General features: G+C 62.2%; 52 protein-coding genes (1 of these 52 running past the window's edge). 20 read left to right on the forward strand and 32 right to left on the reverse strand.

Going from position 1 to position 56,615, the window contains the following annotated elements; all coding sequences use genetic code 11:
- Positions 1 to 26: 26 nt before the first annotated feature.
- The 3 genes from HBH1_RS22385 to HBH1_RS22395 form a co-directional block, all read right to left on the reverse strand.
- On the reverse strand, positions 27 to 1,721 hold the full coding sequence (locus tag HBH1_RS22385; protein ID WP_102664431.1) for a methyl-accepting chemotaxis protein: 1,695 nt from the start codon (positions 1,719 to 1,721) through the stop codon (positions 27 to 29).
- Between the two features lie 484 nt (positions 1,722 to 2,205).
- Positions 2,206 to 2,787 carry a DJ-1/PfpI family protein gene (locus tag HBH1_RS22390; RefSeq protein ID WP_102664432.1) on the reverse strand — a complete coding sequence of 194 codons (582 nt, stop codon included), beginning with the start codon at positions 2,785 to 2,787 and terminating at the stop codon, positions 2,206 to 2,208.
- 78 nt (positions 2,788 to 2,865) lie between these two features.
- Entirely contained in the window at positions 2,866 to 3,789 is a 924-nt protein-coding gene (locus HBH1_RS22395) for a LysR family transcriptional regulator (RefSeq protein ID WP_102664433.1), read from the reverse strand.
- A gap of 235 nt (positions 3,790 to 4,024) precedes the next feature.
- On the opposite strand from HBH1_RS22395, the gene HBH1_RS22400 reads away from it, so the two are divergent.
- From HBH1_RS22400 to mmsB, 3 genes are all read left to right on the forward strand, one after another.
- Entirely contained in the window at positions 4,025 to 5,266 is a 1,242-nt protein-coding gene (locus HBH1_RS22400) for an ABC transporter substrate-binding protein (protein ID WP_006464406.1), read from the forward strand.
- A gap of 73 nt (positions 5,267 to 5,339) precedes the next feature.
- Positions 5,340 to 6,848: a CoA-acylating methylmalonate-semialdehyde dehydrogenase gene (locus HBH1_RS22405; protein ID WP_102664434.1), complete on the forward strand. Its 1,509-nt coding sequence runs from the start codon at positions 5,340 to 5,342 to the stop codon at positions 6,846 to 6,848.
- Positions 6,849 to 6,858: 10 nt separating this feature from the next.
- Positions 6,859 to 7,752, forward strand: coding sequence for a 3-hydroxyisobutyrate dehydrogenase (gene mmsB, locus HBH1_RS22410; protein ID WP_102664435.1), 894 nt, complete (start codon positions 6,859 to 6,861; stop codon positions 7,750 to 7,752).
- A gap of 111 nt (positions 7,753 to 7,863) precedes the next feature.
- Here the strand turns inward: mmsB and denD are convergent, their stop codons facing one another.
- Positions 7,864 to 8,838, reverse strand: coding sequence for a D-erythronate dehydrogenase (gene denD, locus HBH1_RS22415; RefSeq protein WP_102664436.1), 975 nt, complete (start codon positions 8,836 to 8,838; stop codon positions 7,864 to 7,866).
- 173 nt (positions 8,839 to 9,011) lie between these two features.
- Between denD and HBH1_RS22420 the strand changes: the two genes are divergently transcribed.
- Complete coding sequence (locus tag HBH1_RS22420) at positions 9,012 to 9,848, forward strand: FadR/GntR family transcriptional regulator (RefSeq protein WP_039876045.1); 837 nt, start codon at positions 9,012 to 9,014, stop codon at positions 9,846 to 9,848.
- A gap of 85 nt (positions 9,849 to 9,933) precedes the next feature.
- Here the strand turns inward: HBH1_RS22420 and HBH1_RS22425 are convergent, their stop codons facing one another.
- Both HBH1_RS22425 and earP read right to left on the reverse strand, forming a co-directional pair.
- Positions 9,934 to 10,509: an elongation factor P gene (locus tag HBH1_RS22425; protein ID WP_006464413.1), complete on the reverse strand. Its 576-nt coding sequence runs from the start codon at positions 10,507 to 10,509 to the stop codon at positions 9,934 to 9,936.
- 112 nt (positions 10,510 to 10,621) lie between these two features.
- The gene (earP, locus tag HBH1_RS22430) at positions 10,622 to 11,815 is read right to left on the reverse strand and encodes an elongation factor P maturation arginine rhamnosyltransferase EarP (RefSeq protein WP_102664437.1); all 1,194 of its coding nucleotides are present in this window, start codon (positions 11,813 to 11,815) and stop codon (positions 10,622 to 10,624) included.
- Positions 11,816 to 11,991: 176 nt separating this feature from the next.
- Here earP and HBH1_RS22435 point away from each other — a divergent pair, with 176 nt between their 5' ends.
- Both HBH1_RS22435 and HBH1_RS22440 read left to right on the forward strand, forming a co-directional pair.
- Positions 11,992 to 12,468: a MarR family winged helix-turn-helix transcriptional regulator gene (locus HBH1_RS22435; RefSeq protein WP_166758192.1), complete on the forward strand. Its 477-nt coding sequence runs from the start codon at positions 11,992 to 11,994 to the stop codon at positions 12,466 to 12,468.
- Between the two features lie 251 nt (positions 12,469 to 12,719).
- Entirely contained in the window at positions 12,720 to 13,154 is a 435-nt protein-coding gene (locus HBH1_RS22440) for an organic hydroperoxide resistance protein (RefSeq protein WP_102664438.1), read from the forward strand.
- A gap of 100 nt (positions 13,155 to 13,254) precedes the next feature.
- Here HBH1_RS22440 and HBH1_RS22445 read toward each other — a convergent pair whose 3' ends face one another.
- The 7 genes from HBH1_RS22445 to HBH1_RS22475 all read right to left on the reverse strand — a co-directional run bounded on the left by HBH1_RS22445 (position 13,255) and on the right by HBH1_RS22475 (position 19,076).
- Entirely contained in the window at positions 13,255 to 14,325 is a 1,071-nt protein-coding gene (locus HBH1_RS22445; RefSeq protein ID WP_102664439.1) for an SMP-30/gluconolactonase/LRE family protein, read from the reverse strand.
- A gap of 268 nt (positions 14,326 to 14,593) precedes the next feature.
- Positions 14,594 to 15,145 (reverse strand): DUF2867 domain-containing protein, encoded by a 552-nt coding sequence (locus HBH1_RS22450; protein WP_102664440.1) that lies wholly within the window; start codon positions 15,143 to 15,145, stop codon positions 14,594 to 14,596.
- A 62-nt stretch (positions 15,146 to 15,207) separates the two neighbouring features.
- Complete coding sequence (gene cydX, locus HBH1_RS22455; protein ID WP_006464422.1) at positions 15,208 to 15,378, reverse strand: cytochrome bd-I oxidase subunit CydX; 171 nt, start codon at positions 15,376 to 15,378, stop codon at positions 15,208 to 15,210.
- Positions 15,379 to 15,414: 36 nt separating this feature from the next.
- Positions 15,415 to 16,554, reverse strand: a complete 1,140-nt coding sequence (gene cydB / locus HBH1_RS22460) for a cytochrome d ubiquinol oxidase subunit II (RefSeq protein WP_102664441.1) — start codon at positions 16,552 to 16,554, stop codon at positions 15,415 to 15,417.
- Positions 16,555 to 16,581: 27 nt separating this feature from the next.
- Positions 16,582 to 18,204 (reverse strand): cytochrome ubiquinol oxidase subunit I, encoded by a 1,623-nt coding sequence (locus HBH1_RS22465; RefSeq protein WP_102664442.1) that lies wholly within the window; start codon positions 18,202 to 18,204, stop codon positions 16,582 to 16,584.
- 6 nt (positions 18,205 to 18,210) lie between these two features.
- The gene (locus HBH1_RS22470; protein ID WP_233207683.1) at positions 18,211 to 18,501 is read right to left on the reverse strand and encodes a hypothetical protein; all 291 of its coding nucleotides are present in this window, start codon (positions 18,499 to 18,501) and stop codon (positions 18,211 to 18,213) included.
- Between the two features lie 5 nt (positions 18,502 to 18,506).
- A complete protein-coding gene (locus tag HBH1_RS22475; protein ID WP_102664443.1) occupies positions 18,507 to 19,076 on the reverse strand; it encodes a GbsR/MarR family transcriptional regulator in 570 nt (189 codons plus the stop codon).
- Positions 19,077 to 19,544: 468 nt separating this feature from the next.
- On the opposite strand from HBH1_RS22475, the gene HBH1_RS22480 reads away from it, so the two are divergent.
- A complete protein-coding gene (locus tag HBH1_RS22480; protein ID WP_102664444.1) occupies positions 19,545 to 20,699 on the forward strand; it encodes an AI-2E family transporter in 1,155 nt (384 codons plus the stop codon).
- On the opposite strand, the gene HBH1_RS22485 is transcribed toward HBH1_RS22480, so the two are convergent.
- On the reverse strand, positions 20,638 to 22,119 hold the full coding sequence (locus HBH1_RS22485) for a heavy metal sensor histidine kinase (RefSeq protein WP_102664445.1): 1,482 nt from the start codon (positions 22,117 to 22,119) through the stop codon (positions 20,638 to 20,640). The two genes, HBH1_RS22480 and HBH1_RS22485, sit on opposite strands and share 62 nt — an antisense overlap.
- Positions 22,116 to 22,787, reverse strand: a complete 672-nt coding sequence (locus HBH1_RS22490) for a heavy metal response regulator transcription factor (protein WP_006464429.1) — start codon at positions 22,785 to 22,787, stop codon at positions 22,116 to 22,118. The genes HBH1_RS22485 and HBH1_RS22490 overlap by 4 nt, the downstream gene beginning before the upstream one ends.
- Positions 22,788 to 22,979: 192 nt before the next feature.
- Between HBH1_RS22490 and msrP the strand changes: the two genes are divergently transcribed.
- From msrP to HBH1_RS22550, 11 genes are all read left to right on the forward strand, one after another.
- The gene (gene msrP, locus HBH1_RS22495; RefSeq protein ID WP_102664446.1) at positions 22,980 to 23,948 is read left to right on the forward strand and encodes a protein-methionine-sulfoxide reductase catalytic subunit MsrP; all 969 of its coding nucleotides are present in this window, start codon (positions 22,980 to 22,982) and stop codon (positions 23,946 to 23,948) included.
- Positions 23,949 to 23,961: 13 nt separating this feature from the next.
- Positions 23,962 to 24,621, forward strand: coding sequence for a protein-methionine-sulfoxide reductase heme-binding subunit MsrQ (locus tag HBH1_RS22500; protein WP_102664447.1), 660 nt, complete (start codon positions 23,962 to 23,964; stop codon positions 24,619 to 24,621).
- A 71-nt stretch (positions 24,622 to 24,692) separates the two neighbouring features.
- Positions 24,693 to 25,400 carry a peptide-methionine (S)-S-oxide reductase MsrA gene (gene msrA / locus HBH1_RS22505; RefSeq protein ID WP_102664448.1) on the forward strand — a complete coding sequence of 236 codons (708 nt, stop codon included), beginning with the start codon at positions 24,693 to 24,695 and terminating at the stop codon, positions 25,398 to 25,400.
- Between the two features lie 80 nt (positions 25,401 to 25,480).
- The gene (locus HBH1_RS22510) at positions 25,481 to 27,202 is read left to right on the forward strand and encodes a tetratricopeptide repeat protein (RefSeq protein WP_102664449.1); all 1,722 of its coding nucleotides are present in this window, start codon (positions 25,481 to 25,483) and stop codon (positions 27,200 to 27,202) included.
- A gap of 331 nt (positions 27,203 to 27,533) precedes the next feature.
- Entirely contained in the window at positions 27,534 to 28,856 is a 1,323-nt protein-coding gene (locus tag HBH1_RS22515; protein ID WP_102664450.1) for a TolC family protein, read from the forward strand.
- A gap of 58 nt (positions 28,857 to 28,914) precedes the next feature.
- Positions 28,915 to 29,823: an EAL domain-containing protein gene (locus HBH1_RS22520; RefSeq protein WP_102664451.1), complete on the forward strand. Its 909-nt coding sequence runs from the start codon at positions 28,915 to 28,917 to the stop codon at positions 29,821 to 29,823.
- Between the two features lie 817 nt (positions 29,824 to 30,640).
- Positions 30,641 to 33,433 carry a hypothetical protein gene (locus tag HBH1_RS25520; protein ID WP_233207684.1) on the forward strand — a complete coding sequence of 931 codons (2,793 nt, stop codon included), beginning with the start codon at positions 30,641 to 30,643 and terminating at the stop codon, positions 33,431 to 33,433.
- A 139-nt stretch (positions 33,434 to 33,572) separates the two neighbouring features.
- Positions 33,573 to 34,424 (forward strand): vesicle formation protein, encoded by an 852-nt coding sequence (locus tag HBH1_RS22535; protein WP_102664453.1) that lies wholly within the window; start codon positions 33,573 to 33,575, stop codon positions 34,422 to 34,424.
- Between the two features lie 9 nt (positions 34,425 to 34,433).
- A complete protein-coding gene (locus tag HBH1_RS22540) occupies positions 34,434 to 34,823 on the forward strand; it encodes a hypothetical protein (protein WP_102664454.1) in 390 nt (129 codons plus the stop codon).
- Between the two features lie 4 nt (positions 34,824 to 34,827).
- Positions 34,828 to 35,208, forward strand: coding sequence for a helix-turn-helix domain-containing protein (locus tag HBH1_RS22545; protein ID WP_102664455.1), 381 nt, complete (start codon positions 34,828 to 34,830; stop codon positions 35,206 to 35,208).
- Between the two features lie 94 nt (positions 35,209 to 35,302).
- Positions 35,303 to 35,638, forward strand: coding sequence for a helix-turn-helix domain-containing protein (locus HBH1_RS22550; protein ID WP_006464438.1), 336 nt, complete (start codon positions 35,303 to 35,305; stop codon positions 35,636 to 35,638).
- A gap of 36 nt (positions 35,639 to 35,674) precedes the next feature.
- Here HBH1_RS22550 and HBH1_RS22555 read toward each other — a convergent pair whose 3' ends face one another.
- The 3 genes from HBH1_RS22555 to HBH1_RS22565 form a co-directional block, all read right to left on the reverse strand.
- Positions 35,675 to 36,907, reverse strand: a complete 1,233-nt coding sequence (locus HBH1_RS22555; protein ID WP_102664456.1) for an MFS transporter — start codon at positions 36,905 to 36,907, stop codon at positions 35,675 to 35,677.
- Between the two features lie 477 nt (positions 36,908 to 37,384).
- Positions 37,385 to 38,605: an ABC transporter substrate-binding protein gene (locus HBH1_RS22560; RefSeq protein ID WP_102664457.1), complete on the reverse strand. Its 1,221-nt coding sequence runs from the start codon at positions 38,603 to 38,605 to the stop codon at positions 37,385 to 37,387.
- 67 nt (positions 38,606 to 38,672) lie between these two features.
- Positions 38,673 to 39,983: a hydroxymethylglutaryl-CoA reductase, degradative gene (locus tag HBH1_RS22565; protein ID WP_102664458.1), complete on the reverse strand. Its 1,311-nt coding sequence runs from the start codon at positions 39,981 to 39,983 to the stop codon at positions 38,673 to 38,675.
- Between the two features lie 220 nt (positions 39,984 to 40,203).
- On the opposite strand from HBH1_RS22565, the gene HBH1_RS22570 reads away from it, so the two are divergent.
- Together HBH1_RS22570 and HBH1_RS22575 are read left to right on the forward strand one after the other, a co-directional pair.
- The gene (locus HBH1_RS22570) at positions 40,204 to 41,610 is read left to right on the forward strand and encodes an aminotransferase-like domain-containing protein (protein WP_102664459.1); all 1,407 of its coding nucleotides are present in this window, start codon (positions 40,204 to 40,206) and stop codon (positions 41,608 to 41,610) included.
- Positions 41,611 to 41,815: 205 nt separating this feature from the next.
- On the forward strand, positions 41,816 to 43,426 hold the full coding sequence (locus HBH1_RS22575) for a methyl-accepting chemotaxis protein (protein ID WP_102664460.1): 1,611 nt from the start codon (positions 41,816 to 41,818) through the stop codon (positions 43,424 to 43,426).
- Between the two features lie 48 nt (positions 43,427 to 43,474).
- Here the strand turns inward: HBH1_RS22575 and HBH1_RS22580 are convergent, their stop codons facing one another.
- The 14 genes from HBH1_RS22580 to HBH1_RS22645 form a co-directional block, all read right to left on the reverse strand.
- Positions 43,475 to 43,882: a hypothetical protein gene (locus HBH1_RS22580; protein ID WP_102664461.1), complete on the reverse strand. Its 408-nt coding sequence runs from the start codon at positions 43,880 to 43,882 to the stop codon at positions 43,475 to 43,477.
- A gap of 79 nt (positions 43,883 to 43,961) precedes the next feature.
- Positions 43,962 to 44,855 carry a prepilin peptidase gene (locus HBH1_RS22585; RefSeq protein ID WP_102664462.1) on the reverse strand — a complete coding sequence of 298 codons (894 nt, stop codon included), beginning with the start codon at positions 44,853 to 44,855 and terminating at the stop codon, positions 43,962 to 43,964.
- 47 nt (positions 44,856 to 44,902) lie between these two features.
- Entirely contained in the window at positions 44,903 to 45,355 is a 453-nt protein-coding gene (locus HBH1_RS22590) for a lytic transglycosylase domain-containing protein (protein WP_102664463.1), read from the reverse strand.
- Entirely contained in the window at positions 45,356 to 45,679 is a 324-nt protein-coding gene (locus tag HBH1_RS22595; protein ID WP_102664464.1) for a hypothetical protein, read from the reverse strand.
- A 2-nt stretch (positions 45,680 to 45,681) separates the two neighbouring features.
- On the reverse strand, positions 45,682 to 48,027 hold the full coding sequence (locus tag HBH1_RS22600) for a polymer-forming cytoskeletal protein (RefSeq protein ID WP_146012890.1): 2,346 nt from the start codon (positions 48,025 to 48,027) through the stop codon (positions 45,682 to 45,684).
- The gene (locus tag HBH1_RS22605; protein ID WP_102664466.1) at positions 48,027 to 49,115 is read right to left on the reverse strand and encodes a type II secretion system F family protein; all 1,089 of its coding nucleotides are present in this window, start codon (positions 49,113 to 49,115) and stop codon (positions 48,027 to 48,029) included. Before HBH1_RS22605 ends, HBH1_RS22600 begins: the two co-directional genes overlap by 1 nt.
- Entirely contained in the window at positions 49,112 to 50,761 is a 1,650-nt protein-coding gene (locus HBH1_RS22610; protein WP_158243319.1) for a GspE/PulE family protein, read from the reverse strand. Before HBH1_RS22610 ends, HBH1_RS22605 begins: the two co-directional genes overlap by 4 nt.
- 60 nt (positions 50,762 to 50,821) lie before the next feature.
- Complete coding sequence (locus tag HBH1_RS22615; protein ID WP_146012891.1) at positions 50,822 to 51,502, reverse strand: hypothetical protein; 681 nt, start codon at positions 51,500 to 51,502, stop codon at positions 50,822 to 50,824.
- Entirely contained in the window at positions 51,480 to 52,856 is a 1,377-nt protein-coding gene (gene pilO2 / locus HBH1_RS22620; protein WP_102664469.1) for a type 4b pilus protein PilO2, read from the reverse strand. Before pilO2 ends, HBH1_RS22615 begins: the two co-directional genes overlap by 23 nt.
- Positions 52,849 to 54,537, reverse strand: coding sequence for a hypothetical protein (locus HBH1_RS22625; protein WP_102664470.1), 1,689 nt, complete (start codon positions 54,535 to 54,537; stop codon positions 52,849 to 52,851). Before HBH1_RS22625 ends, pilO2 begins: the two co-directional genes overlap by 8 nt.
- Positions 54,538 to 54,555: 18 nt before the next feature.
- Entirely contained in the window at positions 54,556 to 55,080 is a 525-nt protein-coding gene (locus HBH1_RS22630) for a TcpQ domain-containing protein (protein ID WP_102664471.1), read from the reverse strand.
- 15 nt (positions 55,081 to 55,095) lie between these two features.
- The gene (locus tag HBH1_RS22635) at positions 55,096 to 55,818 is read right to left on the reverse strand and encodes a type II secretion system protein (RefSeq protein WP_199181641.1); all 723 of its coding nucleotides are present in this window, start codon (positions 55,816 to 55,818) and stop codon (positions 55,096 to 55,098) included.
- Positions 55,815 to 56,456: a PulJ/GspJ family protein gene (locus tag HBH1_RS22640; protein WP_102664481.1), complete on the reverse strand. Its 642-nt coding sequence runs from the start codon at positions 56,454 to 56,456 to the stop codon at positions 55,815 to 55,817. Before HBH1_RS22640 ends, HBH1_RS22635 begins: the two co-directional genes overlap by 4 nt.
- A gap of 64 nt (positions 56,457 to 56,520) precedes the next feature.
- Positions 56,521 to 56,615, reverse strand: the 3' end of a protein-coding gene (locus tag HBH1_RS22645) for a PulJ/GspJ family protein (RefSeq protein ID WP_102664472.1). Its footprint extends 700 nt past the window's final position; the window shows 95 of its 795 coding nt (coding positions 701–795); its start codon lies beyond the right edge, outside the window — the gene reads right to left on this strand; it ends in the stop codon at positions 56,521 to 56,523.

The raw sequence follows: 56,615 nt of genomic DNA on the forward strand, positions 1-56,615 counted from the left end.
GGCTGCAGAGGGGGCGGGGAGGGGCGTCAGTCGTGCTCGAACACCTTGATCGCCTGGCGCAAGGTGGCCATGCGTTCCTGCATGGCGGCCACGGCGGCGGCGGAGTGCTCGACCATGTCGGCGTTCTGCTGGGTCATGCGGTCCAGCATCAGGGCCGATTCGCTGACCTGGGCCACGCCCTGGCTTTGTTCGATCGCGCTGCTGGAGATGTCGCCGATCAGGCTGCGCATGCCATCCACCTCGCTGACGATGCCATCGATGGCCGTGCCTGCCTGCTCGGCGCGGGTGGCACCGGCCTGGCTCTTGGCCACGCTCTGGCTGATCAGGGCCTTGATCTCACGCGCGGCGTTGGCGCTGCGCTGGGCCAGGGTGCGCACTTCGGCCGCCACCACGGCAAAGCCGCGTCCGGCCTCACCGGCGCGGGCGGCTTCGACGGCCGCGTTCAGGGCCAGGATGTTGGTCTGGAAGGCGATGCTGTCGATGAGGCCATTGATCTCGCCGATCTGGGTCGAGGACTGGGCGATTTCGTGCATGGTCTGCACCACCTGCATCACGATCTCGCGCCCCTGCGCGGCCGCCTCGCTGGTCTGTTGCGCCTGGGCATGGGCGGCCTGAGCCGTATCGGCGCTATGCCGCACTGCCACCGACATCTGCTCGGCCGCCGCGGCGGTCTGCTGCAGATGGGCATGGGTGGCGGCGGTGCGCTGGCGCAGGTCGGCGTTGTCGTCGGCGATCTGGTGATTGGCTTGATCGAGTCCGGCGAGCTGGGCGGAAACATCGTCGATCAGGGCGCGCAGGTTCAGCCCGGCCTGGTTGACCGCGCGCAGCAGCTGTCCGATCTCGTCGATGCGGTCCAGGCCCTGGGTCTGGGCCGGCTGGCCGCAGGCGACCGTCTTGGCCTGTTGCAGTACCAGCGCCAGCGGCGCAGCCAGGCGTCGTTCCAGCCACCAGCCGGCCACGCCCAGCGCCGGCAGCAGGCTCACGGTCAGCGGTAGCAGCGGTGCATTCAGCAGCGCCTGGGCCCCGATGGTCGTCACGGCAACGGCGCCCAGGGCCAGCCGGAGGCGCCAGCGTACCGGCATGAGCTGGCCCAGTCGCGTCCACGACCATAATCCCCGGCGGACCACCAGGCCCTGACAGAAGTGCAACCCCTGAGCGCGGCCCTCGCGGAAGCGGCGATAGAGTGCCGCCGCCGCGCTGATTTCGGCAGTCGAGGGACGGGTGCGCACCGACAGGAAGCCGCGGATCTGGCCGCCCCGGCGGATCGGCGCGACGTTGGCGCGGACCCAGTAATGATGGCCGTCGGCGCGGCGGTTCTTGACCACGGCGGTCCAGGCCTGTCCCTGCCGCAGGGTGGCCCACATGTCGGCGAAAGCTTCACGCGGCATATCAGGATGGCGAACAATATTGTGTGGCTGGCCGATCAGCTGGTCGCGGGAAAAGCCGCTGATGTCGACGAAGCTGGAGTTGGCATAGGTCAGCACGCTGCTGGTGTCGGTACTGGACATGAGCGTGGCCTGGGCCGGGAAGGGGTACCCTGCCTCGTCATCGGCCGCCGTGCCGATGAGGCCGGCCTTTGGATGGAGCAGGGCGGGCGGCTTGGCCTGGTTGGCGCGTTGGTGGGACAGATCGTGGGACAGATCGTGGGACGGATCGAGGGATGGGGCGGCACCTTGGTCGACACGAGGGACCAGGTCCTGGGGCAAGTCGTTGATCTTCATGGGCGTAAGACGATGGCGATGGCAATGGCAAAGCGATGCCCGGTCCGCTGGCCGGATGGGCTTGCGGACGGCATGGGGGTCAATGGGAATGGGTGGTCCGGTGATCCGTCGGGACGGATCGGGCTGGGACCTGCCTGGCGGGTGGCCGCGTCAGCCGTCCAGGATGTGCACTACGATCATCTGATTAGTTCTCCAGCTGCGTGGGTGTCGTCTGCCAAGCTTGCAGACGAGTTTCTGTTGCACGCTGTGCAACGAGAATGGCTAGCTTTATAACGCGAACGCGGCACCCACCGCCTGGGACTGATTGCGATATGTCAAAACGTGAGTAAAATTCATTTAAGCAATCTTTCCTTGCGGAACATCGCCTTATTGATCAATGCTCTGCTTCCTCATAATTGCTCATCTGAAAATACGAATGATCTTTCGTTGGACATGAAAAAAGCGCAGCCCGCGGGATGCGCTTTCGTTACGGCTACAGCTGTCTTCAGAGTTCGATACGCGTCCCCAGTACCTGCAGGAATTGTGCGAGCCAGGCCGGGTGGGCGGGCCAGGCCGGGGCGGTGACCAGCTTGCCATCCGTGATGGCGGCATCTACGGCGATGTCGGCGAACTGGCCACCGGCCAGCTTCACCTCGGGTGCGCAGGCCGGGTAGGCCGAGACCTTCTTGCCTTCCAGCACGCCGGCGGCAGCCAGCACCTGCGGGCCATGGCAGACGGCGGCGATGGGCTTGTCGGCCTTGGCGAAGGCCTGCACCAGTTCGATCACCTTGGGGTTCAGGCGCAGATATTCCGGGGCACGGCCACCGGCCACCACCAGGGCGTCGTAGCCGGCCGCGCTGACCTCGTCGAAGCTGGCGTTGAGGGCGAACTGGTGGCCGGGCTTTTCGGTATAGGTCTGGTCGCCTTCGAAGTCGTGGATGGCGGTCTTGACCTTGTCGCCGGCCTTCTTGCCGGGGCAGACCGCGTGTACGGTGTGGCCCACCATCTGCAGTGCCTGGAAGGGCACCATGGTTTCGTAGTCTTCGGCGAAATCGCCGGTCAACAGCAGGATCTTCTTTGCAGCCATCATCATCTCCTTGGGGGAAGGACCGCCGGGCAGGGGGAGTGCGCGCGGCGGCCGGGTTGGAACGGATGTCTTGTCGATCTACGGCGAGTCCAGCCAGCGCATCTGCCGCGACTGGCCCATCAGGAAGTCGCGGTTCAGCTCCACGCATTCGCGCAGATAACTCCACAGCGCCGAGACCCGCGCCACATGCCGCTGCTCGCTGGAGGCCACCAGCCAGAAGGTGCGCGTGATGGCGATCTCATCGGGCAGCACCGGCACCAGTTGCTCGGACTGCTGGGCCAGGAAGCAGGGCAGGATCGCCAGCGCGCGCCCGGCGCAGGCCGCCGTGTACTGCGCCACCACGCTGGTGCTGCGGAAGGCGCGGAAGGCGTCTGGCGCCACCGTATCCTTGTAGCGCAATTCTTCACTGAAGACCAGATCGTCGATGTAGCCGATGAAGTTATGTTGCGCCAGATCAGACACGGTGTGAATGGTCGGGTGCTGGGCCAGGTACTCACGTGAAGCATAAAGCTTCAGGACATAGTCGGACAGTTTTGTGACCACGTAATTACCCGACAAGGGACGCTCGATGGAGACGCTGATGTCGGCCTCGTGCTTGGACAGGTTCACAAAGCGCGGCATGGGCAGCATGTCCACCGTGATATGCGGATTGCGGGCGCAGAAGTGGGCAATGTGCGGCGCCAGGACGTAGGTGCCGAAACCTTCGGTGGCACCCAGGCGTACCTGGCCGGAGAGCTTGCTGTTGTGGCCGCCCAGTTCCTCGGTGGCGGCGTAGAGGGTGCTTTCCACCTGTTCGGCGTATTGCACCAGCCGATAGCCCTCGGCGGTCAGCTTGTAGCCGTGGTTGTTACGGTCGAACAGCTGGCTGCCGACCTGTTCCTCGAAGCGCTTCATCCGGCGCGAGACGGTGGAGTGGTCGATGCCCAGCTTCTTGGCCGCATCCACCAGCCCCTGGCTGCGCGTGAGTTCGAGGAAGACCCTCAGGTTGTCCCAGTCCAGCATGTCGTCTCCATGGCGTTGCCTGATCTTGGATTTGCATTGATGCAAAAGCGTTTTGTCTTTGTGGTTATTGTATCGATAAATACGCACATGCAGAATAGCGGGGCCGCAATGGCACCCAAGTGGTGCAGAGGTCGCCGGGCGGCAGGAGGATCACGGCAAGGTCCGGCATCGGGATATCGAGCGCATCGATACCCACCGGGCAGGCCGACAACAATCACAAGATCAAGGAGACAAGATGCGCAAGAACGCTTTCGGCCGTTCCCTCTCGGCCGCTGCGGTGGCCTGTACCGTTTCGCTGGTGGCCAGCGTGGCGCCCGTCACCAATGCCATGGCGCAGGATGCCAACACGGTCAAGATCGGTGTGCTGACCGACATGTCCGGCCCGTATTCGGCCATGGGCGGCCAGGGCTCGGTGGTGGCGGCCAAGATGGCCGTGGAGGATTGCCTCAAGAACGAATGCAAGGGCATGAAGATCGAGGTGCTCTCGGCCGACAACCAGAACAAGCCCGACGTCGGCGTGACCCGTGCCCGCGAATGGCTGGATCGCGACAAGGTCGAGGCCATCGCCGATCTGACCAATTCCTCGGTGGCGCTGGCAGTGCAGAAGCTGATCAAGGACAAGGGCGGCATCGCCATGTACAGCGGCCCGGCCACCGGTGCGCTGACCACCGCCGAATGTGCGCCCAACGGCTTCCACTGGATGTTCGACACCTACTCCCAGGCTGCTGGTGCAGCGGCGGCGCTGACCAAGCTGGGCAACAAGTCCTGGTACTTCGTGACGGTGGACTATGCCTTCGGTCATTCGCTGGAGAAGGATGCCTCCGATGTGGTCAAGGCCAATGGCGGCACGGTGGTGGGTTCGGTGCGCCATCCGCTGAACGCCTCGGACTTCTCGTCCTTCCTGCTGCAGGCGCAGGCGTCCAAGGCACAGGTGATCGGCCTGGCCGATGGTGGCACCGACGTGGTCAACGCCATCAAGCAGGCGCGCTCGTTCGCCATCGGCGGCAAGGACCAGCGTCTGGTGGCGCTGCTGGTGTTCCTGTCGGATGTGCATGCGCTGGGTCTGGAGGCGGCACAGGGGCTGGTCTATACCGATGGGTTCTACTGGGATTACGACGAGCAGACGCGCGCCTTCTCCAAGCGCTTCGAATCGCAGTTCAAGAACATCAAGCCGACCATGGTGCAGGCCGGTGTCTATTCCAGCGTCTATCAGTTCCTGAAGGCGCGCTCTGCCGCCAAGACCTCCGACTGGAAGGTGGTTTCGCAGAAGATGCGCGAGATCCCGATCTCCGACGCCGTCATGCGCAATGCCTCCATCCGTCCCGATGGCCGCGTGATCCACGACATGTACCTGTACCAGGTCAAGACCCCGGCCGAATCCAAGGGCGCCTGGGATTACCTGAAACTGCTGTCGGTGATCCCGGCGCAGCAGGCCTTCCGTCCGATGGATGCGGCCTGCCCGCTGGTCAAGCAGTAATCGTTCAAGCCGGGAGCGTTGCTCCCGGCCGTGCTCTCCTCACCCCTCCCACCTCTTCACACTGGAAACTGCAATGAGCCAAGCCAATATCCCCAATGTTCCCCTCTACCTCAACGGTGAAAAGGTGCAGTCCACCTCCAAGGAGTGGCGCGACGTGCTGAACCCGGCCACCCAGGAAGTGGTGGCCCGCGTGCCCTTCGCCACCAGGGAAGAAGTCGATCGCGCCGTCGCCAATGCCAAGGAAACCTTCAAGACCTGGCGCAATACCTCGCTGGCGCAGCGCATGCGCATCATGCTCAAGTTCCAGCAACTGCTGCGCGAGAACATCGCCCCGCTGGCCGAACTGATCACCCGTGAACACGGCAAGACCCTGCCGGACGCCGAAGGCGAAGTCATGCGCGGCCTGGAAGTGGTGGAGCACGCCTGCTCGATCACCTCCCTGCAACTGGGCGAACTGGCCGAGAACGTGGCCGGCGGGGTGGACGTCTACACCCTGTACCAGCCGCTGGGCGTGGGGGCCGGCATCACCGCCTTCAACTTCCCGGTGATGCTGCCTTGCTTCATGTTCCCCATCGCCGTGGCCTGCGGCAATACCTTCGTGTTGAAGCCCTCCGAACAGGACCCCACCTCGTCGCTGTTCCTGGTCGAACTGGCCAACCAGGCCGGCCTGCCGCCGGGCGTGCTCAACGTGGTGCATGGCGGCCCCGACGTGGCCAACATGATCTGCGACCATCCGGATATCAAGGCGGTCTCCTTCATCGGTTCCACCCATGTCGGCACCCATATCTACCGTCGCGCCAGCGAAGCCGGCAAGCGCGCCCAGTGCATGATGGGCGCCAAGAACCACTGCATCGTGCTGCCCGATGCGCCCAAGGACCAGGCCATCAACAACCTGCTGGGTGCGGCCTTCGGTGCGGCCGGCCAGCGCTGCATGGCCAACTCGGTCGTGGTGCTGGTGGGCCAGACCCGCGAGTGGATTCCCGAGATCGTCGAACGCTCCAAGGCCATGAAGGTCGGTCCCGGTACCGACCGCAAGGCTGATGTCGGCCCGCTGGTGTCGCAGGCAGCCAAGCAACGCGTGGAGCGCCTTATCGCCAGCGGTGTGGAGCAGGGTGCCAAGCTGCTGCTGGATGGCCGCAATTGCACCGTGGCCGGCAACGAGAAGGGCAACTTCGTCGGCCCCACCGTCTTCACCGGGGTCAAGCCCGAGATGGACATCTACACCCAGGAAATCTTCGGCCCGGCCATGTGCATCGTGGAACTGGAGACGCTGGACGAGGCGATTGCCTTCATCAACGCCAATCCGAACGGCAACGGCACCTCCATCTTCACCAGCTCCGGTTATGCGGCGCGCAAGTTCCAGAACGAGATCGACGTCGGCCAGGTCGGCATCAACGTGCCCATCCCGGTGCCGGTGGCCTACTTCAGCTTCACCGGTTCGCGTGCTTCCAAGCTGGGCGACCTCGGTCCCAACGGCAAGCAGGCAGTCACCTTCTGGACCCAGACCAAGACCGTCACCGCGCGCTGGTATGCGCCCGATGAAGAGGCGGGCCAGGTCAACACCACCATCACCCTGAAGTGAGGAGAGCAGCATGAGCGCCAACATCGTCTTCATCGGCCTGGGCAACATGGGTTTGCCGATGGCGCAGAACCTGGTCAAGGCCGGCTTCTCGGTCAGCGGCCATGACCTGGTCAAGGCCAGCGTGGACAAGCTGGTCCAGACCGGCGGCAAGACCGAAGCCGATTCCATGGCGGCGGTGGCCAAGGCCGACGTGGTCATCACCATGCTGCCGGCCGGCCGGCACGTGGAGTCGCTCTACCTGGGCGAGGCCGGCGTGCTGGCCTCGGCCAAGCCCGGCACCCTGCTGATCGACTGCTCCACCATCGCGCCGGAAGCGGCACGCAAGGTGGCCGCAGCGGCCCGGGAGCGTGGTTTCGAGATGCTGGATGCGCCGGTTTCCGGTGGCACCAATGGCGCCACCGCCGGCACCCTGACCTTCATGGTGGGCGGCAGCCTGCAAGCCTTCGAGGCGGCCCAGCCCTATCTGCAGAAGATGGGAAAGGCCATCTACCATGCCGGCGAGAGCGGCAGCGGCCAGACCGTCAAGGTCTGCAACAACATGCTCCTGGGCATCCTGATGATCGGGACCTCGGAAGCCATCCGCCTGGGCATCGCCAATGGCATGGACCCCAAGGTGTTGTCGGAGATCATGTCCAAGAGCTCCGGGCGCAACTGGACGCTGGAAGTCTATAACCCTTGCCCCGGCGTGATGGATACCGCGCCGGCCGCCAAGGGTTATGCCGGCGGCTTCGGTGTGGACCTGATGCTGAAGGACCTGGGCCTGGCGGTGGAAAGCGCGCTGGCGACCAACTGCGCCATCCCGCTGGGGGCGGCGGCCCGCAATCTGTACGATATCCACAGCATGAATGGTGCCGGCAAGCTGGACTTCTCCAGCATCTTCAACATGCTGGGCAAGGCGCAGTAAGCCACCCGGAGAGGCTGCAAACGAAAAGGGACGACCTGTTGCTGGTCGTCCCTTTCTTCATGTTGCTGCGCGGCGAGCTGCAGCTTGTCTCTTCACTTGCCGGTCACTTCCTCACTTCTTTACTTCATCCTCGATATGGGCGCGGATGATGTCGGCGAAGCTGGCATCTGCGGTGAAGCCAAGGGCCTTGGCGCGCTTGGCTTCGAACTGGCCGGGCCAGGAGTTGACGATGCGCTTGATGGCTTCGTCTTCCTTCCATTCGATCAGCTTGACCACGTCCGCACCGGCCACCTGTTCCAGGGCATCGACCATGTCCTTGACGGTGACGCACAGGCCGTCGATGGACAGGAAGCGTGCCAGGCCCAGGTCGGCGCCATTGATTTCATGGCCGTGGATCAGGTTGGCGATGGCCTGGCGCGGCGACATCAGCCACATGCGAGTGTCCGGCGTGACCGGGCAGACCGAGGGCTGGCCATTGAGCGGTTCGCGGATGATGCCGGAGGCAAAGCTGGAGGCCGCCTTGTTGGGCGCGCCCGGGCGCACCGAGATGGTGGGCATGCGCAGGGCGCGACCGTCGATGAAACCCTTGCGTGAATAATCCTGCACCAGCAGTTCGCCCATCACCTTTTGCGCGCCGTAGGAGCTTTGCGGCATCAGCAGGGTGTTGTCCGGCACCACGGCCGGCAGTTCGCCACCGAACACCGCCACCGAGCTGGTGAACACCACGCGCGGCTTGCTGCCGACGGCGCGGGCACGTTCCAGGATGACACGGGTGGCGTCGAAGTTGATCTTCATGCCCAGGTCGAAGTCGGCCTCGGCGTGGCCGCTGACGATGGCGGCCAGGTGGAAGATGGATTGCGTCTCGGCGGTGATAACGCGCTCGATCACGGCGGCGTCGGCGATGTCGCCGGTGACCGCTTCGATGCGCGGATCATCGAAGCCCTGAGCCGGCACCACGTCCAGCAGGGTGATGCGCTTGATCTCCTGCTGCTGGCCGTCGCGGCCGGTGAGGGTGCCGCGCTGCAGCAGCTGGCGTGCCAGTCGGCTGCCCAGGAAACCGGCGCCGCCGGTGATGACGATATGCATGTGTTCTCCTCGTGGTCTGTGGTCGCTGGTCTGGGTCGGGGGACCTGGCACCAGGCGCATGGTTGCAGTATCTGGGCTGTCTGCCCGTTGTTCGACAGCGATTATAGCAAAGTTGTAATACAACTTTGCGCACGTTTGAAAGAAGTCGCAAAAGCCAAAGATGGCGCGGTATCATGCGCGCCATGAAGACATCCTCCTCCTCCAGGCCGCAGGGATCGGCCCTCGCATCGATGGCGGCGAACGTGCGCGGCAAGACCACGCTGGCCGACCATGTCACCAGCGTGCTGGCGCAGCAGATCCGGGGCGGCGAGTTTGCACCCGATGCGCGCCTGCCTTCGGAGATGGAGCTGACCGAACGCTTTGCGGTGAGCCGCACGGTGATCCGCGAGGCGATTTCACGGCTGAAGTCGGAAGGCCTGGTCGGTTCGCGGCGGGGCAGCGGGACGGTCGTGTTGCCGGTGACCCAGACCACGCCGTTCCGGCTCGATCTGGGCGGGGATGATGGCCGCGATTCCATCCAGGCCGTGCTGCGGGTGATCGAGTTGCGGCGTGGGGTCGAGGGTGAGATGGCGGCGCTGGCCGCGCAGCGCCGCAGCAAGGCGCAGAACCAGGCCATCCAGCTGGCCTTGCAGGCCATCGATGCCGCTGCAGCCGCCGGCCGCGATGGCGTGCAGGAAGACTTCGCCTTCCATGCGGCCATTTCCAATGCCTCGCATAATCCGCTCTATACCTCGCTGGTGCAATTCCTGAGCCAGTTCCTGCATGCCGCCATCCGCGTGGCACGGATGAACGAGGCGCGCAGCAGCGAGTTCGTGCAACAGGTGCGCGCCGAGCATGCGGCGCTGGCTGCGGCCATCAGCGCGGGCGATGCCGACGCGGCACGCACGGCGGCCTTGCTGCATATGGAAAATTCGGCCAAGCGTATCCAGGCAGCGGACAAGGCGTTCTGGGCCAGTGCCGAAGGACAGGCGGCGGCACGCGACCTGGCGCGGGTAAAGAGCGGGAATTGACTGCGGAAGACCGCCGGGATGGCGGCTGAAGAGGCATAAAAAAACGCTGCACGAGGCAGCGTTTTTTAATTGGCATCGGCAAGGATCAGCCGCGCACGACCTTCTTGTATTCGTTGGTGCGGGTGTCGATTTCGATGTCGTCATCCTGGCTCACGAACAGCGGCACCATCACGACGATCTGGTTGGCTTCGATGGCGTTTTCGATCTTGGCTTCCTTCAGGACGTTGCCCGAGGTGTTGCCCTTGACGGCCGGCTCCGAGTAGGCAACCTTGCGCACGATGGTGGTGGGCATTTCGACCGAGATGGCCTTGCCGTCATAGAACACGGCTTCGCACTGCATGCCGTCCTTCAGGTAGCCGATGGCGTCGCCCATGTTCTCGCCTTCGATTTCGTACTGGTTGTACTCTTCGTCCATGAAGACGTACAGCGGGTCAGCGAAGTACGAGTAGGTCACCGGCTTCTTGTCCAGCACCACGACGTCGAACTTGTCGTCGCCACGGAAGACGCTTTCCTGGGGGCTGTTGGTCAGCAGGTTCTTCATCTTCCACTTGTAGGTGAAGCCGGTACGGGAAGAACCGTTGACGTCCGAGCGCAGGACGATCATGGGCTTGCTGTCGACCATAATGATGTTGCCGACGCGGATTTCTTTTGCAAATTTCATAGCGATGTGTCGTGAAAAGTAGGTTTTTTCAAACTGTCAGTAGCCCACTGGTAAAACTTCACCGCAAGCCCACGTACGATTGAATGCCAAACTGCGTTAAAACTGTAGCCCGCTATTTTAACCCATTTTCAGCGCTGTTCCACTCTTGCTCGACCAGCTGACGGGCGAAGCGGAGCAAATTGTCCATCCAGTCGCCATTTGCCAACATCTCCTGCAGCCACTGCCCTGCAGCCTCGGTCACGACCGGCAGCTCGGTCTGTAGCGTGCGCCAGTTGGCGTGCCAGTCGAGTTCGCCGGGATAGGCGCCGTTCCAGGCCCGGTTCAGGTCGGCAACGGCAGCCGTGGCAGGGTGGTAGATCTTCAGGAAGGCGTTGAGCTTGGTATGGTGAAGGTTCTTGTCCTGGTGATAGATGTTCCAGATGAAGGGCTTGCCGGCCCACTGGGCGCGTACGAAGGAATCTTCACCCCGGACAAAATTGAGGTCACAGCTCCACAGCAGGCGGTCGTAGTCGGTCTGGGCCACGAAGGGCAGCACCCGCACGCTCAGGGCGCCGCGCGTGGCGCCTGCGCCGGGAACCATGGGGGCAGCCAGGAAATCCTCGACCGCGGAGCGGCCCACGCCTTCGGGGACGAGGCAGGTGACTGGTACGGGTGAATCTTGCCAGCTTGCAAACAGTTCGCGGATGGGCGCGTAGTCATAGCAGAACAACGAGACCTTGCAGCCGTGCGCCTCCTGCGCTGTCACGCCCAGGCGCGCCAGCAGGGCAGAGCCTGCGTTGCTGGCGAGGAAAGCCTGCCGTTGCGCTTCCAGTCCGGCCTCGACCGTGAGGCCGCCGGTACGCTGGTTGAAACCAGGGAAGAAGAAATATTTGGTCAGCTTCAGCGAACGATGCGGGGAGGGCAGGGTGTGGCACCCCTCGACCCAGGTCTCGGCCGACAAGCCTTCCAGGTTGAACCAGACCGGCTTGACCGGACGCTGTGCCATGGTCTCTACGTAGCCAGGGGGGATCTCGCAGCCGAAGAACTCGATGACGATATCGGCCACGTCGGCCGGCCCATAATGGCCGTCCTGCCCGCGCCAGTGCTGCACGGTCACGCCGGCCAGCTCCTGGGTGGCGGCATCGGTCTGCACTTCCGGCCAGATGCGGCGGAAGCTGACCAGATCATCGACCCACAGGCGGACCGCCAGGCCATGTTCATGCGCCAGTTGCCGCGCCAGCCGCCAGCAGATACCGATATCCCCATAGTTGTCGACGACCTTGCAGAACAGGTCCAGGGAGTGCAGGGGATTGCGGGCGGCAGGCATAGGGCGGGTCAGGGAATGGAGATAGACGGGAAGAAGATAAACAGCAGCAGGGCTGCATGATACCCATTTGTGGAGACGGAAGTTGCACGGCAGTTGTACGGCCTTGAACAACAGATTCAAGATATTTCAAATTAAATCGCTTGCAATTTAATTTTGAGCGGTTTAATATTCGATCCATGGACAAGACGCACACAACGACGCTACCGGATGCCTTGATCGACGAAGCCCTGCTTCTCGACAACCAGCTCTGTTTCGCGATGTACTCTGCGTCGTTGGCAATGACCAAGGCCTACAAGAAGATCCTGGCGCCGCTGGATATCACCTACCCGCAATACCTGGTGATGATGGTCTTGTGGGAAAAGGATCAGGTGACCGTATCGGAGCTGGGCAGTCGCCTGTTCCTGGATTCTGGTACGCTCACCCCGCTGCTCAAGCGCATGGAAACGATGGGTTTGTTACATCGTAACCGCGACGCCGGTGACGAGCGCCGGGTGGTGGTGAGCCTGAGCGATGCTGGCCGCGCCCTGCGCGAAAAAGCCAAGGCCGTGCCGCAGCAGATGAGCTGCATGTTGCCCTCGCTGGATCAAGTCAGGCAGCTGGTGGTGGAACTGAAGGAAGTCCGCAAGGGTTTGTATGGCGCCGAAGAGCAGTGATCGCGCCTGTTACACTGGTTTTTATATTGTGCGCAATAATATAGTGAATTATTTATAGCATTATCGCAGCAGGCAGCAAAACGAAAGCATCACACGTCATTCACGCATCACGCAGTCGCAGAAGTCGCTGAAGTCGCTGAAGTAGCAGGATGATTTAGCAAGTCGATGGTGATCGAAAGCGAATCTTTCGACGCCATGCCCCTCAAACGGAACCCGCTAGGGTTTTAACCTGAACATTGAAAGGAAAGACCATGCCCTCGAACAAGATCGAAAAAGCCCTGTACACCGCCACCGCCACCGCTACCGGCGGCCGTGAAGGTTCTGCCAAGTCCTCCGACGGCGTCCTGGACGTCAAGCTGTCGACCCCCAAGGAACTGGGCGGCGCCGGCGGTAACGGCACCAACCCGGAACAACTGTTTGCCGCCGGTTATTCGGCTTGCTTCCTGGGCGCGCTGAAGTTCGTCGCCGGCCAGGAAAAGGTGGCCCTGCCGGCTGACGCCAGCATCACCGGCAAGGTCGGCATCGGCCAGATCCCGGGCGGTTTCGGCATCGAAGCCGAGCTCAACATCTCGCTGCCGGGCGTGGACAAGGCCGTGGCGCAAGACCTGGTGAACAAGGCTCACCAAGTCTGCCCGTACTCCAATGCTACCCGCGACAACATCAACGTGACCCTGAACCTGGTCTGATCCGTTGATGCAAGCGCTTCCCTTTGCGGGAAGCGCGCATGAAAAAATCGCCGCTGCGACTTCGGTCCCAGCGGCGATTGTTCATTCGTGGCGCGCGAAATCAGACGGCGCCGCGGGTTTCCACATACAAGGCGTACAGCGAGTGGCTGCTGGCCATGAAGAGCCGGTTCTTCTTGGCGCCACCAAAGACCAGATTGGGGCAGCGTTCTGGCAGGTGGATGTGGGCCAGGGGCTTGCCCTGTGGGTTGAAGACCCTTACCCCGTCCAGTTCCTCTGCCTTGGCGTCCAGCGAGCCGTTGCTGCCCCAGCCGCACCAGAGGTTGCCGTCGACGTCGATCTTGAAGCCATCGATCCCGCCCGGACCGTTGGCATCCACGGCCAACCGGCGATTGCCGATGCGGGTGCCGTCGCTGCTCATGTCGTAGGCCCAGATCACGCGATTGGGGGTAGCGCGCGACTCGTTGATGTAGAGGATCTTTTCGTCCGGCGAAAAGGCCAGTCCGTTGGGGCCAGCCAACTGATCCGTCACCAGCGAGAGCTTGCCGGTGCGACCATCGATGCGGTACACCGAGTGCGGCAGTTCGGACGCCTGCTTGTCGCCCTCCCATTCACCCGCGATGCCGAAGGGCGGATCGGTAAACCAGATCGAGCCGTCGGATTTGCAGACGATGTCGTTGGGAGAGTTGAAGCGTTTGCCGTTGTAGCTGTCGGCCAGCACGGTGATGCTGCCGTCGTATTCGGTACGGGTGACGCGGCGGGTCAGGTGTTCGCAGGCAAGCAGGCGACCCTGGCGATCCCGCGCCAGACCATTGCTGTTGTTGGAGGGCTGGCGGAAGACCGAGGTGGCGCCGGTGGTTTCGTCCCAACGCATGATGCGGTTGTTGGGGATATCCGAAAACAGCAGATAGCGGCCGTCGCCAAACCAGACCGGACCTTCGACCCAGCGGAAGCCGGTGGCCAGTTGTTCCACGTTAGCGCTGAACAGGCGGTATTTGAGGAAGCTCTTGTCCAGCACTTCCACGCTGGGGTCGGGGTAGCGCTGGCTGGGTTTGAAATCCGTCCCTTGGGCGCGGGCGCTCAAGGCGGTGGCTGCCACGCCAAGGCCTGCCAGCAATGTTGTACGACGAGTTGGGTTGAAATCGGCTGAGGTGTTCTTGTTGTGCTGCGACATCGAAGTCTCCATGGTCAGGGTTGGACCTCTCCCGAAATGACCGGGGGAACAGTCCGAAAGGCCAAACGGCGGGGGCTTGAGGAAGACAGTACAGTCCGCAACAGGCGGCTGGCGCTGGTGGACATCTCCCTGAATGCAGGCTTGACGCTAGGGTCGCCCGTTCTTGTAGTAAGACATCGTACGTCATTGATTGTTGTTTGGCAATCCAGACGATCAGCGTCGCCCAGAACGGTATTGAAGCGGTCGGGGACGTTGAGGCGGCAGCGCCTCAGTCGGTGCGGCCAGGCGCCCGCAGCAGTCCCTGCAGCAGGGTGCGGGCCACGCATCGGTGGAAGGGCATGATGGCGGCCAGATAGAACTCGCCCAGCCAGCGCTTGGTGCGCACGACGGTGGTAACCGTCAGCCACTGGTCGCCGACATCGTCGACATTGCCGACATCATTGGCATCACTGGTCGCCTCCACAGCATGGCCGGATGACTTTTCCACACAGAGGCGGAAGTCGAGGTGGCTGTCATCGAGCCCCATCACCACGCGGCGCGGCTCGGCCATCAACAGCGGGAAACCCGCCGGTGCGCCGTTGTCCGATGCGCGCTTCAAGCCCAGCGGTGCCACCAGTCGGTCGCGCAGCGCCAGCAGGGCGCTGATCCAGGCCGGTTGCGCGGCCATCATCCTGGCGGTGATCTCGGTGGTGTTCAACTGTGCCAGTTGCGGCGTAAGCCGGATGCGGAAGCTGTCGGCGAAACCGGCGCCGGGCAGCAGGGCCCAGTGGCGCGGGGCGGGAGCGATCTCTTCGGTGTGCTGGAAGCGCGATGCAGGCATGATGACCTCGAAGCGGGTTGAAAAAAAGCCGGTAGCAGGGCTACCGGCTTGCTCCTCCGAGCCTACTTGCCGTTGCGCCGCTGCTTTTCCGCCGCGCGGGCGCTGGCGAAGCGCTCGTGGGTTTCCTCAGCCTTGCGTCGCCCGAAGGCGTAGTTGGCTTCCAGCCACATGACATTGATGATGCCGAAGGCCAGCGCCAGGCCGATGCCGAGTATCCAGGCGAAATACCACATGATGTTCTCCTTGTTCCAGATTGCGATTGCGCGTAATCAATACGCCGTATGTTCGTTGTCGTGAATGTCCTTGGCCGTGACCTTGCCCTTGACCACGCGATACACCCAGCCGGTGTAGAGAATGATCAGCGGCAGGAAGATCAGCACCATCCAGAACATCAGGCCCAGGGTCTTGTGGCTGGAGACCGAATCCCACAGGGTCAGGCTGCTCTTGGCATCCAGCGAGGAAGGCATGATGAAGGGGAACAGCGACATGCCGGCCGTGAGGATGATGCCGGTCACCGACAGGCCGCTGGCGATGAAGGCCAGGCGGGCCCTGCGCACCATGGCCAGCAGCGCTGCCAGCACCGCACCGGCCACGCCCAGCGCCGGGAACAGCTTGGTCGCGGGCCACCTGGCGTAGTTGTCGAACCAGGCTCCGGCGACCACTTCCACGGTCTTGGCCAGGGGTGTGAAGGCGCTGTTGGCGTCGGGCATGGAGGTGATGCGATAACCCGGCATCTGGGCTACCCAGAAGCCACCGGCCACGAACAGCAGGACCGTCGCCAGGGCGGCGCCCATGACGGTCTTGCGCGAACGTTCGGCCACCACGGCATCGGTCTTGACGAAGGCAAAGGCGGCGCCATGCATCAGCAGCATGGCCACCGACAACAGGCCGGCCAGCAGGCCGAAGGGGTTCAACAGGGCGAAGAAGCTGCCGGTGTATTCGACCCGCATGGTGTCGTCATAGTGGAAGGGCACACCCAGCAACAGGTTGCCGAAGGCCACGCCGCAGATCAGGGGCGGCACGAAACCACCGATGAACAGACCCCAGTCCCAGGCATTGCGCCAGCGCGGATCGGCCACCTTGCTGCGGTAGTCGAAACCGACCGGGCGGAAGAACAGCGAGAACAGCAACACCATCAGGGCGATGTAGAAGCCCGAGAAGGCGGTGGCATACACCAGCGGCCAGGCCGCGAAGGTGGCGCCGCCAGCGGTGATGAACCAGGTCTGGTTGCCTTCCCAGGTGGGGCCGATGGAGTTGATCAGGATGCGCCGTTCGGTATCGGTGCGGCCGGCAAAGGGCAACATCATGCCCACGCCGAAGTCGAAGCCGTCGGTGAGCGCAAAGCCGATGATGAGTACGCCGACGAAGGCCCACCAGATCAGCTTGAGTGTTTCGTAATCGAAGATCATTCTGCTTTCCTCATTTCTTCTGGTGGCTTAATGGCTGCCGGCATTGGCCGACGGATTCAGGGGCGGTGGCAGGACATCGCCGGGGCCGTTTTCGCGGCCCTTGGTTTCCCAGTGGTATTTGCCGGTATGCAGGCTGCTGGGGCCAAGGCGGGCGTACTTCACCATCAGGATCATTTCCACCACCAGCAGGAAGGTATAGAAGAAGATGAAGCCGGCCAGGCTGAAGTAGAGGCTGCCCGGTTGCAGCGAGGAGGCCGACAGGTGGGTCGGCAGGATGCCGGCAATCGTCCAGGGCTGGCGGCCGTATTCAGCCACGATCCAGCCCAGTTCGGCGGCGATCCAGGGCAGCGGGATAGCGATCACGGCCAGGCGCAGCAGCCAGCGCTGCGGAGCCAGCTGCTTCTTGGCCAGGAACCAGAACGAGGCAGCGAAGATGAACAGGAACAGGAAGCCCAGCGCCACCATGCCGCGGAAGGCCCAGAACAGCGGCGCGACCTTGGGGATGGTGTCGTTCACGGCCATGCTGATCTGCTCCGGCGTGGCATCGACCACGTTGTTGGTGTACTTCTTCAACAGCAGGCCGTAGCCCAGGTCCTTCTTGAGCTTGTCGAATTCGGCGCGGGCTTCGGGCGACTTGTCGCCGGACTTCAGCCGGGTCAGCGCGGCATAGGCCAGCATGCCGTTGCGGATACGGGCTTCGTGTTCCTTCTTGAGGTCCTTGATGCCCAGCACCTGGGTATCGGCCGAGCGGGTGGCGATCAGGCCCAGCACATAGGGAATCTTGACGGCGTAGTCGGTGCGTTCTTCCTTGTCATTGGGCAGGCCGAACAGGGTCAGGCCGGCCGGGGCGGGGTGGGTGTCCCACTCGGCTTCGATGGCGGCCAGCTTGACTTTGTTGACTTCACCGGCGGTGTAGCCCGATTCATCCCCCAGCACGATCACCGAGAGCGTGGCGGCCAGGCCGAAGCCGGCAGCGACCGCAAAGGAGCGCAGCGCGAAGGCGGTGTCGCGGGCCTTGAGCAAGTACCAGGCGGAGACGCCCAGCACGAACATCGATGCCGTCACGTAACCGGCGGCCACGGTGTGCACGAACTTGACCTGCGCCACCGGGTTGAAGATCACCTCGGTCATGCTGACCAGTTCCATACGCATGGTCTCGAAGTTGAATTCTGCGCCCACCGGATTGTTCATCCAGCCGTTGGCGATCAGGATCCACAGCGCCGACAGGTTCGAGCCCAGCGCCACCAGCACGGTGACGATCAGGTGCTGCTTGCGGGAGAGCTTGTCCCAGCCGAAGAAGAACAGGCCGACGAAGGTCGATTCGAGGAAGAAGGCCATCAACCCTTCGATGGCCAGCGGTGTGCCGAAGATGTCACCGACGTAGTGCGAATAGTAGGACCAGTTGGTACCGAACTGGAATTCCAGGGTGATGCCGGTGGCCACGCCCATGGCGAAGTTGATGCCGAACAGCTTGCCCCAGAAGCGGGTCATGTCCTTGTAGATCTGGTTGCCGGTCATGACGTAGACCGACTCCATGATGACCAGGATCCAGGACAGGCCTAGCGTGAGGGGAACGAACAGGAAGTGATAGAGCGCCGTGACGGCAAACTGCAGCCGTGACAGCGAGACGACTTCATCGATGGGGACCATGTTGGGTTACTCCGGTTGTTTTGTGGCTTCAGGTAATGCGGAATTGGCTGAACTTGAGGAACTGGCGGGAAGGGGGAGAGCGCCCGGTGTGGCGGCCGGCGACGGCGCCAGCATGCGCTGCTCCACGCTTTGCAGCGGCATGCGCATGTGCTTGGCTTCGGGATGGGCGAAGAAGGTCTTGGCCAGGATCGTGATCAGGCCGATCTTGATGATCAGCAGGAGGGTGATCTCGACGCCCAGCGGCAGCTGGGTCAGGCGTGGCCATTGCCATTTGCGGGGTGTTTGCGTGACTTGCATGGCGCTTAGTCCTTCTCGTTGGCGCCGCCGACGCGGAACTTGTCGCGTACATCGAGCAGCTTCTTGACCTTGGAGCCCATCTTCATCAGCGATACCAGTGTTTCGGGCGACAGGCGCTGGACGTCGTCGAACCAGGAACTGGACAGTTCGATCAGCTCATACATCTCGCGCATGCGCTTCTGGACTTCCTTGTCGTCGCGTCCGCCGGGCGACTCCAGCAGGGCATCGCGCAGCATGGACAGGGTGGGTTCGATCTCGCGGCGGCGGCGTTCTTCCAGCAGCACCTTGAAGATGTCCCAGATATCGCCGGGTGGTTCGAAGTATTCACGCCGGTCGCCTGGCTTGTGCAGCAACTTCACCAGGCGCCAGGACTGCAGCTCCTTGAGGCCCATGCTGACGTTGGAGCGCGAAAAACTGAGGTACTCGGCAATCTCGTCGGCATTGAGTGCCCGCCCGCAGATGTAGAGCAGGGCGTAGATCTGGCCGACCGTGCGATTGATGCCCCAGCGGCTGCCCATTTCGCCGAAATGGCTGATGAAGCGCTGCATGAGCGGGCTGAGTACGTTGTTTTCCATGTTCGTATATTTTGAAATTTCAGTAATTACTGAAATTTAAAACAATTGCTTGTCCCATCGCAATGTCAGGCAGTTGCGTATTTCCTGATAACAGTCATCACGGATGAGAATGACCCGCTCCCGGCGCGGTTGTGCGGGGAGATGGTGGTCTGCGGCGCTCGACAGGGGTGTGAACGAAACGTCACGAAAGCTTCGCGTCCTGTGGACTTCCCGGTTCCTCAAGACGCAGCCCGGTGGGGCGCTGCATGAAGTTATTTTCACGCTTTCCTACAGCTACTGAAGAATTTGGCTGATACGAAACCTGATGCGGATCAAATAAGGTGCATTTGCAGCTCATCCGTAGGACCGATGAGTCGTGCCGTGGCTGGCGCAGTCATGATGGCCAGAGGCGCAGCATGTCGGCCGGGAGGGGTTCCACGCTGCACGGCTGTACGGCTGCATGGCCTTTCCATTTCCGAGGATGAATTTATGCTGGGTTTCGATTTCCGCGTGGCCAGGATCGTCTGGACCGTCTTCCTGGTGGCGTTGCTGCTCTACGTCACCTATACCATTTCGGCCACCGTGCTGGTGCTGGTGTTCGCCGTCTTCTTCAGTTATCTGGTCTATCCGTTGGTGGAGCAGATCGAACGGGTGCGTCCGCCAAGGGTACCGCGCACGGTGTCCATTGCGGTGGTGTTCGTGCTGGCCATCGGCATCGTGGCGGCGGTGGCGACCATTTTCGGCGCGCGTATCCAGGAGGAGGCGCTGCGCCTGTCCGAGCAGTTGCCGGCACTGCTGCGCTCCAATGATGCAGTGGCCAAGCTGCCCTTGCCGGGCTTCGCCGAGCCCTTGCGTGCCCGCATCCTGGGCTTCGTGCGCGACCAGTTGGCCAATGGGACTGACCAGGCCATGCCGCTGGCCAAGCAGTTCGGTGTGGGCGTAATGCACGCGGCCAGCAACCTGATCTACCTGGTGCTGGTGCCGGTGATCAGCTTCCTGTTGATCAAGGAGGCGCCGGCCATGCGCGACGAGATGCTGTCCTGGATGAACCGTTCCAACCGCAAGCTGTGGGACGGCATCATCAAGGACCTCGACGTGCTGCTTTCGCGCTACGTGCGGGCCCTTCTATTCCTCTCCATTGCCACCTTCGTGGCCTATAGCATCGCCTTTTCGCTGATGGGCGTGCCATATGCGATGTTGCTGGCGGGCCTGGCGGCGGTGCTGGAATTCATTCCCTTCGCCGGGCCGCTGGCGGCCAGTGCGGCGGCGCTGGTGGTGGCCGGTTTCAGCGGTTATGACCACCTGCTGTGGTTGGTCGGCTTCATCGTGGCGTATCGGGTGTTCCAGGACTACGTGCTCAATCCCTACCTGATGAGCGAGGGGGTGGAAGTGAGTCCGCTGATGGTGATCCTGGGCCTGCTGGCCGGAGACCAGCTGGGTGGGGTGGCCGGTATCTTCCTGTCGGTGCCGGTGATGGCAGCGCTCAAGATCATCTTCACCCGCGCCTCGGCGGCGCAAAAGCTGCGTCGCGAGGCCGAAGCCCGCGAGGCCGAACTGGCGGCGCAGGCTGCACAGGAGGCACTCAGCTCGCCGCAGGCTGAAGAGGTGGTGGCAGTGGTGCCTGCGCCGCCGGCGCGAAGCTGAGGTTGAGGCGTATCCAGCCCGGTTGCGGGCTGGTCACGGTGGCCGTGCCTCTGTGCAGGGCCATGATGGCCTTGACGATGGCCAGGCCCAGGCCGTTGGATTCCGTAAAGGCGCTGCGTGAGCGGTCGCCACGGTAGAAACGGTCGAACATGCGCACCATCACCTGCGCAGTGACCGCATCGCTGCGGTTCTCCACCAGGATGCGGCTGCCGTTGGCATCGCTCTCGGCGGCGATGCGGATGACGCTGTCGGCCTCGCCATAGCGCACCGCATTGATGACCAGATTGCTCACGGCGCGGCGCCACATGACCAGGTTGGCATGGCATGTGCCCTGTGCCTGCAGTTCGAAGCGCATGCCGCGTTCGTCGGCGATCCCTTCGAAGTAGTCCGTGATCTTGCCCAGTTCTTCCTGCAGGTCGAAGCTGGTGCAGTCCACCGCCAGGGTGGCGTGGTCGGCCTGGGCCAGGAACAGGATGTTTTCGACGATGCGCGCCAGGCGCTGCAATTCCTCCACGTTCGATTCCAGCAGCTGCTCGTACTCTTCCGGCGTGCGGCGCTGTCCCAGGGCGACCTGGCTCTGGCCCATCAACACATTGATGGGGGTGCGGATTTCATGGGCCAGGTCGCCGGAGAACTGGGCCAGGTGGTCGTAGCCGGCTTCCAGCCGGTCCAGCATGGCATTGAAGGACAGGGCCACGCGCCGTAGTTCGGCCGGCATGCCGTGCTGCTCCAGCCGCGCCGACAGGTGGTCCGGGGTGATCTGGGCGGCGCGCTGGCTCATGGCTTCCAGTGGTTGCAGGCCGCGCCGCAGCAGCAGGAAGCCCAGCAGTGCGGTCAGCACGATCGCACCGGCAGCGGCGCCGGCGATGCGCCAGCGGTAGCTGCGCATCATCTGGTCTTCCTGCACCATCACGTAGGCGGCGACGATCTCGACCACTTCTCCATCCTTGCCATCCTTGCCGCCCTTGCCGACGTCGGCCAGCGCCGAGACCCAGCGCACGCGCACGCCATCGGCGCGTTCACTGGTCAGCAGGCTGGCCGAGGTGACGGGCGTGCGCACCGGTAGTGGCGTCATGGTGGGCGGCGTGAGATGGTCGGGGTTGCTCTGGATGAAGGGGGCTTCACCCAGGCGCCGGAAGATGCGTACGTCCTGCTCATTGCCCATCATGCTCTCGAAGAGGGCGGGCCGCTGTTCCATCTGCTCGACATTGTAGAGGTCGTGCATCAGGTTGCGGAAGTGTTCGACGCGACCGATCAGCGCCTGGTCGGCCCGCAGTGACAGGGCGTCGCTGGCGGCGCGGTCGAGGTAGAAACCCAGGCCGGTGACGACCAGGCTGCTCATCAGCGCGAACAGGGCGGTGACGCGGGCGGTCAGGGTCCAGCCACGGACTGGCGGCGAGACCGGAGCGGCGGCGTTCATGGCTCCTCGGAGAACATGTAGCCGACGCTGCGCACGGTGTGGATCAGTTTCTTTTCGAAGGGCGCATCGATCTTGGCGCGCAGGCGCTTGATGGCGACGTCCACCACATTGGTATCGCTGTCGAAGTTCATGTCCCAGATCTGGGATGCGATCACGCTGCGCGACAAGGCTTCGCCCTGGCGCTTGATGAGCAGGTGCAGCAGCATGAATTCCTTGTTGGTGAGCGCGATGTGGATGCCCTGACGCGTGACCTTGTGGCGGATGTGATCGAGTTGCAGGTCGGCGATCTCGTAGACTTCGGCTTCGCGGGTGACGCCACGTCGAAGCAGGGTGCGGATGCGCAGCACCAGTTCGGTGAAGGAGAAAGGTTTGACCAGGTAGTCGTCGGCGCCCAGTTGCAGGCCGCGGATACGGTCGTCGACATGGTCCTTGGCGGTCAGGAAGAGGACCGGCAGGTCGCGCTTGCTGCGCAGTGCGCTCATCACCTGCCAGCCGTCCAGGCCGGGCAGCATCACGTCCAGCACCACTAGGTCGTAATCCTGTTCCAGCGCCAGGTGCAGGCCGTCGGTGCCGGTGCGGGCCAGGTCGACGACATAGCCGGATTCGCGCAGGCCCTTGCGCAGGTAGTCTCCGGTCTTGGGGTCGTCTTCGATTACCAGGATGGCCATAGGGGAATGGTGTGCCGCTGCAAAGGCGGGCAAGATGCAGGAAAATGCTGTTGATTCTAGCAATGGCAGACTTTTTCTTCATGACAAAATTGTCATGAAATTGCCACCTGACTGTCACCGCCTGACTTTTACCATGGCTTCACATCGGCAAGGCCCAGACCTTGCCTCCACCCTTTTTTGCCGGAGCGCACCATGCTGATCAAGATTCGTCCCGACCAGATCGAGATTCCGACCGCATCCGAGATCACGCCCCAGGATGTCTATCTGTCGCGCCGCAGCTTCATGGCCCGCGTGGCGGCCGGTGCGGCGCTGGCCGGCGGCATGGGCGCGCTGCCGCAGGCTTTTGCCCAGCAGGGGCGCAAGCTGCCGGCCAAGCTCAATAACGCCTACGCGGTGATGGACAAGCAGACTGCCTACAAGGACGCCACCAGCTACAACAACTTCTACGAGTTCGGGACCGACAAGGCCGACCCGGCCAAGAACGCCGGGACCCTGAAGACGGCGCCCTGGACCATTGACATCGAAGGCGAGGTGAAGAAACCCTTCACTTTAGACCTTGATGCACTGACCAAACTGGCCCCGCTGGAAGAACGTGTCTATCGCCTGCGCTGCGTCGAAGGCTGGTCGATGGTGATCCCCTGGATCGGCTATTCGCTCTCGGCCCTGATCAAGAAGGCCGAGCCGACCGGCAATGCCAAGTACGTCGAATTCGTCACCCTGGCCGACAAGAAGCAGATGCCCGGCATCAGCGATCCCATCCTGAACTGGCCCTACCGCGAAGGCCTGCGCATGGATGAAGCCAATCACCCGCTGACCCTGCTGACGCTGGGCATGTACGGGGAAGTGCTGCCCAACCAGAACGGTGCGCCGGTGCGCATCATCGTGCCGTGGAAGTATGGCTTCAAGTCGGCCAAGTCCATCGTCAAGATCCGTTTCGTCAAGGACGAGCCCAAGACCGCCTGGAACATGTATGCCCCCCAGGAATACGGCTTCTATTCCAACGTCAATCCTGGCGTCGACCATCCGCGCTGGTCGCAGGCCACCGAGCGCCGCATCGGCGAGGACGGCTTCTTCGCGCCCAAGCGCAAGACCCTGATGTTCAACGGCTATAACGACGTGGCCAGCCTCTACGGCGGCATGGACTTGCGCAAGTTCTTCTGATCCTGGACCGCCCATGCCGCTCGCTCCCGCCGTTCTCCGCAATCTGAAGCCACGCAGCGTCACGCTGCTGTGGTGGGTATTCCTGGCGCTGACCCTGGTGCCGCTGGCGCGGCTGGTGGTGTTCGGCTTTACCGGCGGGCTGGGCGCCAATCCGCTGGAATTCATCACTCATAGCACCGGCGACTGGACGCTGTACCTGTTCTGCATCACCCTGGCCGTGACACCGCTGCGCAAGATCACGGGCCTGAACTGGCTGGTGCGCATGCGGCGCATGCTGGGGCTGATGGCCTTTTTCTACCTGTGCCTGCATTTCACGACCTTCGTCTGGTTCGATCACTTCTTCGACCTGGGCGAGATCTGGAAGGACATCGTCAAGCGGCCTTTCATTACCGTCGGCGTGCTGGCGCTGGTGTTGACGATTCCGCTGGCCATCACCAGCACCAATGGCATGGTGCGCCGCCTGGGTGGCAAGCGCTGGCAGGCGCTGCACCGGCTGGTGTACGTGATCGTGCCGCTGGGCGTGCTGCATTACTGGTGGGACAAGGCCGGCAAGAACCTGATCGCCCAGCCGCTGCTGTTTGCCGTGCTGGTCGCGTTGATGCTGGCCTTGCGTCTGTTCTGGCGCAAGAGCAGGGCGCCGGCGGGGCAGGCTTCTGCAAGTTCGCGTCCCTGAGCCGGCCTGGCTTGGGCGGCGCGGCTGCCTACAATTCTTTCTTGTCTGATCGACCGTACCGGAGATTCACCATGACCACCCTGAAACCTGCCGCCCTGGCCTCCGCCGCCTTGTGCCTGGCGCTGGCCTCGTTTGCTTGCCTTTCCACAGCCCATGCAGCGGAGGCTGCCGTGGCAGTGCCGGCACCGGCTGGCAAGGCCGTGCTGGGCTCGACCGCCAGCAGTGAGACCGTGGTGCTGGCCGGTGGATGCTTCTGGGGCGTGCAGGGGGTATTCCAGCATACCCAGGGCGTGTTGAAGGCGGTTTCCGGCTATGCCGGCGGCAAGTCCGATACCGCCAGCTATTCCATGGTCAGCTCTGGTACCACCGGCCATGCGGAGGCGGTGCAGGTGACCTATGATCCGCGCAAGATTTCCTTTGGTCAGCTGCTGCAGATCTATTTCTCGGTGGCGCACGATCCTACCCAGCTCAATCGCCAGGGCCCGGATCAGGGCACGCAATATCGCTCGGCCATCTTCACCGCCAGTGACGAGCAGACGCAGGCGGCCCAGGCCTACATTGCGCAGCTCAACGCGGCCAAGGTGTTTGCCGCACCGATCGTGACCCAGGTGGCGCCGTTGCAGGGCTTCTACCGCGCCGAGGATTACCATCAGGATTACGCCACCCTGCATCCCAACCAGCCCTACATCGCCTACAACGACCTGCCCAAGATCGGCAACCTGCAGAAGATGTACCCGGCCATCTATCGCGCCGATCCGGTGCTGGTGTTCAAACGCTGACATTGCCCCGCCCGCTAGCATTCGCCCCCCGTGGCGGGCAGGGATGAGACAATACGCCCGTTTGTCTCCCTTGCCCCGTCATGAATCCACACGCCACTCTCCAGCTCGCCCTCGACCATTTCGACCTGCAGGACTACGCTGCTGCCGAGCAATCGCTGTTTGCCCTGCTTGAACAGCATCCGCAGCACAAGGATGCGCTGCACCTGCTGGGCAGCGTGGCGGCCGCGCAGGGACGTTTCGAGGAGGCAGCGCTGGCCTGGCAGCAGGCGCTGCGGCTGGTCGAGCCGGACAGCGAGGAAGCACTGGCCCTGCGCTATCGCCTGGGCCGCGCCTTCTATGAACAGGGTCGCTTTGAAGATGCCTTCCTGCTCTATCGCGATCTGATCGAGGCGGGCCATCAGCAGGCCGAATTCTTCGTCGCCGCAGCGGCCGCCCTGCAGGCAATGTCACCTTCCGGCAAGAATGACGCGCAGGCGCTGGCCCTACTGGAGGAGGCCCTCCAGCGCAATCCCGAACAAGCCGACACCTGGCATCGCAAGGCATTGCTGCATGAGCGCGCCGGTCAATGGGAGGCGGCGCGCGACTGCATCCACCAGGCGCTGCGCCTGAACGATCAGTCTGCGCAGCTCTGGCTGGCCGCCGGATTGATTGAGCACGCCCTGGGCGCCTATGAGGAGGCGCTGCGCTACTACGATCAGGCCCTGATTCTGCCGCCCGAGCTGGTGGATGCCCACGTCAGCCGCGGTACCACGCTGGCCCGCCTGCGTGACCATGAGGAGGCCATCGACAGCTATCGCCGCGCCCTGCGCATCGATGCGGGAGATGCCGACGCCCACGTCAACCTGGCGCTCTCCCTGCTTGCCCTGGGCCGGCTGGAAGAGGCGCTACCCTTGTACGAATGGCGCTGGGAAGGACGCGGTGCCGACCCCTATCGGCACGCGACGATTCCGGCCTGGAACGGTGGCAGCAGCTTGCAAGGCAAGCGTCTCCTGCTGTGGGCCGAGCAGGGGCAGGGCGATACCATCCAGTTCAGCCGCTACGTGCTGCAGATGGTCGGGGCCGGTGCCGAGGTGGTGCTGGAGGTGCCGGCCAGTCTGCTGAGGCTGATGCAGGGCTTGCCCTGCGCCGCAAGCATCCGCCTGGTGGCGATGGGCCAGGCCTTGCCGGAGGTTGACTTCCAGTTGCCCTTGATGAGCCTGCCGCTGGTGTGCAATACCTCCCTGGCTTCCATCCCGGAAGGCTTTCCTGGTGCGTCCTACCTGGCGCCGGAGGCTGGCTTGTGCAGTCAATGGGAGACCCGCATCGCAGCGCTCGCTCCCCGTGCAGCCGGACGGGTGCGCGTCGGCGTGGTGTGTTCCGGCAACGCCGGCAACGTCAACGATGCGCGCCGCTCTATCGCCCTCGAACGCTTTGCCACGCTGGAGCAGGCGCGTGGCGGACTGGATTTCTTCGTGCTCCAGCCTGACCTGCGCGACGCCGATGCCCAATGGCTGCGGCAGGCCGGTCCTCACTGGCATGAGCTTGGGGCTGACATCGGCGATTTCGCCGATACCGCCGCCGCCTTATCCTGCATGGATCTGCTGATCAGCGTCGATACTGCCGCCGCCCACCTGGCCGGTGCGCTCGGCCGGCCGGTGTGGGTCGCCTTGCCGCATGCGCCCGACTGGCGCTGGTTCCTGCAGCGACATGATTCTCCCTGGTATCCGACTGCCCGCCTGTTCCGCCAGCAGCAGGCTGGCGCCTGGGATGACGTGATCCGCATGCTGCGTGCCGCACTGGCGATCGAACAATTCAAGGCCTGACATCGGCCTGTGCCGGGCAGGGCAGGCGTCCTAGACCCGGACATTCTTCGTGTGATCTGAAATCTATCTGCATTTCTCGAAAAATTTCGAGAGTGCGAGAACATTTCTGCCCCAATAGACAATTCGTCACTCCGCGCATTTCCGCGATCATCCAAAGCCCATTCTTGTCCTTGTCGTTGCCTGCTGCCGACCGACTGCGGTAATCCTCCGAGCGCGTTGTCGGAACCCGCTGGCCGGTCGCAATGTCCGCTTTACCCAGCGCCCGAAGTGCGCCGAGGAAGCGAACTGCGCGACATCCTGTGTGGACAAGACCAACAGGAAATGATCGCACATGAACGACCACACCAAGCAACGCGCCCCTCGCTCCCTGCAGACCGGCCCGGCTACCCCGCGCAGCTGCATCACCCGACTGGTGGCCACAATCGCGCTGGCCTTTGCCGGCTGGACCAGCCAGGCCGACGCCACCACCCTGGGCGACCTGGTCAGGCAGGCAGCCTTCAACAATCCGTCCGCACTGGCGCGCCAGCGGGCCGCCGAAGCGGCGGCGGACGCCGTCTCGTCAGCTCGCTGGCAATTCTTCCCCACGCCTTCGCTCTCTGTGGAGCGTGCCGGGATGACCAGTTCCCGTGATATCTCCTACAACGGCGACGACACCGTCGTCACGATGCGCCTGCAGCAGACCTTGTGGTCCGGTGGTCGCCTGTCCGGTCAGCTGGAGCAGGCCGGCCACAATCAGCAGTCGGCCGAAGAAGCGTTGCGCGAGCAGCGTTTCCGCCTGGCCGAGCAGGTCATTTCGCAATACAGCCTGTGGGTACGCTCCGACCTGGCTGCGGCCGCCAACCAGAAGAACCTCAAAGCGCTGGAAGATTTCCTCGCACAAAGCCTGCGCCGGGAGAAGGAAGGCGCTGCCGCCCAGGTCGACGTCACGCTGGTCCGTGGTCGTCGCGACCAGGCCATCATCGATCTGCTGGGGGCCAAGTCCAGCCGCGTGTCGGCCCGCCTGCAACTGGAGCAATTGGTCGGGCTACCCCTGAACGATGAAGAACTGCGGGCCGACGTCGACAAGCAGATGATCGGTGAGGACCTACCCCTGCTGACCGAAGCCATGCTTGACAGCAGCCCCGTGCTCAAGAGGCTGCGCGCCGATGCCAAGGTGCAGGAGGCCGCAATCAAGATCCGTAGCGCCTCCTACTGGCCGGAGGTCTATGCCCGGGTGGAGCATCAGCGCGGCAATTTCAGCGTGCGCAATCAGCCAAGCAACAATCGCGCGTTTGTCGGCATGCAGATGCAACTGGGGGCCGGCCTGTCGCTGGGGTCCGAAGTCGCAGCTGCCCAGGGGCGCTACCAGTCGGCCGTACTGGCCGTGGACGCAGCGCGGCTGGAGCTGATCGCGCAGATGGCCGCCACCTACACTGAATACCAGCAGGCCGTGGCGCGGTCCAATAATCTGGATGCCGTGGGATTGTCTGCCGAGGATGTGCTGGCTTCGTATACCCGGCAATACCTCTCGGGCAGGCGTTCCTGGCTGGATGTGATGAATGCCGTGCGCGAGGTGGTCCAGACGGACCTGCAAAAGGCCGATGTGACCGCGCTGATCATCGCTGATGGTCGCAAGCTGCAACTCTGGGCGCACGGCCTGGAAGAGGTGCGCTGATCCTCGTTGACGCGCTCTGCCCAGGGCGCGTCGCAGGTTGTCGGCCGCCGGGGGAGACATGATCAATAAATCACAGCTGAAGAACGCGATCCGGCGCAAGGAATTCATCGTCGTCTATCAGCCCATCGTGGCCTTGGCGAGTGGCCGTTGCGCTGGTGCCGAAGTGCTGGTGCGATGGCAGCGTGAGGACGGCATGCTGCTCCCGCCAGACAGCTTTTTGCTCGCGGCGCAGCGACATGGTTGCCTGGACGCCATTACCGACCTGGTGGTCGACCAGGTGATCACCCAGACCGGTGCTTTGCTACGGGACCATCCTGATCTGCATCTGGCCGTCAACATCCCGGCCCATGACATCAACAGCGGCAGGATACTGGACGTCATCGGAAGAAAACTGGCCGGCACCGGCATTGCGCCAGCGCAGTTGTGGCTGGAGGTCACGGAGGGGCGCAGTATGGAATTGCCGTCCTGTCTGGCGAACCTGGCGCGCGCCCGAAGCGACGGCCACGTGATTGCGCTGGATGATTTCGGGACCGGTTATTCCTGCCTGCGCTACCTGCATGAATTGCCTTGTGATGTACTCAAGCTGGACCGCTCCTTTGTTGCCAGCATTGGCGGCGACGCCAAGCCGCATCCGGTGACAGCCTGCATCATCGAGATGGCCAGGCAACTCAAGCTCAGGATCGTCGCCGAAGGCGTGGAAACGGCGGCACAGGCGCGCTATCTCAGGCAGGCTGGCGTTCAGTATGCACAAGGATGGCTCTTCGCTCGTGCCATGCTGGCAGCGGATTTCTTGGAGCATTGTGCAATTCCGGGCTCGGTAATGAACGCGTCGCCCGCGGAATCATGTTCACCGCTGGTGACGCATGCATCGATCCCAGTGATAGCGAACGACGGATCTTCCTTGCCGCGTGATCTGTCTGTGCCGGGCGCCAGAGGCATAGAGCGATTGGCTGATATTAAAAGTTAACGGATTGTCGCCACAAAGAAGCACTTGTTCTGCACTAAGGAACAATTTCACTAAAAGCTATCAATCTATAAAGTCCGCTTTGCGCTGCTGTTCATGGTCATTCAGCAATGCTGTCACCAGCACCGACTCATTGTCAGTTCCACAGGTGACGAAGAGCGTCAGGCTCCCCTCGATTTCGGCAGAATTCGCGGGGAGTTTTTTTTGGGCGCGTTGAAGGAGATGGATAGCGTCCTGATCACCAGCCTTGGGAATGCTCTCAACAATATATTTTTTCCGTTATTTGTCTCGCTCAGCGACTAGGAAAAGAATGCTTCGTCGATAGTGAAAATTCGGACAAATTGAAGTGTCAATTTTTAAGTAAATAGTGGCGAGTAAAAATATTTAATGCACTAAAAGACAATTAAATATTTATATATTTTCAAACATCATAGCCCTCAATTGACGAGCTGCCGCAGCGCAATGATGGATGCGCTTTCATTCGGCAGTTGCCTGCATCCGCCGGCACGGCGATGCGCTATCGATAACCGGGAATCCTGATTTTTTGAGTCATCGCGGAATGCATCGTCGGAGGGGATTTCTTCCTGCTTCCGCTCTCTCTTCGATCAAACCGAGCTTGTCCTGATGACGCGTTGCGTTCCGCTCATTCCAATCAGTAAGCGGATCGTCACGCCCGATACCACACCTAACGAATCGCCATGAGAAAGAACGCCCTTCGTCATCCTCGTCGCCGACAGCCTATGTCGCCCAGGCTGACTACACCGTCGCACGACATGTGTCGTCGAAATGCCCGCGACCCGCGAGTGCAGGGAGTCACGCAATGAGCGAACTTGCCTCCTCCCTGTCATGGGCCCTGATGACCATTGCGCGACGCCAGGGTGTCGTGATTGACAGTGTGCGACTCAATGCCGCCATCGCCGCGGCGATGAAGAAATCTGGCGGTACTTCCATCGACATCAATTCCCTGTGTGGCGCGCTGAGTCTACCCAAGGCACAGCTTCTCAAAGCACCAGATCGCAGTCAGTTGCCCGTGCTGGGCGTTGTGCAAGAGCGTGGTTGGGGCCTCATCGTCGATCAGCGTCCCGACGGCCGCTGGATCTTCGTCAGCGAGGAAGGCCATGCACTGATCAGTGATGACGATCTTGTAGAAGGTGTTTGCAAGATCGACTTTTCGGTTCTTGCTGCCAAAGGCGGGCAGAACGGATTCGAACGCGTCTTCAAGGAAGCCCTTGCCGAATTCCGGCCTGTTTTCCTTGAGGTCGTTCTCGCATCGGTCGTGATGAGCGTCATTGCCCTGGGTGCCTCGATCTTCTCCATGCAGGTCTATGACCGTGTCATTCCCACCCATGGCGTTGCTACGCTGATCGTACTGGCCATTGGCGTCGGACTGACCTACGGCTATGACAGCGCCAGCCGTACACTGACTATTCGCAAGTCCAACAATGCCGTCCTGACCGGTGCTGACGTACAGGCGATCATCCAGGCCATCAAGCTGGGCGGATCCGACATGCAGGATGGGGTGCACACCGCGCAGTTCAGCCTGGTGAGCAGCACGGGTGAAGTCGGTGGCGCCTCCACGGCGACCCTGGTGGTGGATAGCCAGGCGCCGACGCTGGACACCGATCGCGCGCGCCTCGGTCTGCAGATTGACGGGAAGAAGCTGTTCAGCGGTTCAGAGATGATCGCCGGTGACCACATGTTCGCCAACGAATTCAATATCTGGCCGACCTCCGATATCGCCAGTATCGCCGTCAGGATGAGCGGGCCCCAGCTGGACGTGGTACGTGACAAGCTGGTGCTCGATACCACGCTCCCTCTGAACATCAACCTGCCCACGGTGCGCGGCAAGGTGATCGGCGGAATCAGCGGGCTGAACTATGGCTATGACACGGCCAGTCGTACGCTGACCATTACCAAGAGCTCGGGCGCGGCCTTGGACGATGTGGAGGCGCGCGCCATCCTCAAGGCCATCCAGCTCCAGAACAGCACGCCCTCCAGCGGTGAGCGCAGCGCGACCGTCATCCTGACGGACAAGGCTGGCAACAGTAGTCAGACAAACCTGACTGTCACGGTGGACCTGACGGTGCCCTCGTCCATCACTGCTGCCTTTGTGCCCGCCAAGCAGACCAGCTTGAGGCAGGTCGACATCCCTGATCTTCTGGGGGATCAGAACAAGCACAATCTGTCGCCAAGGGAGAACGCTGATCTGAGCAGCATATTGAACTTCGGCATGAACGCGCAGGCCTTCCTGGCCTCGATCCGGGCGATCTCGGCCGAATGGGGTGGGATCAATATCACGGGCAATGCCAACACGACGTCAGCAAACTACTACAGCGTTGTTTCGTTTTCGGGGCTACGTCCTGAAGATGTTGTCATATTTTTCCATCAAGCCGCTAGCTCTACCCGGAGTGGCAACTTCAAGTTCACGACATCGGGTCCTAGCAACCTGTCTTTAGTCGGATTGGCAACGTACTTGAACCCCAATACGGATCTCTACGAAGCGGGCGGCCAGATTGGCGGGCCAGACAATGATATCGGCAATATCCGTGTGCTCTATCAAGTGACGACGAACATCGAAAGTTCGACGCCGACCATCAACGTCACCTACGACGGTACGAAGGCCAGCATCGGCGACATCATTGCGCTCTACGAGGGCAACAAGCTGCTGGCTAGTGCCACCTTGGGTCCAGGCAACATCGGCAGCGCCAACACGACGCTGGGATTGACTGCCGACAGCAGCCTGACGTCCGGCAGGCACATGATCACGGCCAAGTTCATCGATCTGGCCGGCAACACGGTCAGTGCGAACGACGTGACGGTCACGATTGCGGAAGGTCTGGCCACACCGACCTTGACCAATCTGCGGGTGGCCGGTGAATCGGGCATTTCGCAGGCCATCAATGCCTCGCCGACCAAGTACGCAGTGATCTCCGAACTGCCGAGCGATCCCACCGGAAAAATCGCACCGGAGCAGAATCTGAGCTTCTCCGGCACCGTGGGCAGGGCGGGAGAGAGCGATATGTATGAGATCCGCATTGCGATGGGGGGCAGGATCATGGCGTTCGGCAAGTTCAAAGCGGGCGATTTCACGCTGAGCACGCCGGCCAACATGCTCGCTCCCGGCCTGTACAAGGACTTTATGATCATCGTCACCAATATCTCGGACGGCGTCAACAATGGCCAGACGACCTGGATCAAGGACCAGACCGTGGCCTGGTACTGGATTCCGCAGAGCCTGAAGGACCTCGCTGGTGGCGCCGGCGACGATGTCATTCCGTTGGGTGTCACCGCGAACGGTCAGGGCACCAACATCCAGACGGGGCTAGGCAAGGACACGCTGGTAGTCGGTAATTTCACCAATGCCGCCGATACCAGCAAGCTGGCCGCCACCATCACGGACTTCTACCTGGGCCAGGACAAGGTAGCCATCTTCGGGCAGACGGTGACCAAGGCCAACCTCGACAGCTACGTCAAGGCATCGTCGTATGGTGGCCTTTCCACCAAGCTGACGATCGATCTGGATGGCGCCGGTCCCGGCACGACCACCTACAGCCTGTACCTGCAGAACGTGCAGTACAACCCCAACAGCATCGCGACCATCTTTGGAGTGTGAATGTAGCAAGTAGCGATAACAGGCAATTTCCCCAGCGCACCGGATGCAGCGGTGCGCTGACCACACCACAGGACGGCCGCGACAGGGCAGCCGTCCATGGATTTCAATCAAGAACGTCAATCAAGACTTAGGAGAAAAAATGGCAGGCCATTCCACCGACGCAGATGATCAAAATTTCTGGCCCGGGTTCGTCGACTCGATGGTCAACATGGTCATGTACCTGCTCTTGCTGATCGCCATCCTCGCCATGGCGGTGATGTACTTCTCGATGAAGGCACGCGACGAGGCCTACGAAAGCAAGACCGCCAAGATCGAGTCACAGGGCCAGGCCTCGGAGAAGCCCCATGCCGGTGACAAGGAAGAAAAACCGGTGGTGCCCAGCCCCGACGACCTGCATGCCCAGATCGAACGCTTGCGGCAGACACTCAACGAGAACGAAATCCGCTACAAGGCCGATGTCGCCGAACTGAAGGAAAAGCTGCGCGAGAGCGACATGCGTTTCAAGGCCAATGGCCTGTCCAAGGTCGAAAAGCCCAACCAGAAGGAACGCGGCAACAATCTCAAGTCCACCACCGAGGCCGATCTGGCCAAGGAAGGCGCCTCCGAACGCATACTCGATGCCAGCGGCGCGGCGGGCAGCCTGGACAAGGGCGTGGAAGCACTGGCCTTGCGTCCGAGCGTGCTGATCGTGCGTTTCCGCCCCGGCACCGTGGACCTGAACCCGCCGGAAGCCAAGCGCATGACCGATACCTTCCTCAGTCACTTCGACTGGAATGCGCGTCCGGACCAGACCTTCGTCATCTCTACCACTGCCGTGGAGGGGCTGTCGGAGTCCAACCGCATGGCCTTCTACCGGGTGGTCGCCGTGCGTAACCATCTGCTCTCCGTGGGTGTGCCGGCGGCCCGTATCCGCCAGCGCATCGAACCGGTCCCGGCGGCGCGCCAGAGCGGCACCGAGGCATTGGAAATCCGTATTCAGAAGATTGAATGAGGATAGCCGATGTCAGATGCAGCAAGTTCCATCGAGGCTGCCCTGGTGGGCAAGACCACCTATACGATCGATGTGAGACAGGCCGGCACCGCGCTGCGCAAGATTCCGATCGAAACGATCAAGGATGTGCGCAGTCTCGGTATCGACCTGCTGCTGGTGCTGCGTGGTGATGGCCAGATCCTGCTGCGTGAGGGGGCGCTGGATGCGTTGGTGAACCCCAATCGGCGTATCGAGTTCAGTGACGGGGTGCTGACCCTGCAGCAGATCTTCATGCAGAGCGAACACTTCGACTTTTTCAATTCGGGGTCCAGCATCGACGGCCACCTGTACTTCGTCGATGCCCACAACATCCATGCACCCGATGCGGTGCAGGCGATGTCCTACCCTTTCGGAGGATAAGAAGATGAAGCGAGAGATCGATATCGATATCGCACCCGCCAAGTCCGTGACCGAAACCAAGGAAGCCATCGGTGAACGGCTCAAGGCGATCCGCTTGACCAGCGGCCTGAACCAGCGCGACTTCGCCGGTCGCCTGGGGACGTCCGGTGCGTATATCAGTTGCGTGGAGCTGGGACACAGCATGCCGGGTGGGCGTTTCCTGCGCACCCTGCATCGCGAGTTCGACGTCAACATCAACTGGCTGCTCAGTGGCATGGAGGCAGAATTGCCGCCGCGCCACGGCTTTCACGTCAAGGCACTCATCCGGGACTATGTACGCGCCACAGAACGCGGCAAGTCGCTGGTGATGATGGTGGCGAGTTTTCTGGTCGTCAAGCGCGGCTGAAGTTAATGCCTGTGGTCCTGTCGGCGGCGTTGCCAGGCGGACCCGGCAAGGGATACGGGCAGCGCGCATGGCCTGCCCGTATTGAGGAGAGGACATGTTCAGTGAAGAAATCGGCGGCCGCATCAAGGAGATCCGGCTCGCCAATGGCCTGAGTCAGCGCGAGCTGGGTCAGCGCCTCAATACATCCACCGGACATATCAGCTGGCTGGAAGCCGGCAAGGCCATGCCCGGTGGCGAGTTGTTATTGCAGTTGCATCGCGAACTGGCGGTGGACCTCAACTGGCTGCTGACCGGCAGCGAGCCCGAGGTACTACCGCAGGAGGGAGACAAGGACGTACGGCTGCTGGTCGATCACTACTGCCGTTCGGACCTCCAGGGGCGGGAAATCATCCGCATCCTGGCAGGTTATGCGGGGCGGGACTGCGGCTGAAGCGTGCTGCCAGTCCCGCCGGGTGCGGTGGAGGCCTTAGCCACCTGCGCCCGGTGCCGCGGTCGTTGCTGTAGCCGCTTTGCTTGCGGCGGCTGCGCGCAACTGCACATCGCGGTTCAAGCGCCACACCAGCAAGGAGGCCAGCAAGGTCGTGCCGACGATCACGAAACCGACCACATCGAAGTGGCGCAACTGTCCCTCGGGACCGAGCGTGACGATATGCCCGGCCACCACCGAGGCCAGACCGCCGGAGAGTTGCTGGATCGAAGCACTCACCGCATTGAACGAACCCCGCTGGGTGGGCGAGGGGATCGACGAGACCAGCGCCTGGAACGGGATCATGCGCGAGAAGATCCCCAGGAACAGCACCGCATTGATCAGCACGATCATCGGCACCGTCACCGGCCCCAGGTGGGTATAGATCAACACCATGATGATGGACAGCACCGCCCCGAAACAGAACACGCGGAACTTGCCGACCTTGTCGGCGGCGCGCCCGATCAGCGGACCAAAAGCGATGGTGCACAGGCCGGTAACAAGATAGACCGTCGGCAGGTGGTGCAGATCGATGCCCAGGTTGCCGACCAGATAGGCACTGCTGAAGGGCATGAGCATGAAGCCACCGGTCATCAGCAAGGCTGTCGTGGCGAAGGCAATCAGGTAGCGCGGCTCGGTAATGGTGTGATACAGGTGCATCCATGCGCTGTGCTCCTGCTTGAGTTTCAGGTGGCCGTCCACCGGCTGCATCTTCATGCTCACCACCAAGCCCCCGATGGCGCCCAGCGCCGCCATGGCCAGGAAGGGGACATGCCAGTTCCAGGTATTGGACAGGTACAGCCCGATCGGGATGCCCAGCACCTGGCTGGCCGCAAACGAGGTCTGGATGATCCCCATGACACGCCCGCGCAGATGCGGGGCGAACAGATCGGTGGCAATCGCCAGCGTGATGGAACCGATCACGCCACCGAAGAGGCCGGTCACGATACGGGCCAGCAGCAGGCTTTCGAAGCTTTGCGCCAGGCCACACCAGACAGTGCCGAGCACGAAGCCACCATAGAAGAACAGCAGCAGCCGCTTGCGGTCGAAGCGGTCCGCAAAGCCTGCCGTGAGCAGACCCGAGGCCCCGGCGCTGAAGGCATAGGCTGACACCACCAGGCCGAACTGCTGCGGCGTGATCTGCATGGCCGGCATGATCACCGCGCCCAGCGGCGACATCAGCATGAAGTCCAGGATGACGGCAAATTGCAGGAAGGCCAGCAGGCCGGTCACGGTCTTCTGGTAGCGGGTGAAGCCCGCCGGGCTGGACGGAGTGGGCGGCGTGGAGGGCGTAGGTGGCGTAGGTGGGCGGGCAGGGCGGTTGGCTTGGGGCTGACTCAAAAGGGGCTCCTTGGCGTATCGGTAGGGCAGTTCTGCCGTGTCTTCGCGTCCTGGCCCGCGTGAGCGTGGCCGGACGCTGTGTCGTCGCTGACGGATGAGCGTGCGCGATATTGTCTCGCCGTGTCATGAACGGCGCCCATGGCAGGCGTATCGGTCGTGAGGCGGGCTTGCAAGAGTAGGCGCAAGCGGGCGCTTAGGCAAGCCTGGGGCGGCCTTCTCTGCAAAGTTCGCACGATTGGTCAGGCTTTCGTCACATTCCGGATAGAAAATGTGAAGATAAAAAAGCGGAGAGGCCCGTCCTGCGGGCCTCTCCGTCCTTTTGTGCTCAACACGCCGGTTAACCCTGGCTTAGAGGGGAGTTCCGTTACCTCATTGCTTGAGCAGGCTGCATTTCGATTCCGCCACGGTGGTGAAGGCCTGCTCGCCCGGAATGGTCTCCAGCAGTTTCAGGTAATCCCAGGGCTTCTTCGATTCGGCCGGCGACTTCACCTGGTACAGGTACATGTCATGGATGTTGCGGCCGTCGGCGCGGATGTAGCCCTTGTTGTAGAAGTCGTCGATGCGGGTCTTCTTCAACTGCGCCATCACCTTGGTCGAGTCATCGGTACCAATCGCTTCCACCGCCTTCAGGTAGGTCATGGTGGCCGAATAGGCGGCCGCCTGGTGGGTACTGGGCATCTTCTTCATCTTCTGGAAGAAGCGCTCGGAGAACTTGCGCGAGGGCTCGTCCTTGTCCCAGTACCAGCTGTCGGTCATCATCAGGCCCTCGGCGTTGGCCAGGCCCAGGGCGTGGATGTCGTTGATCACCATCAGCAGTCCCACCAGCTTCATGGTCTTGGTGACGCCGAATTCCTTGGCGGCCTTGATCGAATTGACGGTGTCCTCACCGGCATTGGCCAGGCCCAGGATCTGTGCCTTGGAGGCCTGGGCCTGCAGCAGGAAGGACGACAGGTCCGAGGATTGCGGCGGGTGCTTGATCGAGCCCACCACCGTGCCGCCACTGGCCTTGACCACGGCACTGGTGTCGTTGGCCAGCGAATGGCCGAAGGCATAGTCGGCCACCAGGAAGAACCAGGACTTGCCGCCCTGCTTGATCACCGCGCTGGCCGTACCCTTGGCCAGGGCCACGGTGTCGTATTCGTAGTGGACGGTATAGAGCGTGCATTCCTCATTGGTCAGGCGCGCCGTGCCGGCGCCGATGTTGATGTAGACCCGCTTCTTCTCGGCCATCACCTTGTTCATGGACAGGGCCGTGGCCGAGTTTACGCCCCCGATCAGCATGTCCAGGCCGCGCTCGTCGGCCCATTCGCGGGCGCGGGTGGCGGCGATGTCGGCCTTGTTCTGGTGGTCCGCCGAGATCACCTCGATGGGTTTGCCCAGCACCTTGCCGCCGTAGTCGGCCACCGCCATGCGGATCGCCTCCAGGCCGCCCAGGCCATCGGTATCGGCATAGGGGCCGGACATGTCGGTGATGAAGCCGATGCGCACGGCGTCGTTGGACACCTGGGCTGCGGCTGGGCCGGCCAGGCCGAAGGCGCCCGCAACGGCGCAGGTCGCGGCCAGCAGGCGCAGCTTGGTCGATGTAGTCATGCTTTGTCTCCTCGTTTTTATCGGCCGCCTGGTGGCGGCTCGTGGTTCGTGATTACCGTACTGCCCCTCAGCCCTGGCGACGTTGCGCCAGCAACTGGCGGGCATAGTCCACCCGCACGTCATGGCTGGCGACCATCTGCTGCACCAGCCAGTCCATTTCCGCCGGTTCGGCACCGGCCGCCAGCGCGATGTTGCGGGCGTGCAGCGCCATGTGGCCGCGCTGTATGCCTTCGGTGGCCAGCGCGCGCAGCGCCGCCATGTTCTGCGCCAGGCCCACGGCCACGGCGACTTCGGCCAGTTCCTGGGCGCTTTGCACGCGCAGGATCTTCAGCGCTGCACGGGCGGCCGGATGGGTCTTGGTGGCACCGCCCACCAGGCCCACCGGCATGGGGATTTCCAGCGTGCCCACCAGGTCGCCGTCGGCGGCGATTTCCCAATGGGTCAGCGAAGTGTAGCGTCCCTGGCGGCAGGCATAGGCATGGGCACCGGCTTCCACCGCCCGCCAGTCGTTGCCGGTGGCCACGATCACCGGGTCGATGCCGTTCATGATGCCCTTGTTGTGGGTGGCCGCCCGGTAAGGATCGACGGCGGCGAATTCATAGGCATCGACGATGCCGTTGATGACTTCCTCGCCACTGTATTGGTCGGTGGCCAGCACCTTGGCCGAGACCTTCACCCGCGCCCGCGCCAGGCGCAGGTCGGCCAGGTTGGAGAGGATGCGCAGCCGCACCCGGCCACCGGTGATCTGCTCGATATGGCCGGCCACTGCCTCGGCCATGGTATTGACGGTATTGGCGCCCATCGCGTCGCGCACATCCACGATCAGGTGGGTTACCACCATGGCGCCGCGGCGGGTATCCGGGAAGACATGCACCTCGATGTCACGGCAACCGCCCCCCAGCTGGTTGAGCAACTGGTCGCGGCTGTTGGCGATGTCGATGATGGCCTGGCGTTCCTTGAGGATGGCCAGCCGCGCCCCGTGCGGGTCGCCCACGCCGATCAGCTGGATCTGCGCCCGCATCAGTGGCGTGCTGCTGGAGGTCTGGAAGCCGCCACAGGCGCGTACCAGCTTGGCCATGAAGGAGGCGGCGGCCACCACCGACGGTTCTTCTACCGCCATCGGGACCAGCACATCGCGGCCGTTCAGCTGGAAGTAGCCGGCCACGCCCAGCGGCAGCTGGAAGGTGCCGACCACGTTTTCGATCATGCCGTTGGCGGTCGTCAGCGGCAGGCCGCCGGGCTGTCCCAGCAGGGCTTGCTCGGCTTCATCCAGGTGGGCCAGCCGGCTTACCTCGGCCAGGCGCTCGGCGGGAGCAAGGGAACGGAAGCCGGGCAGGCGGGAATCCGGGGCCGCACCCGGGAGGGTGTCATTGCGCATGCGTTTGTCTCACTGGTTGTCGTTGGTATCGTCAGCCCGGGCGAGGAAGCCTTGTCCGGGCAGCGCAGGCAGGATAGCAAGCGTGTACCATTACGCATGGGTACAGTTGTGGCCAACAGCAAGTGAACTGTACCCAAGACAATCCCTTTGCATTGCAGCAAGAATCTTCATATTTTCCCACCCACGGGCCCGCCAGGGGCCTCGCCGGAGACCCATCGTCATGGCTGACGCGCCCACCCTCACCAGCACGCTGGTCCAGTTGATCCGCCGCCAGATTGCCGAAGGCCTGCACCCGCCCGGCAGCAGGCTACCGTCGATCCGCGAGATGGCGGCGCGGCACGGCTGCGCCAAGAACACCATCGTCAACGTCTTCGATGAACTGACGGCCCAGGGCGTGGTGGAGCCCAGGCGCGGTTCCGGTTTCTTCGTCTGCACGACACCGCCGCGCCCCAAGGAAGAAGAGGAGGGCAGTCTGAGCCGCGCCATGGACGTGGTCTGGCTCATGCGCGAACAGTTGAAGCACGACCCCGGCCATCTGCGCCTGGGTGATGGTTTCCCGCCGGTGGAGTGGTTGCACGATGTACGGCTGGACAAGTTCCACCAGAAAGTGGTGCGCACCGGCATGGGTGCGCTGTTCGGCTATGGCAGCCGTTTCGGCTACCTGCCGTTGCGCCAGCATCTGGTACAGAAACTGGCCCAGCACGGCATCGATGCCGGCACCGGCCAGATCGTCCTGACCCACGGCGCCAACCAGGCGCTGGATATCGTGATCCGCAACTTCGTGCGCCCCGGTGACCGGGTGCTGGTCGATGAGCCGGGCTACTACATGCTCTATGGCAAGCTCAAGCTCTCGGGGGCGCGCATCGTCGGCATTCCGCGCCTGCCGGACGGGCCGGACGTGGATGCACTGGAGCGAGAACTGAAGCTGCCGGGCAAGCCGCCGCTGTTCTTCACGCAGTCGCTGGCGCACAATCCGACCGCCTCCGACACCTCGCCCCACAAGGCCCACAAGATCCTGCAACTGGCTGACCGCTACGATGCCCTGATCGTCGAGAACGATGCCTTCGCCGACTTCAAGCCGGCCACCGCGCCCCGTATCGCGACACTGGACCAGTTGCGCCGCACGCTCTACATCGGCAGCTTTTCCAAGTCGGTCTCGGCGGCCTTGCGGGTGGGCTTCATTGCCTGTCATCGTGACCTGGCCAGCGATCTTGCCGACATCAAGATGCTGGTCCACATGAGCAGTTCCGAATACTGCGAGCGGACCCTGGACGTGATCCTTTCCGACGGCCACTTCAGCCGCCACACCGCGCGCCTGCGCGATCGCCTGACCCAGGCCACCGAGGCCGCCTGCCACCAGTTGCAGCAACTGGGTGCGCAATTGTTCTGCGCGCCGCAGCAATCCATGTACCTGTGGGCGAGGTTTCCGGCGTTCCCGGATGCCAGGCAGCTGGCCCAGGGCCTGATGGCGCGCCATATCGTGTTGGCGCCGGGCAGCATTTTCCATGTGGATCCAGAGCAGGACGTACCCTGGTCACGCTTCAATGTCGGCTTGTTGTCCGATCCCCGTTTCGCGTCGGCGATGGCGGAAATGATGATCACTTCGAGCGGTATTCCCGGCGGCTGAGGCGTGGCCGTCCCGAGCGCGCCGCCCGTGGGAAGTGAGGCCGCATTGCCCGTGTGTTCTGCCCTTTGCTTTCTTGTCCAGCCTGATCCCGCGTGCCATAGTGCAAGGCAGCGGCGATCGGGGTTGCCGTGGTCAAAAGAATAATGAAAGCATGCTAACTAATGGGGGAGTACCTGTCAGGTGCTTCACTCGGGACGGATCTCAAATGAACATCTTAGGCAATATGAATATTGGCAAACGCCTCACGCTCGGCTTTGCCGTCATCCTGGCTTTTTCCGTCGTGGTGGCGGGGATGAGCCTGTGGCGACTGGAGCAGGTCTCCTCCGCGACCCGAGAAATGATGAATGATCCGCTCAAGACCGAGCGCCTCATGGGCGACTGGTACACCAATCTCTCGGCCGGCATTCGCCGTACGCTGGCCATCGCCAAGAGCAGCGACCCTTCGCTGGGCCCCTATTTCGCCGCTGAGGCAGCCGAATCGACGCGCAGTTCCACCGAATACCAGAAGGGGGTGGAGAAGCTGCTGGTGACGCCTCGCGAAAAGGAGCTGTTCCAGAAGATCGGCGAGCAGCGCAAGATCTACCTGTCCTCGCGCGACCAGATCGTCAAGCTCAAGGCCGAGGGCAAGATGGACGAGGCCATGCAGTTGCTGGACAAGACCTTCGTGCCGGCCGCTGCCCTGTACCAGCAATTGATGCGCGACATGGTTGATCTGCAGCGCAAGGACATCGATGACACCGCCAAGGAGATCGACGACATCGCCGCCCAGAGCCGGGTACTGATCCTGGTGCTGGAAGGCCTGATCCTGCTGCTGGGCATCGTACTGGCGCGCTACCTGACGCTGGGCATCACCAAGCCGCTGCATACGGCCGTGACCGTCTCGCGCAAGGTGGCCGAAGGCGACCTCTCGGCGCAGGTGCAGGTCAGTACGCGTGACGAAACCGGCCAGTTGCTGCAATCCCTGCGGGACATGAACGACAGCCTGCGCGGCATTGTCTCCAACGTGCGCACCGGTACCGACACCATCAGCACCGCCTCCTCCGAGATCGCTGCCGGCAACCTGGACCTGTCCTCGCGCACCGAACAGCAGGCCAGTTCGCTCGAAGAAACCGCCTCGGCCATGGAAGAACTCATTTCCACGGTGCGCCAGAACGCCGACAACGCCCGCCAGGCCAGCCAGCTGGCGCATTCCGCCTCGGCCGTGGCCGAGCAGGGCGGGGGCGTGGTCAACCAGGTGGTCGACACCATGGGCGCCATCAACGCCTCCTCGCGCAAGATCGTGGAAATCATCAGCGTAATCGATGGCATCGCCTTCCAGACCAACATCCTGGCCTTGAACGCGGCCGTGGAAGCGGCGCGTGCGGGTGAACAGGGACGGGGCTTTGCGGTGGTGGCCTCGGAAGTGCGTTCCCTGGCCCAGCGTTCGGCCTCGGCCGCCAAGGAAATCAAGGAACTGATCAACGACTCGGTGGAGAAGGTCGATGACGGCAGCCGTCTGGTTGAACAGGCCGGCAACACCATGCAGGAAGTGGTCAGCAGCGTGCGCCGCGTGACCGACATCGTGGCCGAGATCAGCGCCGCCAGCGCCGAGCAGACCAGTGGCATCGAGCAGATCAACCTGGCCATCACCCAGATGGATCAGGTCACCCAGCAGAACGCCGCGCTGGTGGAAGAAGCGGCGGCTGCCGCCGCCTCAATGCAGAACCAGGCCGGTCAGCTGATGCAGATGGTCAGCGTGTTCCGCCTCAGCGAGGGCGAACCGGTGGTACGGCGCGAGATCGACGTCACGCCGACCGGGCCTACGCTGCCGGGTTGAATCGCACTTCGAAGACGGCCCCGCGTGGCCGTTGCCTGCCATGGTTTGCTAGCGATACGCGTGGGCGATCATGGCGCAAATGGGGAAAATGAAGAATCTCATGGAGGCGAAACCTAGTGCGTACCAAAGTGCTTGCGAAAAGTAACCACGAGGGTAGGACGAATCCATGCTCATGTAATAGCGGCCAATTTCTTGGAAAAGGCATGCCGCCCCAAATGGCCCTGCAAACAAGGTGATAGTGAGAAATTTGTGGGGCCGAATAGATAGCTGCTCCACTAGAAAGAGTGTGAGGCCGGAGGTAATGCAGCCACCGATAAACGATACGAGATATCTTGTGATGAAGTGTCCTTCATCGTTTAGCCACATGAACTGACGCGGCCATTGGAAGGCGCGCGTAAAGACGAGGTATGCAACTTCAACAATCGATCGGAGAAAATGAAGGAATAGTTCTTCCATGTGGTCCTAATGCGGATAAGAGAGGCCACCATCGAGATCTTTCTGAGTCACTCATTGACCAGATTGGCGGGTAACAGGCTCAGATCAACATCAAATTACCCACCCACCGCCCCATTTCCCAAAACAGCGCCACCGCGCCCGCGACAGCAAGGTAGGGGCCGAAGGCCATGATCTGTTCGTGGCCGGTGTCGCGCAGGCGCATCTGCCACAGCCCGACCACCGCTGCGCCGGTCGACGCCAGCACGATGATCGGCAGCAGTGGTGCCCAGCCCAGCCAGGCGCCAAGTGCGGCGAGCAGTTTGAAGTCGCCGTAACCCATGCCGTCCTTCCCGGTGAAAAGGCGGAAGATCCAGAAAATACTCCACAGTGCCGCATACCCGGCGACCGCACCCCAGACGGCCTCGCGCAGGGGAACGAAGGCGGCAAACGAATTGAACAAAAGTCCCAGCCAGAGCAGCGGCAAGGTAAGGCAGTCGGGCAAGATCTGGTGATCGAGATCGATGAAGAAGAGGGCGGTCAGCGCCCATAGCAGCAGCAATGCGCCCGCCAGTTGCAGCGTCGGACCAAAGTGCCAGGCGGCGCCGGCAGCGAGCAGGGCGCTACCCAGTTCGATCAGGGGATAGCGCAGCGGGATGCGGGCCTGGCAGCCGGCACAACGGCCGCGCAGGAACAGGTAACTGAGGACCGGAATGTTTTCGACGGGGCGTACCGGGCGCTTGCAGGCTGGGCAATGCGAGCGGGGCGTGGCCAGTGTCAGTGGCGCTACTGGTGTCGCCAGCGTCACTGGTGTCGAGGGCAGTTGTCCTGCGCCCAGTGATTCCTGCTCGTGTGGGTAAGCGTAGGCCGCTTCCAGCATCAATGGCAGGCGATAGATCAGTACATTCAGAAAGCTGCCAATGAAGAGTCCGCCCAGCGCCGTAGCACTGATGACGAACCTGGTGTCGGCGAAAAGCACGTGGGCCAATCCAAACATGCGTGTTCCTTGAGGGGAGGGGAGAAGCGGTGCCGACGCACCGCTGACTACCTGGCTTCTCTGAGCAGATGGCGCAGGCGGGCGATGACCTGGGTGGCGTAGCGGGCGCGCTTTTCCGGGCTGACAGCGTTGTAGGCGCCGAGGGCTTCCCAGCTCACACCCATGCGCTGGAAATTGGAACCGAGTATCCAGGCGCCGACATGGATGTTGGTACAAGCATCAAGCAGGTCAGATTCACTGATGCGGTAGCGCGCCAGAAATCCCAGCCAGCTGGAATTGATCTGCATGATGCCGATGTCGCGCGTGCCGTTGCGGTTGCGATTCAGTGCCCTGGGATTCATGCCTGACTCTTGCTGGGCAATGGCCTGCAGGATCAACGGGGACACGCCATAGCGCGCCCCCGCCTGTTCGAAGCACAGGTTGGCCGCCCCCGCCGGAGCGGCGCACAAGGTGCTCGCCAGCGTGGCGCCCAGTATCAGGGCTTTATAGGGACGGTACATTCAGCCCTCTTCCTCCGGGGCGGAGGGCCTGGCCTCGACCACGAGCGCGGCACTGAGGAAGAACACCGGCGCCCCCAGCAGCATCGACAGCATGATGGCGCCGGGGTAGCTCAGCACCCGGAAGTGACCGAGTCCAAAGGCCAGCAACAAGGTCACCACGCAGAGCACAGGTAGCGCGGCAGAGCGCGTCCGACCGAAGGCAGCGACTGGTACGTCACCCCGTCGTGCGCGCCGCAGGCGGAAGTACAGGTAGCCCAGCAAGAACGGGCCGCCATAGGCCAGGAGCAGGAAGAGCAGGATCAACATCAATTCGGCAGCGTGCATCGTTATTCGGTGGTCAGGTAGGTCCGGCGTTTTTTCTTGAACATGATGAGCTGGTAGTAGTGGATTTCGCCATTTCGGCCTCCACCATCGTTATAGAAGTTGAATTCGAGGTACATCGGTTCGAAAAAGACTTCTCGTCGGTCAGGGCCACTCGGCTTCTTCGGGTTCCCGACCCGCCCATCATCGTCGAGATAGCAATTCATGCAGGTGAAGGCCGGCCTTCTGAACATTGGCTCGGTCCATTCCGACGGTTCCATGGGCGTCATGTAGCTGAAGTGGAATCGCACACGGCTGAAATTCTCGTTGGGATACTTCCCACCGGCCGCTTGGTCAAGCGCATAGAGTCCATCGTCTTCGCCGATCAGTGGTTTGGTGTTTTCCCAGCTATTGATGACTTTGCCATTTTTAAAATGTTTCAGGGTGACCTTTCCGGTAATTGCCTGCCCCCACCACCACGAACCGAGCTGATTGATGTGCCAGTCCATCCAGTGAAAATCGGCTGCCAGATATTCATCGGGGTCGATGATCTCTTCTGTCAGCTTCTTGAACGGCATCCTCCACTGCGCACCACCGCTGCCGTTGGACGTGCACCGCAGGATGCCCGACTCATCACCATTGCGGTTACTTGCCAAGGCATTGATCTGATCGGTGTTGCAGCTGTCCCCTTCTCTGGCGACCTCCGCCTTCGGGCGCGCATAGATGCTGGCCGACCACGCCAGGCCGCCGCTGCTGCTGGCTTGGCAGACCAGCAGGTTGGCTACACCTTGCGCCGTGATTTCAGCAGCCATCATGCCCTTCGTGGTGCAGGGCTGCCCCGATACCTGGCTGCCCATGGCTGCAGGTTGCCATTTATGTTCCCTGCAGATGGCCATCAGGCCGTTGGGCAGATAGGCGGCTGAACCGTCCGGGCTGCAGCTGTCGCCAGCTTTGACCTGGCTCAGGCCATAGTTGCTGTTGGCCGCCTCCCAGTAGTTGGAGGTGCACATCATCAGGCGGCCGTTGCTGTCTTGCGCCAAGGCGAGATTCTCTAGACAGCCCATTCCCACTGTGACGTAATTCCCATAGGCGAGGAGACGGGCGCCGCTGCTAGAAAACTGGGCGCCATTCTCGATGTTAAGGTTGCCGGTGCGTACGCCGCCGTTGGCTTTCAACTGGCCTGACACCTCCAGGGATTTATCCATCTTCACTGGTGCCTTGAAGGTGGCCTCCCCATTGACCACCAGGGACTGGATATCCGTGGCGCCCTGAACCACCATCTTGCCCAGTGCCGTCAGCGTACCTGCGACATCCAGTGTGCTGTTGAGCTTGGCGGCCTTGTCGGCTGTCAGGGTGCCGGTGGTCACGCTGTCGCTGGTCAGGGTGGTCGTGTTCATGCCCTTGGCGTTCACCTGATCCAAATTGGTAATGGAATGGTTGGCAAAATCCCAGTCTGCCGTTGGCTTGAGCGAGCCATCGCGACGAATCAGCTCCAGCGTGGCGGCTGCCGCGTAGCCATTGCGCCACGCCAGGATGCCGGGTACGCCCGTAGTGACGTTTTTCACCAGCTGCTGCACCGGATTGGTCGCGCTCCAGGCACCGGCGTAGGCTTTCAGATCGAACTGGGGATTGATGCTGCTGGTGGTGGCGTCGCGATCGGGTAACCCCGAACTTGCACCCACACCGTTGGACATGCGCAGCAGCGCGGACATGTCCGCCTGCACCAGTGCATAGGGCTGCACGTTGAAGACCAGAGAATCCAGATTGATATCCGTGCCAGCGGGCGTATGTCGAATGAGAATGCTATAGATGTTGCCATTGGGAGCGGGCACGCTGCCGACGGCTGGGCCAGTGGCCACCGTGGCGTTCACCGGCAGCAGTGGCGCGGCAGGAATCTGCTGGTCCACCAGGCCGAGGATCTGCAGGTCGGCCAGTGTCGGCTGCAGGATGTTGTTGATCTTGTGGGGCTGGCTGACGCCAGCGGCATCAATGTAGGTGGTCTCGAAACTGCATCGCTTGTCGCTGCTGAAAGGCGGAGCAAAGTTCGGTTTGGCGCAGCTGTCAGGATAGGTGCTACGGTCAATGATGTGCGGATAGTACAGCGTCATATACGCGCCGACACCATTGTTGATGCGCGCATAGATCGCATTCTGTGCTTCCAGCACGGCGGTCTGGCGTTGCTGCGAAGCCCAGTCGGTGCCAACCGCGCCGGCTGTGCCCAGCATGGCCGTGGTCACCAGTGCCTGGCCAAGTGCGAAACCGCGTTGCCGGCGGTAGGGGGCGCGCCGTGGGTGCCGATGGGGGGCAAGGAGAAGACTGTACCGGGGGAAGCACAGCAGCTGCTGCGCGATGCGATGAAGTAGGGAAGTCATCAGTTCCTCTGCGAGGTTTGTTGGGTTTTCTTTTGCACGGCACTCTGCAGTTGTTGCGTGGTCGCCATGAAGCCCAGCAGCATGGAGGCCAGCGCGACACCGCAGAGCAGAAGCATCACGCTGTTGAGACGGGCAGACGATTTTTCGATGGAGGTGGCGATGCGGTCGATGGAGCCGGTGCCGATCTTGACGAAGGCTTCCACCGGGTCGCGGCGTTCGGAGGCATCCATGATGCGGTCTTCCAGGTCCTGGTTGAGCACGCCGGTGCCGAAGGCGGCACCGAAGTTTTCGGCATTGGCCGAGCTGATGCCGCGCAGGATGCTGCGCACATGCCAGCGCATCCACGGGGTGGAATAGCGCACCGCCTGCTCCAGCGACGAACGCAGGGAAATGCCCGAGCGCATCAGCGAGGCCAGCGAGACGATCAGCATGGCACCCGAATAGTCGCGGTAGACGCTGTAGGGCAGGCGCTTGTCGAACGGTCGTCGGCTTCTCCCGGCCCAGTGGGCCAGTGAATACATGAAGGCGATGAACAGGACCACGTTGAGCCCGATCATCAGCAACCCGTAATGCCGCACGCCGTTGGCAACGGCGGCCAGGGCCTTGCCGGAGGCCGGCCATTCGGTGACGGGCATGATCGATTCCAGCACCGGAATGGCGTAGAACGAAAAGCCCAGCAAGATGGTGTAGAACAGCGCGATCAGGAACAGCGGATACATCACCGCGCCCTTGATGGCAGCCGTCATGCGCTCGGTCTTTTCCACCGTGCCGGACAGGAAGCGCAGGCCCTCGGCCACGCTGGCATCGCCAGCGGTCTGGGCGGCATCGAGCATCATCAGTTCCGAGGTGGGCGCCACGCCCTCCAGCGCCGTGGCCAGGGAGCCGTTGATGGCGTTCCTGAGGATGTGGCGGTAGAGCAGGGCCATGCCCCGGTCGCGCTTGCGGGCGCGCTTCTCGTACTTCTTGAAGGTGGAAAACAGCGGCACCCGGTCTTCCAGCGACATGGCCAGGTCGAAATAGAACTCGGCCCGGCGTGCGCGCAGCTGGCGCTTGGCCATGCTCAGTTGCAGGCGTTCAAATAGATTCATGAGCTTCCCTTTTGCACGATCTGGCGGAATCCTTTGGGATGACCAAAGGTGGTCTTGAAGTAATAGGGGTCGATCTGCCCCTGGGCCAGGCTGTAGAGGGCATGGCCCCAGGCGGCCTTGCCGCGCATGTCCGGGGCATCGAAGGGGCCTGCACGGGTGGCGTGGTAGTGGTCACGCGCATCCAGGTCGCGACCGGCCAGCAAGAGCCGCAGCAGGTCGTTGTCGGGCGTGATCACCTCGGCCGCCACGCATACGCCACGGGTGCCGGCGTGGGTCAGCGCGCTGTAATCCACGCCGGGGATGCGGCAATGGGCGCAGCCGCTGTCGCTGGCGCACATCATCTGGTCGATGTCGAGACCGAAGACGGTTTCGTAGGCGTTCAACTCCTCGGCCGGCACGCGTTCCCTGGCGGGCTGCTTGCAATGCGGGCAGTTCCTGGGCAGCAGCGCCTGATAGACCAGGATGGACAGGAATTCCGGATTGCAGACGGCATGCCGGTCCAGTCCCACCATCTTGGAGGTCAGGCGCGAGACGATGCCCAGGGCCGAGGTGGCATGCACGGTGGTAAAGATCTTGTGGCCGGTCTCGATGGCGGCCTGGGCGATTTCGCCGGAGAGCGGATCGCGCACCTCGCCGAACATGCCGATATCGGGGTCCAGCCGGAGAAAGGCCCGCATGGCGTTGAGGAAAGGGTTTTCCGCGCCGATGGCATTGGTCCGCTGCACCGAGAGATGGGTCACGCCCGGCACGATGTACTCGACCGGGTCTTCGATGGAAATGATCTTGCGTTCTCCACCGGCCGCCAGCATCGACAGCATGGAGTTGAGGGTGGTGGTCTTGCCCGATCCGGTCACGCCGGCCACGAACACACCGCCCCAGGCCGATTGCATGGCCAGGTCCAGCTGCTCCACCTGGCTGGGCAGGTAGCCCAGTTCCGGTAGGGTCTTGACCTTGCTGGAGGAACTGGCGCTGGAATGCAGGATCCGCAGCACCACATCGAAACCGCCCACCGAGGGATGGCTCTGGTAGCGCAGGGTGAAATCGCGGTCCTTGTTACGGATCGGGATCATGGCCTGCTGCGGCAGACGGGCATTGAACGCCGCATCCGAGCGCGACAATTCCTCGGCCTGTACGGTAAAGGCAGCGCTCACGGCATCGATGACGATCTGTGCCGGATAGCTGCCGATGCGGCGTATCACGCCATCCACGCGGGCGTTAAGCGTGGCATGGTCACCGCGCACCTCGAGATGGGCATCGCTGGCGCCGATTTCGATGGCGCGCCCGACCATGTCGGCGAAGTAGTTCAAGGGCTTGGATTCGGCGATGATCAGGTCAATCCCCGATACCGCCCTGGTCGCCGCCGCCTCATGGTTGGCGGCGACCTGATAGTCGAGGACCTCGAAGACGATAGGCTCGGCGGTGAAGAACATGCGTGGTGTCTTGCCGTCGCGCTTGAGGCGGTCGAGGATGTGGAACCATTCCGAGGACAGGTTCACGCCCCGGGTGGCAAGCATGGCAATCAGGCCCGCTTCCATGTTCAGCGCGGCGATGCGCTCCTGGTTGAAAGTGCGGTATTTTTCGGCCGGCCACATCTCCAGCACGCTACGGAACTGCGGCAGTTCCTCGGCGCGTCGGAGATGGGCCATTTCCAGGCCCGTCGACTGATTTTTTTCGGGGAGCATGTTGATGGCGGTCATCCCGGGGGATCAACGTGAGGCCGGTGTCGTATTACCCATATTGATACGATCGCCCGGATTCTGGGGCTTGCCACCGAATTCGAGCGCTGCGGCGCGGCCTCCGCCCGGTAACTGGCTAGCCAGATGACGTGCCTGCGAGTCGGCTGTGAGTTGCGAGCGCGAATCGTCGCTGCCCTTGGGGACGGAGAGGAACAGGCAAGTTTCATGTTGCTGGCAGGCTTGCACTGTCGTGCCATTTCTTGTGCTACCAGCCTTGATGCGATCCTGCGGACTCTTGGTCAGCAGAACACCTTCTTCCATGAGCGTAATGTATTTCCAAGGTCCCATCTTACGCAGCGGTCCAGGCACCAGCACTACGCGTGTCTGGCCATTGACGTCGAGTTCTGCCTTGTAATTGCGGTCGATACCGTACAGGGCCAGCAGCACCGGACTCCTTTCCACCTGGGGCTCAGCTTGAGCGTCCTTGGTGGGGCTCTTGCTGGCTGGATTGATTCGGGCGGCGAACTCCCGTTCTCCTGCTTGCTTGGCCAGCTTGATCATGTCGCCCAAAGTGGCACTCTGGTCGAGGCGAGTGGCACTCTCATTGGTCTGGGCCACCGCGTCCGTAGCGTGAGAGGGCAGCACTACGCCCAGCAGCATGGCGATGAACGTAATCATCAGCGGCAAATTAGAAGTCTTTACCTTTTGCATAATATTTTCCAGAGAGCTTGTAACGGGTCTTTTCTGTGGGCGTAGCAACCTTGTCCGTGTCGAGTTCGACGGTGAAGCTATCGATGGTCACGTAGTCTTCCAGCACGATGTCTTCCAGGGTCCATAGCGGCCCCTCGATGCTCCAGGCGGCGTTGACCACCGGGCGCACCAGCTGGTTGACATCTCCTTGTCCGGCGAACAGTATTGCCGGTTCCACGTGGACCTTGATGTCCGCGATTGATAGATCTTGTAAGGTGCTGAAGAACTTCGAGGACACTGTGCTACGAAGCGGCAGCGCGCCGCGTGTCAGTTTCGGTGGTGGAGGGGCTGCGGCCGGAAGGGCGTTGCCGGTCGCAGGATTTTCCAGGCGATGTTGCGTCACGAGCTGTGCTCTTGTCAGATCGTCGGGCCTAAAGACGTCGTATTGCGGTTGGCCCATTGCCGACTGCGGCAGTGCATGCCCGAATTCGGCAAAATTGCCGTAACTGCGGATCCACGAGGCGTTGCATAGCGCGGGCGTGCATTCCACCTTGTTTAGCCGCCAGCCATTGATCTGCAGTGGAATTTGCTTCATGCCACCCACCATTCGCTGCAGGCTGATCTGGCCGATACCGGTAACGGCCGCCAGATCAACGTCAATCTTGCTTTCGTAGACGATGTTGGGATCGCTGGCGATGCGTGCTTGCTCATCGGCGAGCTTCTTGTCGCGGGCCAGCTTATAGGTGACCGCCCCGAAGCCGGCCACGAACACGATGGCCGACACCGCCAGCAAGGCGACGATTTGCCTGATGTCGGGAATCTTCTTCAGACGCACCTTGGACGTGACTTCGTCCAGCACGAGGTCCCAGTCGATCTCTTCCACATTGCCAAGCAGATCGACTGCGCCCAGACGCCGCACCGAGCCCACGTCGGTCAGTTGCAGGAAGGTATTGATGCGTTCGCTCACCACCTCGGCGTTGCCGATGACATCAAACCCTGGTACCGGCTGCCCGTCCCGCAGCACGATCAGGCAGCTTCGCCTGGCATCGACATGAAAGGCGAAAATTTCTTCGCCGCCGTGGGAACAGTTCCGGCTCAGTAGCAGTGCCAGCGAGGCCAGTGCGCCACGCCCCTTGCCGTGCCCGCCAGGGTTGGACGTGAAGAAGCCGATCTGTGTGCCATCAGGCGTGATGCAATAGCTGTGCTCACCCTCGGCCCGGGCCTCATTGAAGAGTTTGCTGCGCTCGCCCTTGTTCAGTGGCACCCAGCGCAGGCCGGCCACGAGAGCCACCTTGTTCTTCTGGAAGACGCGGCTGTGATCCATTTCCGGCTTGGCCCGGCGGGCCGTTTTCTTTTTGAGTAGAGTCTTAAACATCGGTCAGCCGCGGGGTGATCAGGATCACGAAGGATTGCCGGACATTGGAAGCGGTCTTGCTGGCTGCCAGACCATCGACGCTGCCGCTGTTGCTGGAATTTGTCTGGGCTTGGTCATACCCCAGCATGACCAGCGTTTCACCCGAGGGCACCACCATGCGCTGGCCCACGGTGAAGGCGCTCACATTAGGCAATTGAATGGTTTGGCCAGCTGAGCTGAACGAGGGCAGCCCTTTCAGACTGGAGATGTTGATATAGGTTTGCAACAGGACCTGGTTGGAATCCAGTACCACCGGCAGGAAGGCCAGGGACATGCCAGTACTGATCTGGCCCGGGGTCAGGCTGGGGCCGGTGGTGGTGACGCTTCCTACCTGCCCACCTGCGACCACCGCCGCCTGGGTCTGTTTCAGATAAGCCTGCTGGTTGACCACCATCAACGGTACCGAGACCCGGTTGGAGGTAACGGCGACCCCCGAATAGGTGGTCGAGACCCGGCCAAACGTCTTGAGCAACTTGATCATCGCGTTAGTGCCGTTGCCGTTCTGGTAGCCGATGGTGAAGGGGCTGCCGGACTGGCTGGGCAACAGCGCTGCGGGGGTGGTTGACGAGAAACTGTTTCGCACCATGTTCCAGTCGATGCCGGCCGAGAATTCGTCGTTCAAATGTACCGACAGCACCTGGATTTCCAGGCTGACTTGACGCATCAATGTTTTGTTGACTTGCTCGATGTAATTTTCTACCGCCTTCATCGGCTCGGCAGCATCGGTCACCGTGATCACGCCCGATTTGGCGTCGACCGAAAATTTACCACCACCGGAGATCAGCGAACTCAGGGTCTTTTCGATACCGCCCCAGAAGTCGGACTCGAAGTCCATGCTGGCCGAACTGCCCCCAGCCCCACCTCCTCCGCCGTCGCCACCAGTCGAGGCCGACAGCGAGGCGGTGTACTTGAAGGAGGAGCTCAACGTCTTGACGAAGAAGGTGCGGGTGCTGACGCGATAGAAGAGGATGCGATCGTCTTCGTACTTCCACTGCAAACCGGCGCGCACGGCCACGTAATCCAGCAGGCCCGCAAACGTGCCGGCGTAATTGAGTTCAAAGGTGTTGCCATACGTCTGGCTACTGAAGTTGAGGTCGCTTAGACTCTTTTCGCCAAAGGCGCTTTTCTCACCCGCGCTGCCCCGCGAGGCAGCGCCCGGAAGCGGCAAGGCAGCGGCTGCCAGCGCCTCGCCGGCCGTGCCGCCGACGGCGAAGCGCGAAGCCGGCATGAGGGCGTCTGGTGTGAGTAGCATGGGCACGCCGGTCTCGCTGGCGATACGCTCGACAATGGTGGCCACGGAATAACGTCCCGGGAAGCGGAAGGCTACCTGGCGCAACGCGTCTGGAAGGGTCGCTTCGCGTGAGAGCGGCACGGAGCGCGTGGCGATGGTCAAGCGGGTGTCCTTGACAGCATAGGCCGGGCGCGGTTGGGCCGTGGTCAGATCGGCACGGGAGCTGTCAGTCCGGTTGACGACTTTGTCGAGGGTCTGGTCGGCCTGGCGCCAGGTGCTGCACGCGGTGCACAGGACGCTGATGCCTAAGAGCAGGGGAAGCGAGCGAGCATAACGGTGGCCTTGCTGCAGACGCGGCACCGCCACAAGAGGGTACCGCTTCGGGGGGGCGATGAGCTGTTCGATGTTCATAAGTTACCTTGATAGGCCTCAGCGGGCCTTGCCTTCCAGATAGCGGCCTATGCGGATGATCCGCAGCTCGCTGTTGATGCGCGCCTGCACCGGATAGTCGGTGGTGGCCAGCGACTCGATCACGACGCTGACGACTTGCTCGATACGGCCCGACAACTGCAACTCGGTCTCGATGGGGAAATCGCGAGGGGCATCCCATACCAACTGCCAGCCAGCCTCTTGCCCCCAACGCTGCAACATGCGGCGCACAGAGATGTCGGTACGTCGCACCTGCCATTGCTGCACGCCTGGGTCGGGATGCTGCTCTATTGCGGAGATCCCGATGCCGTCGGACAGATCGGGGGCACTGGATGCTCCATTAGGCAGCCAGACCGAGGCTCGCCGGCTGGTTGCCGGTGTCACCGCCTTGGCTGGATCTTGTTCCACCGCTTGCTGGGCGTGGGCAGGAAGGCAGGCAGCCATCAGCACAAGAGGGGGAAACCATTGACGACCCAGGAGGGTGACGCGGGCGGGATGGATAAGGAAGGCTGAGACTTTTTTCATATGGTCATGTCATGCTTAGAGAGCGTGGTTGTTACCGGTGAGGAAAAGGGTGAAGTAAGGTCGATTGATCTCACACAGGTCGCTCAGGGCGGCGGGACTGAGAGGGGCATAAGGGTCGGCCTTGATCACATATACGTCGGCCAGCATAGTGGTCAGCGCGCGGCTTGGATTCAGCTCGACCGAGCCCAGCGCAGAAGTCGCGATGTTCCCGCCACCATGTGCCGCGCCGGCCAGGGCATGCCTTAGTTGAGCGGTATTCAGCGTCGATTCCAGACTCTGTGTGATGTCCGTGCACAGTCGCATGGGCAGACCTGTTACCTGCAATACCCAGTTGGCATTGCCCCCCCCGTTTAACGGACCCAGGAATATTTGGCCACCCCATGGGTTGGTGATCACGGGAGCCGTGCCGGCACCGGCACCTACGTATTGCCGGGCCACGGCTGCGCCGTTGGCCAGTGCGCGGTTGTCGATCGGCGTGTTGCCGTCAGCGGTCACAAAGAAATTCTGGAGTGACATCATCGTTTGCTGCAGAAAATGGGACGAGGAGTCTACCTGGGCCTTATCCAGCTGCTGGCGCAGCATCTCCAGCGAAGCCACTGCCAGAATGGCCGCAATAGCCATTGAGACGGATAACTCGACCAGCGTGAAACCACACTGGCGCAGCAGCAAGGGCAGGTGGCGTGATCCGACATGGACGCGTCCAGTGTCGAGCCGTCGAAGTAGGAAGAAAGGAATCATCGTAGTTTTGATTTCAGTAACAGCACGCCGACATTGCTACCAGCATCCTGGCATGCACTCGCAAGCGCAGTGGGAACAAGATCCTGGGTCAGGTTCTTGGCGATGCGCGGAGCTGCAACGCTGAAACCTGCGCTGATGGCGATTTCCGGTACGTTCGTATTGACTGTGAAATTGCGGGTCCAGCCATTCGGGGCACCCATCCCGCCGGGAAAGACCACAAGCGCATCCGCAATCGGTGCGGAATGGAACAATAGGTCGGCGCACAGCTCCGCCGGGATGGCATCCATATACAAGCCCCAGATCAAAGCGGGGGCGTCATTGAGCGGTGCCACACCCACGGCACCGCGCAATGGATGGGTCACGGTCACTTTGTCGGTGGCGCGGTCGGTGATGACGAACCGGTTGAATGCGCCGAAGGACACTGCCTGTCGCAAGGACAGGCCGTCATAGCTGGGCAACTGGGCATAGACGTCGGTGATGCGCTGGATGGCGTCGCCATTCTGCGCCGAGAGTTCTTTGATTGTTTGTTGACGGAGCAGCGATGTGGCGCCCGCAATACTGCCTAGCACGACCATGCCGGCCAGCGCCACAACCACGGAGAGCTCTACCAGCGTATAGCCGGATTGATGGATTTTCATTGGGAAACTCCGATCTTTCCCCAGCAGGTCATCGCTGCAGGGGAAGATCGACATCAAGTAAGGCTTACTTCCAGTTGACCATGGCGATGGTCACTGTGTCGTTGTTGGTCCCGCATGCTGTGCCACCGGACATTGCAGCAACATCCAGTGCGCTGTTAT

Origin of the sequence: Herbaspirillum sp. BH-1, from assembly GCF_002870055.1 — a bacterium.
Lineage (GTDB): Bacteria > Pseudomonadota > Gammaproteobacteria > Burkholderiales > Burkholderiaceae_D > Herbaspirillum > Herbaspirillum frisingense.

Excerpts from the sequence above, each read along its gene's own strand:
- HBH1_RS22385 (WP_102664431.1), bottom strand. The coding sequence starts at position 1,721 with ATGAAGATCAACGACTTGCCCCAGGACCTGGTCCCTCGTGTCGACCAA.
- HBH1_RS22390 (WP_102664432.1), bottom strand. The coding sequence starts at position 2,787 with ATGGCTGCAAAGAAGATCCTGCTGTTGACCGGCGATTTCGCCGAAGAC.
- HBH1_RS22395 (WP_102664433.1), bottom strand. The coding sequence starts at position 3,789 with ATGCTGGACTGGGACAACCTGAGGGTCTTCCTCGAACTCACGCGCAGC.
- HBH1_RS22400 (WP_006464406.1), top strand. The coding sequence starts at position 4,025 with ATGCGCAAGAACGCTTTCGGCCGTTCCCTCTCGGCCGCTGCGGTGGCC.
- HBH1_RS22405 (WP_102664434.1), top strand. The coding sequence starts at position 5,340 with ATGAGCCAAGCCAATATCCCCAATGTTCCCCTCTACCTCAACGGTGAA.
- mmsB (WP_102664435.1), top strand. The coding sequence starts at position 6,859 with ATGAGCGCCAACATCGTCTTCATCGGCCTGGGCAACATGGGTTTGCCG.
- denD (WP_102664436.1), bottom strand. The coding sequence starts at position 8,838 with ATGCATATCGTCATCACCGGCGGCGCCGGTTTCCTGGGCAGCCGACTG.
- HBH1_RS22420 (WP_039876045.1), top strand. The coding sequence starts at position 9,012 with ATGCGCGCCATGAAGACATCCTCCTCCTCCAGGCCGCAGGGATCGGCC.
- HBH1_RS22425 (WP_006464413.1), bottom strand. The coding sequence starts at position 10,509 with ATGAAATTTGCAAAAGAAATCCGCGTCGGCAACATCATTATGGTCGAC.
- earP (WP_102664437.1), bottom strand. The coding sequence starts at position 11,815 with ATGCCTGCCGCCCGCAATCCCCTGCACTCCCTGGACCTGTTCTGCAAG.
- HBH1_RS22435 (WP_166758192.1), top strand. The coding sequence starts at position 11,992 with ATGGACAAGACGCACACAACGACGCTACCGGATGCCTTGATCGACGAA.
- HBH1_RS22440 (WP_102664438.1), top strand. The coding sequence starts at position 12,720 with ATGCCCTCGAACAAGATCGAAAAAGCCCTGTACACCGCCACCGCCACC.
- HBH1_RS22445 (WP_102664439.1), bottom strand. The coding sequence starts at position 14,325 with ATGTCGCAGCACAACAAGAACACCTCAGCCGATTTCAACCCAACTCGT.
- HBH1_RS22450 (WP_102664440.1), bottom strand. The coding sequence starts at position 15,145 with ATGCCTGCATCGCGCTTCCAGCACACCGAAGAGATCGCTCCCGCCCCG.
- cydX (WP_006464422.1), bottom strand. The coding sequence starts at position 15,378 with ATGTGGTATTTCGCCTGGATACTCGGCATCGGCCTGGCGCTGGCCTTC.
- cydB (WP_102664441.1), bottom strand. The coding sequence starts at position 16,554 with ATGATCTTCGATTACGAAACACTCAAGCTGATCTGGTGGGCCTTCGTC.
- HBH1_RS22465 (WP_102664442.1), bottom strand. The coding sequence starts at position 18,204 with ATGGTCCCCATCGATGAAGTCGTCTCGCTGTCACGGCTGCAGTTTGCC.
- HBH1_RS22470 (WP_233207683.1), bottom strand. The coding sequence starts at position 18,501 with ATGCAAGTCACGCAAACACCCCGCAAATGGCAATGGCCACGCCTGACC.
- HBH1_RS22475 (WP_102664443.1), bottom strand. The coding sequence starts at position 19,076 with ATGGAAAACAACGTACTCAGCCCGCTCATGCAGCGCTTCATCAGCCAT.
- HBH1_RS22480 (WP_102664444.1), top strand. The coding sequence starts at position 19,545 with ATGCTGGGTTTCGATTTCCGCGTGGCCAGGATCGTCTGGACCGTCTTC.
- HBH1_RS22485 (WP_102664445.1), bottom strand. The coding sequence starts at position 22,119 with ATGAACGCCGCCGCTCCGGTCTCGCCGCCAGTCCGTGGCTGGACCCTG.
- HBH1_RS22490 (WP_006464429.1), bottom strand. The coding sequence starts at position 22,787 with ATGGCCATCCTGGTAATCGAAGACGACCCCAAGACCGGAGACTACCTG.
- msrP (WP_102664446.1), top strand. The coding sequence starts at position 22,980 with ATGCTGATCAAGATTCGTCCCGACCAGATCGAGATTCCGACCGCATCC.
- HBH1_RS22500 (WP_102664447.1), top strand. The coding sequence starts at position 23,962 with ATGCCGCTCGCTCCCGCCGTTCTCCGCAATCTGAAGCCACGCAGCGTC.
- msrA (WP_102664448.1), top strand. The coding sequence starts at position 24,693 with ATGACCACCCTGAAACCTGCCGCCCTGGCCTCCGCCGCCTTGTGCCTG.
- HBH1_RS22510 (WP_102664449.1), top strand. The coding sequence starts at position 25,481 with ATGAATCCACACGCCACTCTCCAGCTCGCCCTCGACCATTTCGACCTG.
- HBH1_RS22515 (WP_102664450.1), top strand. The coding sequence starts at position 27,534 with ATGAACGACCACACCAAGCAACGCGCCCCTCGCTCCCTGCAGACCGGC.
- HBH1_RS22520 (WP_102664451.1), top strand. The coding sequence starts at position 28,915 with ATGATCAATAAATCACAGCTGAAGAACGCGATCCGGCGCAAGGAATTC.
- HBH1_RS25520 (WP_233207684.1), top strand. The coding sequence starts at position 30,641 with ATGAGCGAACTTGCCTCCTCCCTGTCATGGGCCCTGATGACCATTGCG.
- HBH1_RS22535 (WP_102664453.1), top strand. The coding sequence starts at position 33,573 with ATGGCAGGCCATTCCACCGACGCAGATGATCAAAATTTCTGGCCCGGG.
- HBH1_RS22540 (WP_102664454.1), top strand. The coding sequence starts at position 34,434 with ATGTCAGATGCAGCAAGTTCCATCGAGGCTGCCCTGGTGGGCAAGACC.
- HBH1_RS22545 (WP_102664455.1), top strand. The coding sequence starts at position 34,828 with ATGAAGCGAGAGATCGATATCGATATCGCACCCGCCAAGTCCGTGACC.
- HBH1_RS22550 (WP_006464438.1), top strand. The coding sequence starts at position 35,303 with ATGTTCAGTGAAGAAATCGGCGGCCGCATCAAGGAGATCCGGCTCGCC.
- HBH1_RS22560 (WP_102664457.1), bottom strand. The coding sequence starts at position 38,605 with ATGACTACATCGACCAAGCTGCGCCTGCTGGCCGCGACCTGCGCCGTT.
- HBH1_RS22565 (WP_102664458.1), bottom strand. The coding sequence starts at position 39,983 with ATGCGCAATGACACCCTCCCGGGTGCGGCCCCGGATTCCCGCCTGCCC.
- HBH1_RS22570 (WP_102664459.1), top strand. The coding sequence starts at position 40,204 with ATGGCTGACGCGCCCACCCTCACCAGCACGCTGGTCCAGTTGATCCGC.
- HBH1_RS22575 (WP_102664460.1), top strand. The coding sequence starts at position 41,816 with ATGAACATCTTAGGCAATATGAATATTGGCAAACGCCTCACGCTCGGC.
- HBH1_RS22580 (WP_102664461.1), bottom strand. The coding sequence starts at position 43,882 with ATGGAAGAACTATTCCTTCATTTTCTCCGATCGATTGTTGAAGTTGCA.
- HBH1_RS22585 (WP_102664462.1), bottom strand. The coding sequence starts at position 44,855 with ATGTTTGGATTGGCCCACGTGCTTTTCGCCGACACCAGGTTCGTCATC.
- HBH1_RS22590 (WP_102664463.1), bottom strand. The coding sequence starts at position 45,355 with ATGTACCGTCCCTATAAAGCCCTGATACTGGGCGCCACGCTGGCGAGC.
- HBH1_RS22595 (WP_102664464.1), bottom strand. The coding sequence starts at position 45,679 with ATGCACGCTGCCGAATTGATGTTGATCCTGCTCTTCCTGCTCCTGGCC.
- HBH1_RS22600 (WP_146012890.1), bottom strand. The coding sequence starts at position 48,027 with ATGACTTCCCTACTTCATCGCATCGCGCAGCAGCTGCTGTGCTTCCCC.
- HBH1_RS22605 (WP_102664466.1), bottom strand. The coding sequence starts at position 49,115 with ATGAATCTATTTGAACGCCTGCAACTGAGCATGGCCAAGCGCCAGCTG.
- HBH1_RS22610 (WP_158243319.1), bottom strand. The coding sequence starts at position 50,761 with ATGGCCCATCTCCGACGCGCCGAGGAACTGCCGCAGTTCCGTAGCGTG.
- HBH1_RS22615 (WP_146012891.1), bottom strand. The coding sequence starts at position 51,502 with ATGCAAAAGGTAAAGACTTCTAATTTGCCGCTGATGATTACGTTCATC.
- pilO2 (WP_102664469.1), bottom strand. The coding sequence starts at position 52,856 with ATGTTTAAGACTCTACTCAAAAAGAAAACGGCCCGCCGGGCCAAGCCG.
- HBH1_RS22625 (WP_102664470.1), bottom strand. The coding sequence starts at position 54,537 with ATGAACATCGAACAGCTCATCGCCCCCCCGAAGCGGTACCCTCTTGTG.
- HBH1_RS22630 (WP_102664471.1), bottom strand. The coding sequence starts at position 55,080 with ATGAAAAAAGTCTCAGCCTTCCTTATCCATCCCGCCCGCGTCACCCTC.
- HBH1_RS22635 (WP_199181641.1), bottom strand. The coding sequence starts at position 55,818 with ATGATTCCTTTCTTCCTACTTCGACGGCTCGACACTGGACGCGTCCAT.
- HBH1_RS22640 (WP_102664481.1), bottom strand. The coding sequence starts at position 56,456 with ATGAAAATCCATCAATCCGGCTATACGCTGGTAGAGCTCTCCGTGGTT.